This is a genomic window from Pseudomonas sp. BLCC-B112 (assembly GCF_028550695.1).
Taxonomy (GTDB): domain Bacteria; phylum Pseudomonadota; class Gammaproteobacteria; order Pseudomonadales; family Pseudomonadaceae; genus Aquipseudomonas; species Aquipseudomonas danubii.
This window is the reverse complement of record NZ_JAQQGK010000008.1, coordinates 227,302-284,972: the sequence shown is the minus strand read 5'-3', so window position 1 is coordinate 284,972 and position 57,671 is coordinate 227,302. Positions and strand designations below refer to the sequence as shown.

The window sequence follows — 57,671 nt, the reverse complement described above, 5'->3', positions numbered from 1 at the left end:
CCGTGGTGCCCAACTGAACGGTCGCCGCCTGCGTGTCAGCGGCCGCACCAGCCTCGACGGCGCCCTGCTGGGCACCGGCTTCCCATTCCGTGACGACCAGATGGACAACCTGGACAACTACCTGGGCATGTTCCGCGCCCTGGTTGGCCAGACCGCCGGCATCCGCCGCGCTGGTGCTGCAAGCCTGGACCTGGCCTACGTGGCCGCCGGTCGTTTCGACGCTTTCTGGGAGTCGGGCCTGTCCGAATGGGACATGGCAGCTGGCGCCCTGCTGATTCAAGAAGCCGGCGGCCTGGTGAGCGACTTCACCGGCGGTCACGACTTCCTGGAAAAAGGCCACGTGGTAGCTGGCAACACCAAATGCTTCAAAGCGGTCCTGACCGCCATCCAGCCGCACCTGCCGGCTTCGCTGAAGCGCTAAGCGCCAGCGACAAAAAAAGCACCCCAAGGGGTGCTTTTTTTATGTCCGCAAAACCCGACCTGTAGGAGCCGGCTTGCCGGCGAAGGCGATCTCAAAGCCCATTCGCCGGCAAGCAACCCCCTACAAGCGGGGGTTATTGGCCGGGTTGATTCTGGTTCTGAGACAGAATCAGACGCCCCTCTTTATCCACCGGAATCTGGTTGCCCGGATCACGATCCATGCGCACCTGGCCTTGCTTGCCGCCCAAGTCGTACTTCACGTCATAACCCACGACTTTCTCACTGATGTCATTGACTGTATTACAGCGAGTCTGGGTGGTGGTGTAGGTGTCACGTTCCTGCATGCCTTCCTGCACCTTGTTGCCGGCATAGCCACCGCCAACCGCACCCGCCACAGTGGCGATCTTCTTGCCATTACCACCACCAATCATGCTGCCCAGCAGACCGCCGCCCACCGCACCCGCCACGGTACCCAGGATCTGATGCTCATCCTTGACCGGGCGCTGGCGAGTCACGGCGACGTCCTTGCAGACTTCACGAGGAGTCTTGATCTGTTGTTTGACCGGCTGTACGGCCAGCACTTGCGCATACTCAGGGCCGCTTTTAACCAGGCTGTAGGTGGCAACAGCACCCCCGGCGGTGACACCGACAGCACCCAATACCGCACCAACCAGCAACGACTTGTTCACGTGAACCTCCTGACCATACAAACGGGACTTGGCCCGCGCTTCTCCCAGCGTTGGAGCAATAAAAAAGGCGCGAGTTCAACACTCGCGCCTTTTTAACTGACAGCCGGAAAAGGGCTAGATCCTCATGGACGGTCGTCCACTTCCTTCTCGGTATTGGCCGGAGGAATCAGATCCTCGCTGTTCAGGTTCAGCCAGATCAGCACCACGTTGGCGATGTAGATCGACGAGTAGGTACCCGCCAGAACACCGACAAACAGGGCGATGGAGAAGCCCCACAGGTTGTCGCCACCAAAGAACAGCAGCGCGATGATCGCCAGCAAGGTGGAGATCGAAGTCGCCATGGTCCGTAGCAGGGTCTGAGTGGTCGAGATGTTGATGTTCTCGATCAGACTGGCCTTGCGCAGCACACGGAAGTTCTCACGCACCCGGTCGAACACCACGATGGTGTCGTTGAGGGAGTAACCGATGATCGCCAGCACCGCCGCCAGCACCGTCAGGTCGAAGGTGATCTGAAAGAACGAGAGGATGCCCACCGTCACGATCACGTCGTGGATCAGCGAAACGATCGCGCCCACCGCGAACTTCCACTGAAAGCGGAAGGCCAGGTAGATCAGGATGCCGCCCAGGGCCATGAGCATGCCGAGGCCGCCCTGATCCCGCAGCTCTTCACCCACTTGCGGACCGACAAACTCGACGCGCTTGACCTGCGCCGGGTTGTCACCGCCAACCTTCTGCAGCGCCTCGGCCACCTGGTGGCCCAGTTGCGGGTCTTCACCCGGCATCCGCACCAGCAGGTCGGTGGTCGCACCGAAGCTCTGCACGATGGCTTCGTGATAACCGGCATCGTTCAGTTGCGAACGCACCTTCATCACATCAGCCGGACGCTCGTAGGTCAGCTCAATGAGCGTACCGCCGGTGAAGTCCAGACCGTAGTTCAACCCCTTGTTGAACCAGCTGAACAACGCCAGAACGGTGAGGAGCACAGTGACGCCGAACGCAAAATTGCGGACGCCCATGAAGTTGATAGTACGTAACATGGCAGCCCCTTAAATCCACAACTTCTTGAAGTCACGACCGCCGAAGATCAGGTTGACCATCGCGCGGGTCAGCCAGATGGCCGTGAACATCGAGGTAAAGATCCCGAGGGACATGGTCACCGCAAAGCCCTTGACCGGGCCGGTGCCCATGGCAAAGAGGATACCGCCCACCAGCAAGGTGGTCAGGTTGGCATCGAGAATCGCGGTGAATGCCCGGCCGAAGCCTTCGTTGATTGCCCGCTGCACACTCATGCCGGCGGCGATCTCTTCACGTATCCGCGAGAAGATCAGTACGTTGGCGTCCACCGCCATACCCATGGTCAAGACGATACCGGCGATACCCGGCAGGGTCAGCGTCGCCCCCAACAGGGACATCAGGGCCAGCAGCAGCACCATGTTCAATGCCAGGGCCACAGTGGCGATGACACCGAAGAAACGGTAGATGGCGATAATGAACAGCGACACGAACAGCATGCCCCACAGGGACGCATCGATACCCTTGGTGATGTTGTCAGCACCCAGGCTTGGACCGATTGTGCGCTCTTCGGCGAAGTACATCGGCGCCGCCAGACCACCGGCACGCAGCAGCAGCGCCAGTTCGGAAGACTCGCCCTGGCCGTTCAGGCCAGTGATGCGGAACTGGCTGCCCAGCGGCGACTGAATGGTCGCCAGGCTGATGATCTTCTTCTCTTCCTTGAAGGTCTGCACCGCCACGTCTTTCTCGACACCGTTCACCACTTGCTTGGTGTAGGTGGTGGTCGGCTTCTGCTCGATGAAGATCACCGCCATGCTGCGACCGACATTGCTGCGAGTCGAACGGTTCATCAGCTCGCCACCGTGACCATCAAGCTTGATGTTCACCTGTGGACGGCCTTGCTCGTCAAAGCCGGCCTGGGCATCGGTCACCTGGTCACCGGTGATGATCAGGCCACGCTCGATCAGTGCGGGAGGACGATTGCCCTCACGGAATTCGAAGGACTCGGAAGTCGCCTTGGAAGCACCCGGCTCGGCGGCCAGACGGAATTCCAGGTTGGCGGTCTTGCCCAGGATCCGCTTGGCTTCAGCGGTGTCCTGCACGCCCGGCAGCTCAACCACGATACGGTTGGCACCCTGACGCTGAACCAGAGGTTCGGCCACACCCAGCTCGTTGACCCGGTTACGCACGGTGGTCAAGTTCTGCTTGATGGAGTATTCACGGATTTCCGCCAGCTTGGCCGGGGTCATCGCCAGACGCAGCACCGGTTGGCCATTGAGGTCGGCCGGTACGATATCGAAATCGTTGAAGTTCTTGCGGATCAGCGAACGAGCCTGTTCACGGCTGTCTTCATCGCTGAAGCCCAGCTGGATGGCGCCATTGAGCTGCGGCAGGCTGCGATAGCGCAGGCGCTCTTTGCGCAGCAGGCTCTTGACGTCGCCTTCATAGACTTTCAGGCGGGCGTCGAGGGCTTTGTCCATGTCCACTTCCAGCAGGAAGTGCACACCACCGGACAAGTCCAGACCCAGTTTCATCGGGTGCGCACCGAGGTTGCGCAGCCATTGCGGAGTGGTTTGCGCCAGGTTCAACGCCACCACATAGTCATCGCCCAGCGCCTTGCGCACTACATCCTTGGCCGGAAGCTGGTCTTCCTTGTTGGTCAAGCGCAGCAGGCCACCCTTGCCGTTGGCAGCAATGGAAGCAGCCTTGACCTTGATACCGGCGTCGGTGAGCGCTTTGCTCGCACGATCCAGATCCGCCTGAGTGACCTGCAACGCAGTGCTCGCACCGCTGACCTGAATGGCCGGATCATCAGGGTATAGATTGGGAGCGGAATAAATAAAACCGATCGCCAGCACCGCCAGGATCAGTAGGTACTTCCACAGAGGATATTTGTTCAGCATCACGCCGCCCGTTTATGACGCGGGGCGCCTTGCGCGCCCCGTCGATTGGTAAAAGATGAAACTTAGATGGCTTTCAGCGTGCCTTTTGGCAGCGTGGCAGCGATCGCGCCCTTCTGGAACTTCAGCTCAACGGAGTCCGACACTTCCAGAACCACGAAGTCGTCGGTCACCTTGTTGATCTTGCCGGCGATACCGCCAGTGGTCACAACTTCGTCGCCTTTCTGCAGGCTGCTCAGCAGGTTTTTCTGCTCTTTGGCGCGCTTGGCCTGCGGGCGCCAGATCATCAGATAGAAGATGACCAGGAAGCCAACCAGGAAAATCCACTCGAAACCAGTGCCAGCAGGACCGGCAGCGGCAGGTGCAGCGGCGTCCGCATACGCGGCAGGGATCAAAAAGCTCATTTAACACTCCGATAATTGCAAAATTAGTGGCTTAACGTCTTTAGAACTTATTCTAAAGGCGGCACGGGTAACCCGCGTTTGGCATAGAAGGAATCGACAAAGGCGGCCAATGTACCTTGTTGAATAGCCTCGCGCAAACCAGCCATAAGACGCTGGTAATGGCGCAAATTATGGATGGTATTGAGCATACTCCCGAGCATTTCCCCGCACTTGTCCAAGTGATGCAGATAGGCACGGGAGAAGTTCTGGCAGGTGTAGCAATCACAAGTTGGGTCCAGCGGCGAATCATCATGGCGATGGAACGCGTTACGGATTTTCAGCACGCCTGTATCGATGAACAGATGCCCATTGCGGGCATTGCGGGTTGGCATCACGCAATCGAACATGTCCACACCGCGGCGCACACCCTCAACCAGATCTTCCGGCTTGCCAACTCCCATAAGGTAACGAGGTTTGTCGGCAGGCATCTGGCCCGGCAGGTAGTCCAGGACCTTGATCATTTCATGCTTGGGCTCGCCCACCGACAGGCCACCGATGGCCAGGCCGTCGAAGCCGATCTTGTCCAGGCCTTCCAGGGAACGCATGCGCAGGTCCTGGTGCATGCCACCCTGAACGATGCCAAACAGCGCCGCCGTGTTGTCACCGTGGGCATTCTTGGAACGCTGGGCCCAGCGCAGGGACAGCTCCATGGAGATCCGCGCCACATCTTCATCGGCCGGGTACGGGGTGCACTCGTCGAAAATCATCACGATGTCCGAACCCAGGTCGCGCTGCACTTGCATCGACTCTTCCGGGCCCATGAACACCTTGGCACCGTCCACCGGCGAGGCGAAGGTCACGCCCTCTTCCTTGATCTTGCGCATGGCGCCCAAGCTGAACACCTGGAAACCACCGGAATCGGTGAGGATCGGCCCATTCCACTGCATGAAGTCATGCAGGTCACCGTGAGCCTTGATCACCTCGGTGCCTGGACGCAGCCACAGGTGGAAGGTGTTGCCGAGGATGATCTCGGCGCCGGTGGCGACGATATCCCGTGGCAGCATGCCCTTGACCGTGCCGTAGGTGCCCACCGGCATGAAGGCCGGGGTTTCCACCGTACCGCGGGGGAAGGTCAGGCGACCGCGACGAGCCTTGCCATCAGTGGCCAGAAGCTCGAAGGACATACGACAAGTGCGACTCATACAGTTTCCTCGGGGGCCAGATCCTTGGGAGCGGTTGGCGCGGGATTACGGGTGATGAACATCGCATCACCGTAGCTGAAAAAGCGGTATCCATTTTCCACCGCGGCGCGATAGGCGGCCATGGTCTCGGGATAACCGGCGAACGCCGAAACCAGCATCAACAGCGTGGATTCCGGCAGATGGAAGTTGGTCACCAGGGCATCGACCACATGGAACGGCCGGCCCGGGTAGATAAAGATATCGGTGTCGCCGCTGAACGGCTTGAGCACACCATCGCGCGCGGCACTTTCCAGGGAACGCACACTGGTGGTGCCCACCGCCACCACCCGACCACCGCGAGCACGGCATGCGGCAACCGCATCCACCACGTCCTGGCCGACTTCCAGCCACTCGTGATGCATATGGTGATCTTCAATACGCTCGACCCGCACTGGCTGGAAAGTGCCGGCGCCGACATGCAGGGTCACGAACGCAGTCTCCACGCCCTTGGCGGCAATGGCCTCCAGCAGCGGCTGGTCGAAATGCAGCCCCGCCGTAGGCGCCGCAACAGCCCCCAGACGCTGGGCGTACACGGTCTGATAACGCTCACGGTCCGCGCCTTCATCCGGGCGGTCTATATAAGGAGGCAACGGCATGTGCCCGACCCGATCCAGCAGCGGCAGCACCTCCTCGGCAAAACCCAGCTCGAACAGCGTGTCGTGGCGCGCCAGCATCTCGGCCTCGCCACCGCCGTCGATCAGGATCTTCGACCCAGGCTTGGGCGACTTGCTGGAGCGCACATGGGCCAGCACACGATGGCTGTCCAGCACCCGCTCGATGAGGATCTCCAGCTTGCCGCCGGAGGCCTTCTGGCCAAACAGACGGGCCGGAATCACCCGGGTATTGTTGAACACCATCAGATCGCCCGGACGCAAATGCTCCAGCAGATCGGTGAATTGACGGTGGGCCAAGGCGCCGGTTGGCCCATCCAGGGTCAACAGACGGCTGCCGCGACGCTCGGCCAAAGGATGGCGGGCGATCAGCGAATCAGGAAGCTCGAAGGTAAAGTCAGCAACGCGCATGATGGGGTTCGTCTAGCAGGGCCGGAAAGTTTAGCGGAATAACTAAAAATTGACCACGAAAGCCGATTGACCAACGGTAACTGCCTCTCTATACTTCGCCGCCATTGAGCCCTGATGGCGGAATTGGTAGACGCGGCGGATTCAAAATCCGTTTTCGCAAGAAGTGGGAGTTCGAGTCTCCCTCGGGGCACCAAGTACATACCTCAAGATGCCGCTCAATACATCTTGAACTCAAAAAAACCGGCCACTTGAGCCGGTTTTTTTGTGCCTGGCTATTCGCCTTTCTATCCCCTCCTCTTCTGTACTCCTGCTTCCCAGCTTGCAAGGCTGGAGCCTGAAACTAGGAACACCGCGACCTGGACGAAACCGGCATGTTCGACGTGCTGAACGGCCAGGAATAAGCAGCCAACCTCTCCGACGCACTTACAGCCAGGATCACCAAGCACTACGGCACGCCCATCATCGCCTTTCTGGAAGCGCTGTGCGCGCTAGGAGAAATGCTCAGATGGTCAGTGATCGTTCGTCGCCCCCTGGAGCAATTCATTACCCAAAGCTTACCGACCTCATCCAGTGGCCAAGCCCTGCGCTTCGGCCTCGCAGCCGCAGCAGGCGAGTTGGCCACAGCCTTTGGTGTCACCGGATGGCCGGATGGCACCGCCGCCACCGCGGCCCGAGTCTGCTTGCACGCATGGCTAGCCGAGCGTGGTGGCGCCGGAAACTTCGAGGGCGACGCGATATTGGCTCGACTGAGACAGGTGATCGAGCGCTTCGGGGAAAGCCGCTTCACCCGCTGGGAGTCAGCCGCAGCAAAGATCGATGAGCACGGCCCCCGCACCATCGACCGCCTGGGCTTTCGCAAAACGCTGGAGCACGGCATGGGCGACACCATGCACACCACCAACACCTATTACGTGCTGCCCGAAGCGTGGCGCTCCGAGATCTTCCGGGGCATGAACATCAATGCTGTGAACAAGGAACTGCTGCAGCGCGGCGTGCTGGAACCGGCCAGCGACGGCAAGGCATCGAGTCTGGTTCGTTTGCCCGGCCTCGGCCCTCAACGCTGCTACATCGTGAAGACAATTCCGGGAACGGACGGAAGCGAGGCTCGGGCTGCCTGAGGGCATCTCTGCAGTTAGAGGTAACGCCGGCTCATTACCGGCCTCGCCAGCCGCTCATTCAACCCACACTCAACTTTTGAAGGAACAAGACAAATGAACGAATTCCAAGCCTCCACCGAACAACACGAATTGCTGGCCAGCGATCCAGATAGCCATGGGACAGGGCTTTCACTGGCCGTAGCAACCTCCGGCGAAGTGATCAGCATATGCGAGAAGAAGCGGGTATTGCTGGACGAAATTGCAGACCTGAAGATCCGTCGCGATAGCCTCTTGAGGGAGGCAGCAGAGCACTACGTTCATATAGAACCATTAGAAGCGCTGTTGGAAAACGAGGAGGAACTCGACGCAGATCGGTTGTACGAAACTCGAAAACAGTACAACACCCTCAAAATCCCTTACGACTCCTGCAAGACACGCGCGGGTAACGCAGAGGCTCGGATTCAACGGCGTGAGAAACTGGTCAATCACGAAACCCTAATGGCAGGTTACACCGAGTCGATGGATAACTGGAAAGCCGACGAACAAGAGCTCAACGAGAAACGCGAAAGTCTTAGCACCCGCTTGGCACAGATCCAGCACCAGGCGGAAGAGGACATGGCCAAGTCCCGGCGAGCCGAAACCGATGCCGCAACCGCCTATGCACAAGCCGTGGCATGGGGCGATACGGAGGGTGAGAAAACCGCCAATGCCGACGCACAAAAGGCTGCGAAAAATCTGGCGACTGCGAGCGAGCACCATCGCCGGCAGCTTCTGATCATTGCCGCGCTGGAGCAGGAGCTCGTTATCGTGGATCGACATATCGACGAGGCGCAGAGTGAATACAGTTCGATCCAAAAAACCGCGATATCGCTCGCCCGAACAGTGCTGGAAGAACAGTGGAACGAACAAGCACAAGCGCTTATGGATAAGGGCGCCAAGCTGTGGGCAGCCGAAGGAATGCTTGGTGGGGAACACCTCACGTTGATGAAGCTGGTGATTCCAACCAAAGGCGAAGACTTCTACAACTGGACCTGGCGTGAGTTGTCGGATCGATTCGGCAATTACAACGTGCAAGACATTCTCTCGCTGTAACGCGCTGAACCACCGAAACAGCCTACGCAGGTAGGCTGTTTAACCTCCGCAGGCTACAAAATGATCATTCAATTTGACCTTAGAAACACCCCCAACTGGAAAGTCCTACTGAAAGCACGAATAGTCTCCTTAAAGGAAATGCTGGAATTCGTGGAAAAACCCTGCATAAAAACGAAAGTCGAAATTCTCACCGTAAAACTGATCAAGTCAGAGATCATTAGCACCCAAGAGTATTTGAAACTACCAGAATAGCGCTGAACTTGTGAGCCGCACGCACATTCAAACTATCATCAAACAAACACAGGAAACAAACATGTCAAAACTTGCCGAATACCGTCAGCTGGAAAAACACCTAGATGAGCAACATCAGGCTCTGGAAGCCCTGTAAGGCGACTCCGGTCTGAAGAAAGAAAACGAGTTCGAGACCAAGCTGCGTGGGCTGCTGGACCAGTATGGTTTCAGCCTGAAGCACATTATCAATTTGCTGGATCCGCAAAGCGGCAAGCGCGGTCAAGATTCGACTGCGACACCCGACACTCGTAAACCTCGGAAGCTGAAGACTTACAAAAATACGCACACCGGCGAAGTCGTAGAGACTAAAGGTGATAATCACAAGACGCTGAAAGAGTGGAAAACCGAGTACGGCTCCGGCGAAGTTGAGAGCTGGCAAAAAAACAAGATCGCTTCATCTGGAAAAAGGGCCCAAGCGGCCCCTTTTTACAACATCACTGCAAGCTGACTGCCTGCTCACAAATTTTTATAGTTAAACCGATCGCTTATCACGAAAAAACCAAAAGCCGCCTCGACCAATAGCAGCGTTTAGTTCAGACCGTATATTGAGCTCAACCTTCAGATGAGTGAGGAAAAACCTTATCAGCTTCCTTACGTAAATCATCGCAAAATTGATCATACTTGGCAGGATCTAAAAACTCATCAATAAACTGCACAATTCTTTCGGAGCTTGCAAGCACTGGACCTTTCCTGATAGTAGCCCTTTCCACTTCATGCAGCCATTTTGCATCTTCAATATTTGAGTAATTATCTGGCAAATCAGGAAACCGCTCTTTGCTGGCATATATTCTCTCGATGTCAAGCATCGCAATAAAGCTAGGTTTTAGATGCATAACATGAACTTCATTTAAATCATTTAATCTTGCAGAAGCCCGCTTGGCATACGTATCGTTATCAAGAACGAAAATTGCGTGCTTTTTACTTGTTTGCAAAAGATCAAGAAGCTTCGTTGATTGATACAGACCACCTAACGCGATGGCATTCACATTCCCAACATTGATTCTTCGTGAAAGGTCCTGCTTGCTGAGAAAGTAGTCAACAAAGATTTCGTCTACTTTGCCCTCTACAAAAAGCGTAAGCTCAGCCGTTTTACGTTCAATTATAGGATTAACAACGGTTTTCGCACCAGCAGCCTTTTTGCGTTCGTCTTCGGCGCTTTTGAGCACTTTGGCAGCACCTGGAATTTTTGCTGCGCGTGGAAATAGTGGAAGCCAACCTTTGCTATTACTCCATATTATAGGCAGGGACGTATTGGGAGTATTATGATCAAAAACCAACAACCCTCCCAACTCCATAAACCCCAGACTCGAAGTTGAAACAACCCTACAGTAACGCTTTATACTTTCAAGAGCTGCACTTCGCTCCGACATTGGCATACCTTGGTAAAATACAGCATCTAAATTTGCTACGGTATCTCTTACATTGTATTCCAGCGCTGTTACTACGGATGCTCCCGTTTCGTCTATAACATGCTTTATGCCTTCGTCATATCCTGCAACCGTGAGGACAAAAATATTTCTCGAGCGAGAGAGCGAATAGACTTCTTCAGCCACCCGACTTACTTCTTTGGCGATAGTTTTTCCTGACCCTATAACGTCATCAACTAGAACAATATTTTCGATTTTTGAAAGATCTAGCTGATCTTCCTCGTCACTGGAAACGAAGCTGTCTTCGGGGATGTCGGCGGTGACCCTATAATGATATGCTATTAAAGCTCCGCTTTTTGCTGAGCTACCAACAGCCGCAAATAGCGTATTATTTCCCTTCATGGGAAACCCTTTTTCGGAAATTTTTCTAACAAGTTTTGTATGAGCAACTTCCAGCGCCGACCTAACTTGAGCAGAGCCTAGCACGTCGAGATGCTCTATAATTTTAACAGCCAACGAGTAATCATCTTTATCAAACTGCAGCACCCATTTTATTGCATGATCCAGAGATATTTGAATCGGCCATTTCTTTATCGCCGCTTCGATTCTCTCAACAAGACTACGAAGATTAGAAGGTAGCGCACTTATCATATTTACTCCCTGTTTGTAATTGGCTGCTAACTACTGATCAGTATCGATGAACTCGCTTAGTCGACTAGATTGCGAGGGGCACGGCGGCGACTTCCGGGTAAGCGAGTGAGGGCTGATAGGAGTTGTCCACCTGAAACCCAAAATCGAATTCATAAATTGTTAGCGGTTTGAGCATCGCCACCTGGCGCCCCAAGTAAAAAGTAAAGGCGTTTGGGGCTGCGATGAAAAGATGATAACGCTCAAGCCGCGAGCTTGGGCGAGCATCACGGTCAGCACGAACTTTTGTCGCCAACTGCTCTGCCAACGCATTTGCGTGGGCACCGGAGGCGACCGACTGCGCCGACACGCCGGCACTGGGTCTGGCGACCAGTAACCGACGCAACTTCAGCCCGCTATGCCCGAGGTAGTGACGCACGGCACCTTCAGTATTCCGGGTGACACTTATCGCACAAGCAGTGCCCTCCCCCTCAGGATCAAGTTCGTGCTCCTCAAACACCCATGTCGAATGCATGGACGACAGAGGCTCATCATCGGCCGCCCAGATCTTCAATACCGGCGACCGTTGCTCAAGCTCGACCAAGCGCCCGGACTTGGTATCCAGCACGACGCCTGCGGCAAACGCCAATGTCACGTGCGCTTCGATCGCCAACCGAATACGCCCCTCAGATGTCGGTAGCCTGAGCAGGAACTCCCGTAGTCTGGGCAGCAGCGAGTCGCGCCAAGCATCGGTGTTGCGAATACTTCGTTCATCAAACTCTGGCACCAGGTCCAGCACTTCGACACAGCGGTTGTCCAGGCGGTCCAAGGCATGCTCGAAGGTTTTAACGCCGAAGGTATAGACAGGGTTCACTGGTTTGCTTGCCAGCAGACCTTCTTGGGCGCACTGATCCCAGAACGATTCACGCGTGTACTCGGTCCGCTGATGACCTACCCACTCGAAGATATTAGCGTCATAGGGAGTTGTACTCGCGTTGGGGGCAGGGCGAATCAATCCATTGGCCCGACAGGCCTGATCAAGCAACTCACGGAGCCCGTCAAGCGAATCGCGGGTCAAGTGAAATCCGAGCCGGCCACACAGCTGTTTAAGTTCATCTTCGTCGATGCCCAGATGCTCAGCCCACAGCTTTCTCAGTTTCCCCCTGGCACTGCGCGGCGTACTGCCATCGAACAACTGATTCACGTCCACGTTCAGCGAGCGCTGCCGAATATGCCGGTTGAGTATGTCCTCCGCTGCGACGCCGTGATTAGTCACCAGAATCAGCTTTGAGACCTGATCGTTCGCCGCATCGTGAAGGTGGGCGTCCAGCGCACGTTTTAACAGCGAGGTAGTTGTGGCGTTGATGTACTCGGGGGTCGTCAGATCGACGTGAGTGAATGATCCAGGCACCGCGTGCCATTTGCATTGCATCCGCACAAACCGCAGCGCCTGTCCAACATGGTCCGGCGGTGCCTTGTCTGGATCGTATTCAATCCAAATGTCATCAAAACCTTTTAACCCTGACTCAAAGCCGACCCGTAATACATTGCTCTCAGGATCCAGCAAGCGCGCGGCGTGCAGCCAGAACATCCGCGCCTGAAAAACATCGCCATCACGGCGCGTGATAACTGCTTGTGCCATAGCGATTCAACTCAGTGGGAACATGGGACCAAGCAACGCGCGCCAAGCCTTCAGGGCTTCGCCGTTCTTGCCTTGGCGCACCAGGTGGATTGCCTGTCCCGCCTCTTCGGCTGCTTGACGCAGCGCCCGCTGCGCACTGGCCACCCGCTGCGGATCCATTGAGTTGCTGATGGGCGGTCCCAGCTCGGCCGGATCCGGCCAGACTTCGCCGATCCGATCAGCCAAGGTGGCGAAGAAACTCTGAAGCTCGCGGTCAAACTGTCCGCCCCACCCTCCATACAAACTCTGCAGCGCCATTACCTCGATCATGAACGAGGGTTTGACCGGTTTCTCGCCGTGCTTTGGGTTGTTATTCCAGTATTTGACCATCCGCACCAGACCTTTCCACTCATTGCTATAGGCCTGATGGGCGTTCGTGGCTTTCTCAGCGTGCTTTTTGGGGTTCGTCTTGATCCACTTACCCGTATCATCGTCTGGAATTTCGTAGTCCTCACCGCAAGCGAACGCTGGCACCACGTCGATACTGAGAATTTTATAATCGGTCTTGTCGTCCTCTTTGACCTCGACCCCGAAGTCAACATTGATCGAGCGATTCTGGCGCCGCACTCCAGCCTTCCCATATTTGTCGATCAACGCCTTTTCATAATCGTCAAGAACCACGTCAGCGGACTTGTTCCGGTAATGCTTTTCAGACTCCTTCATCACAAAGAAGATATCGATATCTTTGAGTGGTTTGGTCTTGGTGTAACGGGCGTAAGAGCCAGTCAGAAAATCGTTGTCGATGGAAAACTTCGAACGGACGAATTCACGAATTTCAGTATGACGCTCGCTTGCGTTCTTCTGCTCCTTGTCGTTGAGCTCCAACCGACTCTTGAACTTGCGAAACGCCTCATCGATTGTCAGCATCAGGAACTTCTCCAGTAAGTGGTATTCGCGCCCAGACCGTTGTGTTCAATAGTGGTACCCAAGCTCTGACGTACAAAACCCTCGGTTGATCTCAAGTTGCAGGTGCTCCACCCTGAGACCTCCGGTCGACCATTGGCAGTGGTGACCACCACACGGTAAGAAGCATCGGACGGCATCACGCCAGCCTTCTTGATCGCATACTTCAGTTGCTCTGTATCGGTCCAGAAGCTACCGGCGGAACTGTCCCAGGTATACGACACGGCGATATCCCACCGGGTAATCAAAGCGTCAGTCTTCGGGTGGTGGATCTCGAGAATCACTAGTTCGAGATGTTTTGAATCGATCCACGCCTTGATTCCCCGATGCAGGACATCCCAATCCCCCACTAGCCCCGCCGGATCCAGGCCGCTGCCCCGGAGGATGTCTTTCAGGCTCTTGAGAATATTATCGGTCACGTAGGTGACGGATTGGGTATAGGAATAAACCGAGACGGTCGTCATGATTTTAAGAACCTGTCGACGTCAACGGTGAAGGCGCTATCAGTCGCCGCTTGGGTCCCGGAGGACTCGTCCCCTAGACCTTGAGTCATGTCACGGGCAGTTATGCGAGAGCTTTTGGCTTTCAGCGCCCGTTGGACCCAGGCCAAATCGTCTTCCGGACATGGTAATGAAACCGCCCAATCCCCCTTAAGGGCATCGTGCCCAAGCCGATCCTCTTTCTCGTCCCCGACAGCAAGCGCATCATCGTCATACAGGCAGTAGATCCGTGTGCGTGGTCCGTCACAGGTGACCACGATTGCGGCATCCTTCACTGCCTGCTCCGCAATTATCGAACTGGCAACGCCTGACACGGAAAGCAGTTCGTCACGTTTCTCGCCCTGCTCGCCTTTGGTCAGCAGATCGACGATAAAGCTCCATGTATCGGCCGTGCTGCGCTGAGGCAAACTTCGAATGACGCGACTGACTACCGAACTCATGCGGGCTTCCTCCTTAAGCGAGCTGCCTTGGAAGCTCTGGCCGCCTGCAACAGATCTGCCACCTTCAGCTCGTCGGGCTTGAGTGCGACCTCCTTACGAAGCGTCATCGCGCTGGCAACGAGCTTACGAATGGCTCGGCCATCCAGGCCAAAAACCTCTTGCAGGACATCAGCGAAGCCCGAGGCCTGAGGCAGTTTGGCAACTGCGGGAAAAACCTTGCCCAAGCCGGAAAGGCAGGATGTCAATATCTGCCCACACGCCTCGAGATTGGGGAGCGGGATTTCCAGCACCAAATCACAACGTGAGGTGAACGCTTCATCTACCGCCTGCGGGAAATTTGAGGTAGCGATAAACAACAGATTTTTATGTGACTCGGCGAGCAGATCCAACTGAACCAGAACGGCATCCGTCGCCCGGTGGATGTCCACCGGATTTGCACTCAGGCTGAGCTTGCTGCGGTCAGCGGCAAGAGTTTCCACTTCATCCAGCAGCACGATGGTGGGGCCGGCCATCGCCGCCTCAGCGATAGTCTGACCGAACAGGTCTGAAACCGCCTTCTGGGTTTTCCCCATCATGGCGCTACCCAACGCATGAGGGTCGACTTCAATCAGGGAAAACTTCTGATTGGTAAAAATTTCTGCTGTTTTGTGGGCTAGTCCTCGGGCCAGCGAGGTCTTACCAGTCCCAGGCTCGCCGACCAATAAAATCGTTCCGTGCAAGGGCAGGATGGTACGCGAGACCGCCTTTCGTACAGTGAAATTGATAACCGCCTGACCGAGTAACTGATCCTTTATACCTTGGTCAAGAAAGATAGAATTCCACAGGTCGCCCAGTGGGGGGGACGGTAATGTGACTATCTGATGAATTCCCTTGGGTAATTCTCCGAGTGATGACATCGCGGCCCAGCCCTCTCTCAGCGAGCACCAATACGGTGCCAGTTTATCGACAGCGCGCTCCAGCATGAGGTCGGGAGCATAGATTTGCGTACGGCATGCGGAACTCGACGGTTGCTAGACTGGAAAAACGGATCCAAAGCATAGTGCTGATCTTGCCTCACCATGTCAATTTGACATAACACCAAGCTTTCTGCCCGCCGCGAGGGGCAGCTACGTGTATGGGTCGAAAGCGGTCGTTAATGAAGGGTTACTTATGGCCGATAGCTGCACGTAATGAACGGCGGCTACGGGCCGGTAGCCTGCTGTAGCCAGAAATGAAACTGTCCACTGACCATTAATCATTGCTCCTAGGTAGAGGAGGATCAGAAGGAATCACCGCTTCTGATCGGCTATATCAAAACCTTCAGTCATCCTTCTAAAGCGTTACACCAGTTGGCCTAGTAACACACCTTATGACTGGAGAAAAAGGCGGTGTTACTCATAAAATATTACGTAAATACAACAAGTTAGTATCAACCGTTACACCAGTAACATGAGTAACACCGCTTTAAGAGGGACACGTATACCCCGCTCCCCGGAAGCGTTAATCCCTCCAGCGAACGCCAAGCGCAAGTCCCAACATATGCCGGGGCCCCTAAGGGTTTTATTAGGACACGGGGTCGGAAACCCGCAGGACTGTGTTAGCGACAAGGTGCACAGCTTAGTGAACTGGTGAACCGGGTGAATACACAGTTCACCAGTGCAAATGCACAAGTTCCTGAGAGGTTGCCAGGGACCCTGAGCAAATCTGAAAGACACGGGGCAGATAACCCGCCACACCTGGTTAGCAGCTGAGTTTTCTACGTTGGTTGACAGGTTGATGTAGTTGACACCGTTCCCGAGGTTGGCCGGGCTCAACCGTTCGCTATTAACCACACAATGGTCCACTTTTACCGTTGCGGTAACGATGCTCTTTTCTCTTCAACATCCTTTCAATTTCAACGTCGAAATTTCAGTAAGCTCGAGGAGCTGTCGCTACCAAGACCTCGCGGGTTTCCGACCCCGTATGGAGCCAAAATCCTCAGGGGCCCCGGCCAGTGTTCACTTGAATCTAGCTCTGCCAAAGCACCCACTCAAGGTGGGGCGGTACGCTCAACATTGGACGTTTCGGCATCAAGATGAATTCAGCTACCAGCGTGGTTATGAGTCCATAGGGATGTCATGTCAAAAAGTAAAGTTGGACATGAAGCCATCCGCCGTGGCCATAACGGACTTAAAGCCATATTTAGTTAGCGTCAAATCATCTATTTTTGTTAAATAAGGTGAAACGTAGATAGACTCATGTTTTGGGTTTCGACCCTGCAATAGGGTTTGAACGTTACCATCCCTCAACGAGTGCCCTATCACCACTATTTCATTATGCGCGATTAGGTTTTTAATTCTTTCAAAAACCGATCTTTGTGCCACACGAGACAAATCGTCGCTGGTTAGGATTAGCGTTTGCGGTTCCGTTACTGAGCCAACGAGCTTATAAATCGTAAGCCCATTAAAGTCATCGCTAACAGACAAATCAAATGGATGTACAACGCGATAAGTTACACCTTGCAACTCACTGGCAAGCTCAAATAGTCTGTCATAGTTCGTGGTAACGATACTTCTGAAGGCACGAACTGCCTTCATATGTGCCGGGGTTGGTTGAACCGATTGAGGTGTATCGAGTACCTCTTTAATACGGTTTTCCAATCCAGCTCTTCCCACAACAGACTCGTAGTAAGCGGCAAGATCACTGAAGCTATGAACCATCAGCTGGGTCGTGTCTTGCTGTGGCCCCCATAGATCGTTTGCCAGAATCCCCATCAAAACCATAGCTGTCGGGTAACCGGCTGCGATGGACATGCCCGCTCCCGCGAGCAATACCTTCTCAGTGCGCGGTTTCAACATCGCGGCCCCAGGAGGTTGTACTAGGGCGAGTGTACCGACACTGGATGTTTCATCGGCACGTCTGACTAACTGTTTGAGCAGTGCATCGGTGAATAGGCTGTTAATTGACGTTGCCACCTTACTAGCAAGTTCATCGGCCCATTCAAAATCCTGTCGGAACACGCCAGTGGCCCAGTCAGATACCTCCCTACGTAATGAGTCACGCTTAACATCGACAGCAGCGCCGTAACGGAGCTTTTTCATGAATGCCAATACAAGCTTAGAGCCACGACGTGCAGCTTGTAATTCAAGATGAGTTACCGAGAGACCAGTCCCCGCACCATAACCACTGTCTGGCTCCCAACCGTAACGGTCGCCAAGGATCACAATGAACAGATGACATTGATCTATCTCTGAATGGATAGAATCCCAGCTTGAGCGGCCGACTGGAGGCATATCCTCGGCATTGATCGGTTCAATCCCCATGGATTTTAATTGCTGCACGACCGCACGACGCTCGTTACCCAAATCTTCCATGGTGCTACTGATAAATGCGCGCAGTTTGTTAGCCACTGGCTTTCCCTGTTTAAATAAAAATTCGCGAAAGACTAGCAGAAGACGAAGAAAACGGCGCCGAGTCAACTGCAATAGCAAACTGCCTATGCCCTGCGTGGCGGCCGCTCGCAAACCACTTCAGACGAAGTGAGACCAAAGGGTTTGCAAGGTTCCCCCCTCACTACTCATACCAGGTAGCAAACGTGATCATGTATCCCTACATGTATCCCTAGGCAGAAAACCTCTCTGGAGGCCACGAGTTTACTGGAACGCTCCAGTCTGCCTCGGCACCAAGTACATATCTCAAGATGCCGCTCAATGCATCTTGAACTCAAAAAAACCGGCCACTTGAGCCGGTTTTTTTGTGCCTGTCCGAATACCTATTCGCTCTGAATCGGCCCCTTGGTTCCGGCATCGGTATCCATCCACACATCTTCATTCTTCAGGCGTCGATCACCTTGAATGGTGAACAGCAGCGTGCCCTGACGAAATTGCAGAGCGCCATCCGTGCGTTTGGCTTTGACCTCTTTGCCGTTCACCCACACATGCTCTTTGGCATCGATATGAATGGTGGCGACTGTCGCGCCAGTATCGCTTTTGGCCGTCCACTGTCCGGCGTAGGGGGTCTGTTCCTTGGCGCTGTCAGCAGCAGCGGCGGGGGTGTAAGGGTCGGCAAATCCGGCCTTGGCGTTTTCCGCCTTGCTCTTGTGGATGTCGCATCCCTGAAGCTCGGTCATTTGGGTACAGCCCGATTGCTCAAGCTGCTGGCGATACTTTTCATTGATGGCATGGGCCGGGGACTGGACAAACAGCAAAGCCATCAGTGCCGGCCAAACGAACTTGTTCATTGTGTGCTCTCTTCTGATCAAATCTCTGTGCTTAACAATAGTCCGGCTGCAAACACCTGTTAGGCAAAATCGGTCTGGCAAGGCTTGTGCTCAAGCCGTCCCTCGTCAGTAAACAATCTCACTGCGGATGGCCTGTATCACGATGTTCGACAGCCGCTCGGTCAGCGGGTCCGGGGTTGCCTCTCGGCGATGCAGCGTCAAGGCGATTGAGGGCAAGGCTGGCAAGCCGCGGTCGCCGGCCTGCAGCAGCTCGGTACCTGGCTGCAGGCCCAGGGCCGTGCGAATGGTGTAGCCCAGGCCAGCTTCGGTCGCCGCGGATAGGCCATTGAGGCTGGAGCTGGTGAACGACAGTAACCAGGGAATCCCTTCGCGGTTGAGCGCTTCGGTGGCCATCGAATGAAAGGGACAAGGCGCGTCGAACGCGATGATCGGCAACGGTGTGCCGGACTCGGCGCGCCAGTCGAGGTACTGGTGCGATGAGCCGATCCACTGCATGGGCAGGTCCGCCACCACTTCCTGATACCCGGTGGTCCGCTCTGCCCCCCAGGCCACGGCGAGATCCAGGGAGCCGTTTTCGATGCGGCTGAGCAGATCGCCATTGCGCGCGATGCGGGCTTCGACCCGAACATCCGGATGGGCCCTGGCGAAGCGGCCCAGCACCGTGGGCAGGAAGCTGCCCAGGTCTTCCTGAAGCCCCAGACGCACCCAGCCTTTGAGCTTGAGCTCGGACACCGCGGTGATGGTTTCATCGTTGAGGCTTAACAGCCGCCGGGAGTAATTCAGTAGCACTTCCCCGGTGTCCGTGAGTGCCAGCCTACGACCGGCCTTCTTGAACAAGGGCGAACCCGCCTGGGCTTCGAGTTTCTTCAACTGGGCGCTGATGGCCGATGTCGAACGAGCGAGCTTTTGCGCCGCCTTGGCAAAACTGCCCAATTCGACCCCTGTGACGAAACTGCGCATGACATCCAAATCGAAATTTACTGGTCTCATGACAATCCTGTTTTTTGGGACTAACACGCAAAATTATTTGATATTCGAGACGATACTCCCATGAGAGTCTTTTGCCCCACAACTATTTAACTAGTGGGATTCTTATGCCTGTAGATAACGGTCACCGTTGGAAAGTGCTTGGCGTCGGCGTTGCGGCCAACGCCAGCTTTTCCAGTGTGGTGGGTGGACTGCCCGCTACAGCGGTCTATATGCGCGCCACCTATCAGCTGGACAACGCTGAGCTGGGGCTGGTCCTGGGGGTGCTCGGACTGGGCATCGCCATCAGCGAAATTCCCTGGGGGCTGCTCACCGATCGCTGGGGGGATCGTCCGGTTCTGCTGACCGGGCTTTTGACCTCCGGCATCGCCTTGCTGATCCTGGCCATGCTGGCCTTTTATGCCCCCACGGTGGTCCTGCTGGCGGCGGGGCTGTTCACCGTGGGCCTGCTGGGCAGCAGCGTCAACGGCGCCAGCGGCCGGGCCATCATGGCCTGGTTCAAGGAAGGCGAGCGCGGGCTGGCCATGAGCATCCGGCAAACCGCTGTACCCGGGGGCTACGCCTTGGGCGCGGTGGTGTTGCCCTACCTGGCTCATACCTACGGTTTTATCGAAGTATTCACGGCATCGGCGCTGTTCTGCCTGGTGGCCGCCCTGTTTGCCTGGTTATGGCTGTATGAGCCGGACTTCTCCAGCAGCGCGGCAAAAAAACAGAGCCTGGAGAGCAGCAATAGCCCCTTGAAAGACCCGAGAATCTGGCGAATCGTCCTGGCCATCGGCCTGCTCTGCGCCCCGCAATTTGCCATTCTCACTTATGCGGCGGTGTTCTTTCATGACTTCGGCAACATCAACATCACCCTGGTTTCCGCGACTCTGGCAGTCATCCAGATTGGCGCGATCGTCAGCAGGATCTGGAGCGGGCGCTGGACCGACAAAAACAAGAACCGCCGCAGCTACCTCAAGGCCTGCGCCTGGTTGAGCACCCTGACCTTCCTGGCCTTGAGCGGGACGGTATCGGCCGCCAGCTTCTATGGCATCAGCCAAACCCCACTGGCCAGCGCCGTGATCATCGGTGTGATGGTCGTCGCCGGGATCAGCGTGTCCGCCTGGCACGGTGTTGCCTACACCGAACTGGCCACACTGGCCGGCGCCAGTCGCGCCGGTACCGCCCTGGCCATGGGCAATACCTGCGTGTTTGTGGTGCTGTTCGCAACCCCCATCGCGGCCTCCGCCCTGATGACTCATTTTTCCTGGAGCCTGGTGTGGTTGGCAGCCGCCTTCTGCGCCCTGTTGACCGTACCGCTGTTTCCTCGTGTTGAAAAAAACTACGCGCTGGAACTTGGCTCGGCTTGAAGTTGCTGTTCATAAAAGTTTCACAACTATAACGCGTGCCATACAACTTTAAGAACGGCACGCATCGCGCACTGACTTATATACGCCAACTGCCTAACCATTCGATTAACTAGTCCGATCTTATTCCATGGAGGAAACCAATGATCCCGCTATTTATTTTTGAAGCCGGTGAAAAGTCGCAACTACTGAGTCTTCTTGAACAAGTCCAGCTATCGCCCTACAAGAACTACAGCGACTTCTCAGAAGCAATAAAAGAGCTGCACTCCCAGGTTCCACAGCGTTTTGTAAAGGCCTGCCAACTCATCAGCGATGAACGCGCTCGCCATCAGCAGAAGATCCACGTGATTCGCAACTGCCCCATGGACCGAGTCATCCCCGAGTTGGACCCGGACGATCCAGTCAGTGACAAACACCTGAAAAAGAACAAGTTCATCAGCGAAGCCTTTCTCGAACTGTTCGCCCAACTGACAGGCACTCCGCTGCTGTCCTACGAAACCAGAAACCAGGGTGACTTCTTTACCGATGTCATCGCGATCAAGAAATACAGCGGACAACTCACCGGCTTCAGCGACAGCGAACTGGTGTTTCACAATGACCGCACCGCCCATAAAGTCCGGGCCGACTACATCACCCTGCTGGGCATGCGCTGCCCCGATGATGACCTGATCTACACCGGCTACATCGACGGCGCGGACATCGTGAACAACCTGGAACCCAAGCACATCGCCTACTTGCGTGAACCACACTTCTATACGGTTTTCGATGTCTTCTCACGGGACATGAACAAACAACTGAGCACCTCCGAGAAACACCCGATCCTGAGTAACCTTCACTCCATTCGCTTCCTTGACACCATGACCTGCGTGGCTGAAGAAGCACCGCTCGAAGCGCGGGATGCCTTCATTGCTTTCAAAAGTGCAATGACCCGCTCTCAATGCAAGCGCCACCGCATTCTCACCGGCGACCTGCTGACGTTCGCCAATCAGGATGGCCTGCATAACCGGGAAAAGATCGACATCCTCAATCCTGAGAGTGCCGCTGCGCGCTGGCTGTTGAAGACCTATGCCTTCAAAGACTCCCGCACTGCCGAAAGTTACGAAGCGTACTGGGCCAATAACCGGGCCGGCTGCGTCATCGACTAAGTTCACCGCTAAAACAATAACTTCATTATCAGCATGACCAGTCAGGGTGATTTAAATGCGCCTACACGCATTCTCCAAACGGGTTGAAAACCTTGAGCTTTCGGAAACTTACGCCATTTTGGATATGGTGCGCAGCCTGCGTGAGCAGGGGGAAGATATCGTCGATCTCGGCGGTGGTGAACCTGACTTCAGGACGCCCAATCATGTCGTAGATGCTGCCGTTGAAGCACTGTCAGACGGTGACACTCATTACACACCCAGCCGTGGCACCAAGGCACTGCTGGACGCCGTAGCCCATAAATACAAGACCGAACATGGGCTCGATCTGGCCGCCGACAAGAACATCATTGTCACGCCATCGGCAAAGCACGCGCTGTTCATCACATTGATGACCTTGCTGGACCAGGGCGATGAAATCATCATCCCAACCCCCAGCTGGGTGAGCTACAAGGCCATGGCGGCCATGGCCGGGGCCACCGTCAAGGCCGTGCCGCTGGACGGCAAAAACGGCTTCATGCTCGAAGCCGACGCCCTGGAACAGGCGATCACGCCACGCACCAAAGCCATTCTGATCAACAACCCCAACAACCCCACCGGCCGCGTGCTGACCCGCGAAGAGGTCACCGGGGTGGTCCAGGTGGCGTTGAAACACGGGCTGTACATCATTTCCGATGAGATCTACGAAAAGGTCATCTACGGCCAGGCCCGCCATATCAGCATCGCCAGCATCGAAGGCGCCCAGGACATCACCGTTACCATCAGCGGCTTTTCCAAAGCCTACGCGATGACCGGATGGCGCCTGGGGTACGTCGTCAGCTGCGAGCGCATTTCCAATGAGCTGCTCAAAATCCATCAGCATACCGTCGGCTGTGCGGGCTCCTTCATTCAACGCGGCGGCGTTGCGGCCCTCAAAGGTTGCCAACACCGGATAGCCGACATGGTGACCTCCTATCAAAAGCGCCGCGACCGGCTGATTGAAGGCCTTCAGAGCATTGCCGGCATCCAGTGCGTAGCCCCCGAGGGCGCACTGTATCTGTTTGCCTCCATCGCCGACCTGGGCTTTGAAAACTCCCTGGCGTTTACCCGCTGGCTGCTCAGCACCGCGAAAGTCGCGGTCACGCCAGGCACGGCCTTTGGTGAGGGGGGCGAAGGCTATATCCGACTGTCCTTTGCCGGTAGCGATGAAGCCATAGACGAAGCCATCAGGCGCTTTCATCAAGCCTTCAAATAATTGCCCGCCCTTTGAACCGTCATCACATACAAACAGGAGTCAGTATGTCTCTACGACACATCACGCCTTCGTCGCCTGCACACCGTATCGCTATCATCGGCAGCGGCCCCCGTGGCCTGTCTGTGCTGGAGCGCCTGGCCGCGCTCATGCTCATGGACGCCCCGCTCAAACAAGTCATGGTCTATCTGATCGACAGCGCGCAAATGGGCTCCGGCCGGGTTTGGCGCACCGATCAACCACGCCACTACGTGATGAATACCGTCGCCGAGGAGGTTTCGTCCTTCTCCGGGCCCTTGGACGACGGCCCGATCAGGCCGGGCGCCGGGCCGTCGCTGGCACAGTGGTGGAGCTCCGTGGACCCAGCCTACCCGGGCCCCAATGCCTATGCGCCGCGCGCGGTACATGGCGAGTACATGCAATTCGTCCTGTCGACCATCGAGGCCAGCTTCACGCCGAACATTTCGCTGCAGCGCGTACCGGCGGTGGTCGTCGATCTGCTCAACGAGGAAAACGTCCAAACCCTGGAGCTGGATAACGGGGCTTTTCTCCAGGTCGACAAGGTGGTCATCGCCACCGGGCACCCAACCCCCGAGTTGATCGGCTGGGAAAGGGAGCTGCAACAGTTCGCCCAGCAGACGACCGGGCTGGAGTTCTTTCGCGGCGACTCCGCAGCCGACATGCCGCTGTCGCGAATCCAGTCTGAGCAGCAGGTGGGGATCGTCGGCCTGGGCCTGGCGTTCCACGACATCGTCGCCGCCCTGACGGTCGGTCGTGGAGGCCGCTTCAGCGTTGTCGACGGTGTCACCACCTACATCCCGTCGCACCGTGAACCCAAGCTGTTCGCCGGCTCCCGCAGCGGCATGCTGATCCCCGCCAGGGGCCGCAACCAGAAAGGCCCGAACTTTCAGTACCAACCGCTGTGCATCACCCGCGACAAGATCGACGCGCTGCAAAAACGCGGTCACATCGAGTTTGCTGCCGAAGTGCTCCCGCTGTTGCTGGTGGAAATCAACATCGTCTACTTCGCCACCGCCATACGGGCCCAGGCGGGGCAGGCAGCCGAACAGCAGTTCAAGCATCGCGTGGCACAACAGCAACTGTTCTCGTTGCCAGCCCTGGTCGCCGCGGCTGCCGATTTCGGCGTGAGCGACCTTCCGGTCCTGGAACTGGACCGACTGGCCAGGCCGTTCCGCGCCCAAGAGTTCCACAGCCCGGCAGACTTTGCCCTAGCCCTTGATCGGGTGCTGGAAGACGACTTGTGCAGCGCCCGCGAGGGCAACGTCGACAACCCGATGAAAGCCGCCTTGGATACCATTCGCGACACCCGCGCCCTGATCAGGAGCGTGGTGGATTTCGGCCGGCTGACTCCCCGCTCGCATCAAGAAGATTTCCTGCAGTACTACGCCCCTACCAGCCTGTTTCTCACCGCGGGGCCGCCCCTTTACCGCACCGAGCAAATCCGCGCCCTGATCGCTGCGGGGGTACTGACGCTGGTGGGACCTGAAACGGTCTATGGCATCGATACCCAGCACCGCAAGTTCAGCATCGAATCCCCTCGGGTCCGTCACTCCAGGCAATTGATCGATGTGGTCATCGACGGCCGAATCCCTTCGCCGGACTTGCTCCGAGACCCGTCACCGCTGACCAGAAACCTGGTGCGGCGCGGGTACTGGACCAACTACATCAACCAGGGGATCGACGAGGCCTTCGTCACCGGCGGCGTTGCCGTCACCCCCGGCCCTTATCACCCGATCGACCGCGCGGGCCAGCCCATCAAGGGGCTCTACGTCCTGGGCCTGCCTTCCGAGCACACCCGCTGGTTCATGCAGGCCGGCAGTAGCCGCCCGGGCTTCTGGACCGACTTTGCCCAGGATGCCCACTACGTGGCGTCCGATGCACTGCAGTTGGCCTACGCCCAAGCGCCTGTGGCAATCACTGAAGTGGCCTGATCGGCCCCTCATTTAAAGGAATGAATGATGTCTGCAAACAAAGCACTGCTGGTCATGGACTTCATCAATGAAATTGTCCATCCCGAAGGGGTTTATGCCCGTGAAGGCTATTACCAACAGACCCAGGAACGTCGGGTGCTGGAAAAGGCCGCGTCGGCCCTGAACTACGCCCGCAGCAATCACCTGCCGATCATCTTTATCGTCGTCGGTTTCAACGCTCACTATGAAGGCTTCCCCCCGCACTCCCGAGTCTTCGCTCCCGCCAAGGAGCATGGCGTCTTGAAGTTGCAGACCTGGTCGACCCAGGTGCACGACGACCTGCGCCCCCGCGAGGACGAAATCGTGATCGCCAAGAGCCGGGTCAGCCCGTTCTATCAAACCAACCTGGAATTGATACTCCGCACCCAAGGCATTGAAGAGTTGGTTCTGACAGGGGTGTCGACCGAACACGTCATCCTCGCCACCACCCTCGACGGGCATGACAGGGACTTCAAGATCACCGTTCTCGAAGATGCCTGCGCGGCGGTGACCCAGGAGCGTCACCTGGCGGCGATAGAAAGAATCTCCCGCACAGCGAACATCAGCTCGACCTTCAGCTTCATCACCTCCTCTCTATAACAGGCGCACATCCATGAACCCGACAGTTTTCAATCTGCTGAATGTATCCAGCGAGCCGGATTCGATCCAATGGTCGACTCATCAACAACTGGGTCGCAGCGGCGCCAGTATTCACACGCTGTTCGAGTGCCAGGAGAGTGCCCAGCGCATTGCCCTGATCCGTTGCGAAGCCGGCGCCAGCGCCCAATCTCACCACCACCACGGCCATGAAACCTTTCTGATCCTCGACGGTGACTTTGAGGATGAAAACGGGATTTACCTCAAGGGCGATCTGGTGATTTACCCGCCAGGCAGCACCCACGCCTGGAAGTCCTCCAAGGGCGCGTTGATCTATGCCACCTGGGGAGGCGCCGTGACCGCGAAACCAGCGCCAGCCGCCGAGGCCGCCAAGCATGCCGCCTACGACAACAGCGTCTATGACGGTCGGCACTTGATCTGAAACCGTCGGCCATTTCTTTTGGGGTAAATCATGGGTTTCAAGCTTGACGCAAAGCTGCTTTTTCTAAGCAGCGATCCTTTGAAAGTGTCACGGCAGTTGGGGGGACAAACACTGACCCTCGAGGAGGCACAGCCCCTGCGCGATGACATTTCAACGGATGAAATAACGCCGATTCCGGTGCTGGCTTTCTTTGACCAGCGGCTGGGTTCATACCCCTATGTCGGCCTCAAGACGGGCCCGGTGCTGCCTATCGGCAAGGACGATGTCGCCTCCGGAGGCTTTACAGTGAGCGTGGCGGGCACCCGCTACGGCAAAGGTTCTTCCCGCGAGCACAGCCCGCTGGCGGAGAAAAAAGCCGGCATCCGCCTGGTCATCGCCGAAAGCTTCGAGCGCATCTACCGACAGAACGCCGACAACATCGGGCTGCTGACCTCCACCGACTTGTCCTTGGTGCCGCGCTTGCAGGCTGGAGAGGAGCTGGCGCTGGAGGAGCTGATCGGCAACAGGGATGCGCTGTCCACGGCCATTCTGCGCAGCGGCGGGCTGCTCAACTACGGGCGCGAACATTTGCGTCAGCAGCCGGACCAGCCCGCAGAAGCATCGCCGCAGCAGCCCACCGGGCCCCTGACTTTTGCCGAGAAGATCATTCATCGGCATTTGCTCAAGGCCCCCGGCGCCGAACGCGTCGAGCAGGGCGCCGGCATTCTGCTGAAGGCCGACTGGCGCTTTATCCACGAGTACTACACCGGGCTTTGCGCCCATTTGCTCCACGATGCCTTCGGCGAACGCTTCTCTGTGTACCAGCCGGAATCGATCCTGGCGTTTGAGGACCACTTGTCCTACAAGCACCGCAGCCCGGCGCACCTGCAACAGAGCCTGGTGGGCGAACTCGATGGCTTGTCTCAAGCCCATCGGGACTTCGTCGCCAAGCATCGACTCAGCGCCCACGGCTATCTGCCGGCCGAAGGCAGCGAGGGCATCTCCCACGCGATGATGGCCGAGCACTATGCCCTGCCCGGACAAGTCGTGGTCGGCACCGACTCCCATACCCCCCACAGCGGCGCACTCGGCTGCCTGGCGTTTGGCGTGGGCACCACCGACATGGCCAACGCCTTCATGACCGGCTCGGTCAGGACCGTGTATCCACAGGTGCTGCGCATTTCCCTGGTCGGCCGCTTGTCCGCCGGCGTGACCGCCAAGGACCTGGTGCTGGCCCTGCTGGCCGATAGCCGGATCAAAGCCGGCCACGGCGTCGGCAAGATCTTCGAATTCGGTGGCCCGGCCCTGGCGTTCCTGTCCACCGACGAACGCACCACCCTCACCAACATGACAGCGGAGCTGGGTGGTTTCAGCGGGATCGTCGTGCCCGATCAGGAGACCGTTCGTTTTCTCAAGGAGCGACGCCAGCTCGACTTCGTGCTCGAACCCTGGATGACCAGCGACCCCGAGGCGAAGTACGCCGACACGATCGTCCTCGACTGCGATCAGATCCTGCCGATGATTGCCGCTCCGGGCGACCCCGGCAACGGACAGCGCCTCACCGACCTGACCGAGCGGGTCAGGGTCGATATCGCCTATGGCGGTTCCTGCACCGCCGGCAAGCGCGATGACTTCGATCATTATTTCGAGGTGATCAACTGGGCGCTGGAAAACGACCTGCGGCTGCATCCCGAGGTCAAACTCTATTTGCAGTTCGGCACCGTGGACGTTCGCGACTACTGCGAGGAGCAGGGTTACCTGCCGGCCTTCGAAACCTTTGGCGCGCAACTGCTGCAGCCGGCCTGCGGCGCCTGCGCGAACTGCGGCCCTGGTTCATCGACCCACCAGGAGCAGATCACCGTCAGCGCCATCAACCGGAATTTTCCGGGGCGCTCCGGTCCAGGTCAGGTCTGGCTGGCCAGCCCGCCGACCGTGGTCGCCAGCGCCATTGCCGGTTACATCACCTCGTTCGGCGCCCTGCAAACCCGACACAGTGCCGCCACCTCGGCAGCCTCCAAGCCCGGCCAGCGCGATCCCGCGGACCGGCGACCGGCTCTGGTTCACTGAAAACGACAGGAGGCGGATTGATATCCGCCGTCCTTTCACCGCTGCGCGCACCAAGATCCTGCGGCGCCATCGTCAGCCGTTATGGCCAGCGCCCCAGGTCAGATAGCTCCCGAATGAGCCGCCGAAAAAATCTCAACTGATTACCGACTTTTCCTTATTACAAACTTGATCGAGATCAACGGCCGCCAACTGCCCAGCCCTAAAAATGACCGGAGGACATTGAACGCAACTACAGGCCCCCCTCCCATGAGTGAAGAATCCACCGCCCTGCCCGTGCCTCCCGCCCCAGCGCAAAACGCTCCGGCCACAACCAGCCCTGCCAGCACCAAGGCTGCTCCACGCAAAGCGGCTACGCCGCGCCCTCGCCGCCCACGCACAACCAAGACCGCCCCGGTGAAAGCCGCCGAAGCCGAAATCAACGCCATCAGCCAGAAGCCCATGGCCCTGCAAGTGGCCAGCGCGCCTCGCGGCTCCAATGAAGACAGCGTGTCCGCTGCGCTGCCGGGCAACTATCCGTATCGCAACCGCATGCGCCGCGCCGAGTACGAAAAGGCCAAGAACGAGCTGCAGATCGAGCTGCTCAAGGTGCAGAGCTGGGTCAAGGAAACCGGGCAGCGCATTGTGGTGCTGTTCGAAGGCCGTGATGCGGCCGGTAAAGGCGGCACCATCAAGCGCTTCATGGAACACCTCAACCCCCGTGGCGCGCGGATCGTGGCCCTGGAAAAGCCCTCGGAACAGGAAAAGGGCCAGTGGTACTTCCAGCGCTACATCCAGCATTTGCCCACCGCCGGGGAAATGGTCTTCTTCGACCGCTCCTGGTACAACCGCGCCGGGGTCGAACGCGTGATGGAGTTCTGCTCGCCCCTGCAATACCTGGAGTTCATGCGCCAGACCCCGGAGCTGGAACGCATGCTGTGCAACAGCGGCATCCTGATGTTCAAGTTCTGGTTCTCGGTGAACCGCGAAGAACAGTTGCGGCGCTTCATCTCACGCCGGGACGACCCGCTCAAGCACTGGAAGCTCTCCCCCATCGACATCAAGTCCCTGGACAAGTGGGACGAATACACCGCCGCCAAGCAGGCGATGTTCTTCCACACCGACACCGCCGATGCACCGTGGACGGTGATCAAGTCCGACGACAAGAAGCGCGCGCGGATCAACTGCATCCGCCATTTTCTGCACGAGCTGGACTACCCGGGCAAGGACCTGAAAGTCGCCCACGCCCCGGACCCACTGCTGGTGGGCCGCGCCTCCCGGGGGCTGGAAGAAGATGAGCGCACCCTGGCCCAGGCGACGGCGGACGTCGGCGCTACAAAACTGGCCCTGTCAGCCTGAGCATCACTGCAACACGCTACGGGGCGCCAACCTTGAGGTTTACGCCCCGTTCGCCACCGCAACCTCTCGCCACCTCCCCTCCTTCAAACGGTTTGATCACCCCACCTCCACTGAAACCGCCTACACACCGCGGCCACCATGACCGAACCGTGCAGACAAACGCTGTCCTTGCGCGCCGCCAACGGATTGTTCATTCGTCAGCAACCCCGCAAAATCGCGACCGCGCTTGCGCGCCATACATGCCCAATCATCAAGGACTCGATCAATGCCCACCGTTGCCACCGCGCACTACACCCAACTGCCTCCCGGCGCCATGGCCTTTCCCGACGCCAAGGACGTGTTCGTCACCGACCAGCAAGAGCTGGCCGAGCACCTGCTGCCGCTGCTGTCCATAGACGCCAGCCTGATCAACCCCGAATGGTCCGGGCGCCTGCACCTGTTAAGCCCCATCGAACCTCACGAGGGCTTGGTGGGCGAGTTGACGGAACACTGCGGCTTTGGCAGCGAGCTGCTGAAAACCAACTGGATCGGCTTCAAGATCGAGCACGGTCGCTACCGCCTGTGCGGCGACCCGCGCTACTTCTTTCTGCACCCGGACAACGCCCAACTGCCCGAACCACAGCGTAACTTGCGCAGCGAGCTGCAACGCCATTACGCCGAGCAGCATGCCGCCTACCAGACCGCGCGCCAGCGCTACCAGCAATTGGGCTACCTGACCTGGCCGGAAGATGACGAGCAGCGCCTGACCTTTATCGACGAGATCGGCGGTGTCGCCGAGGGTTACGGCAATTGGGTGGAAACCGTGGAGTTCCCCATGGATATCGTCGAGGCCACCGATGACAGTGGCGACATCGACGTCTGGCCTTTGAGCCCCGCGGGCCGGCGCTTTCAACACGTGCTCGGGGTTCCGGCCTACCACTACGGCATCAGCGGCGCCGACCTGATCGTGATGTTCTACGAGCCGGTGGAAGGCCTGGTGCTGTTCTGCTTCGACTGGTCCTGAGCCGCAACGGATTCAGTGAGCCCAGGCCGGGATCGGCCGGCCAGGGCGCTCGAAGGGCTTCGCAAGGCCCTTCGGGCCTTGTCGCAGCCTGCGGCAGCGGCTACAGCGGCAATTCCACCCGCGCTTCCAACCCACCGCCTTCACGATTGAACAGGCGCAACTCGCCGCCATGCTCGCGGACGATGGCCCGCGCCGCCGACAGCCCCAGGCCCACGCCACCGGTGCTCTTGTTGCGCGAACTCTCCAGCCGGTAGAACGGCGCAAATACCTGCTCCAGCGCCTCGGGCGCAATTCCCGGGCCACGGTCCAGCACCCGCACCCGCAATTGATCGGCGCCCTGCTCCAGCACGATGGCCGGCTCGCCCCCGTACTTGATCGCGTTATCCAGCAGGTTGGTCATCACCCGCTTGAGCCCCAGGGGCCGGCCGCAATACACCAGGCGCGGCGGCCCGCTGAAAAGGATCTCCATGGACTGGTCGCGATAGTCGTCCACCAGGGTCTGCAGCAGCTCGGCCAGATCGAAATGGGTGGCCTGTTCCAGACGCGCATCGTCGCGAAAGAACTCCAGGGCCGAATTGATCATGGCCTGCATTTCGTCCACATCACGAAACAGGCGCTGCTGCTGATCGGCATCTTCGATGAACTCGCCGCGCAGGCGCATGCGGGTCAGCGGTGTGCGCAGGTCATGGGAAATAGCCGCGAGCATCTGCGTGCGGTCCTTGATGAAGTGCTGCAACTGCGCCTGCATGGCGTTGAAGGCGAGGATGGCCTGGCGGATTTCGTGGGGGCCCACCGGATCGATGGGCGGCGCGCGAAAGTCCACGGCAAAGCGCCGCGCACCCTGGGCGAACTGCTGCAGCGGCTTGGCCAGCCGGCGCGTGGCGATCAAGGCCACAAGGCCAGTGGAGATCAGCACCAGGGCGATCACGATCAGGTTGCGCGTGCCCTCCTCCAGGCCCCAACTGCGCGACGCCGAGGAAAACATCACCCAGCTCTGATCAGTCAGTTGCACCAGCAACGCGTAACGCCCATCCGGGCCCGGCCAGTCACTGGGCTGGTAGGCCTCGATATGTCGCTGGGGCGGTTGCAGCATGGCGCGGATACCTTCCGAGCCGACCCGATACTCCGGGTCGTCCAGCTCAGGCAAGGCAAAGCCCTGGCGCGTCGGCTGCCAGCGAATACTCAGGTGGTCATTGCTGACCGCCGCCGCCAGTTGCGGGCGCTGGCCCGGCTCCGAGGCTTCGATCATGCGCACGATGGCCGCGGACTTTTCCAGCAACCCGGTTTCCGCCAGCGGTGGATAGGCCCAGACCCCGGCCAACTGCACGAACAGCGCATTGAACGCCAGGGCGGTGAGCATGGCCATGATGATGGTCAGGGCAATCCAGCGCGCCACGGTGTCGCGCAGTCGATAGCGCCACAGGGGCTTGATCAGCTTCACTGGCGGGTCACGCTGGGGGTGAACAGGTAACCGCCGTTGCGCACGGTGCGAATCATCGCCGGGCGCTTGGTGTCGAACTCCAGCTTGCGCCGCAGACGGCTGACCTGCACATCGATGCTGCGATCGAAGGCGTCATGGGCCTGGCCCCGGGCCAGGTCCAGCAACTGCTCGCGGGTGAGGATGCGCTGCGGGTGCTCGACAAACACCAGCAGCAGGTCGAACTCCCCCGCCGACAACGGAATCATCACCTGGTCCGGCGAGCGCAGCTCGCGGCGGGTCAGGTCCAGTTGCCAGTCGGCGAACTTGATCAAGGGCCGTGGCACCTCGCCGCTCACCGGCCGGCTCTCCCCAGCCCGGCGCAGCACCGCCCGCACCCGGGCCAGCAGCTCACGGGCATCGAAAGGCTTGCTCAGGTAATCGTCGGCGCCCATCTCCAGGCCCACCACCCGGTCGCTCAACTCGCCCATGGCAGTGAGCATGATCACCGGCGTGGCGTGCTGCTGGCGCAGCCGCTGGCACAGGGTCAGGCCGTTGTCGCCGGGGAGCATCAGATCGAGGATGATCAGGTCCGGCACCTCGCGTTCCAGCGCCGCCCACAGCGACGCACCATCGGTGGCCACGGCCACCTGATAGCCCTGTTGGACAAAGAATTTCTTCAGCAGCGCGAGGACTTCAATGTCGTCGTCCACGATCAAGAGACGGCTCACCAGCGGACATCACTTCAAGTCGGAGTAAGCGGTTATCTAAAACCATTCGCCGCCCGGCGTCATATATTTCAACGCAGTAACAAACCTTCAGCGGCGCAATAAAGCAGACATCTTTGCGCAAGGTTTGCCTGCCAGCATCGGCTTCCCCTTGCTGGAGAACCCTGACCATGCGCCTGATCAACCCCGCCCCGGCCCCTCTCGTCGCGCAGGATCTGCCCCTGCCGACCTCCGATCAACACGCCCTGATGCTGCTGCAACGGGTGACCAAACTCGCCGACGCCAGCCTGCATTGCCGCGAAGTCAGCCTGCGCCTGTCCGACGACCAGCACTACCTGGTGCTGACCCGCTACAGCGAGCACTACAGCCCCGAAGGCATGGAATGGGTGGAACGCAAGCACCGGGTGTCGGTGACCGAGCTGTTGCGCTGGGTGATCGAACAAGGCCAGCCGCAGAGCATTGAACGCGGCGAAGAGCACAAGGCCTCGGCCTGAGAGAATCGCAGGCGGGGAGCAACTCACCTCCGGGCTCCCTGCGCCTGCACAGACCTTTAAAGCTTCACCTCAACCCGCGCGCTGCCCTTCCCCGGCAGCCGGCCAGCTCCCCAGGCACAAATCATCGACAATCGCCTTGCCCATCTCGCTGAAGTAATGAGCGGCCCAGGCATAGCGGTCATCCCGCTCCAGCGCCGCGTCCCGAGCCAGATGCTTGGCGTGGAACAGCAATTGCGACACCTGCTCCAGGGCTTCGCGCAGCGGCACGTCCGGGTTGACCCGAAACAGCGGATGCTGGGCTTCGCCACTGGCGGCGAAAGTGACATGGCCGAGGGTCTTGATGGTCATTGCGCACCTCCGGCGTGGGCCTGGGTGCGAGGGGTGGTGGGGGAAAGATACTGAGTCGAAACGTTCATGAAACCAGCTCCTGAGTGATGAGCTGCCACCAAAAAAGGCGGCACGCAACCACCTATTGTTTCTACGGGTTCCCAGGCCCTGTCGCTGGATTGGCAGCGACAACCCAAGCCTAGCGGGATACACGAGGTGTTCAATCCAGGCTTTGGCGCGAGATATTTCATGGATTCTTTTTGGGAATTGCCTGGTGCCTTTGCCAAGGCTATGGCCATCACTATCTCCGACCATGCTGAATGTCAGTGACTCATGTCGGAGCGAGCTTGCTCGCGATGGACGTTAACGATGTGGCACTGACAAACGCTTTTATTGCGCCGCATAGGTGACTAAATTAGACACATGATCACTGACCTTCCCCCCTTGAACGCCGTCCGCGCCTTTGCCGCCGCCGCTCGCCATGAGAGTTTCAGCCGCGCGGCTGAAGAACTGCACGTGAGCCACAGCGCGGTAAGCCGCCATATCAAACTGCTGGAAGAGCACCTGGGTGTGTTGCTGTTCGAACGGCGCATTCGCCAGTCGGTGCTGACCCCCGCCGGGCAAGCCTTCTATGAACAGGTCAGCGTGGCCCTGACTCAGATCGCCGCGGCCGCGGTGTCACTGCGTCGCGGCGCTGCCCTGCGCAAGGTGACTGTCAATGTGCGGCCGTCCTTCGCGGTGCGCTGGCTGATTCCGCGCTTGCCGCAGTTCATGGCGCTGTACCCGCAGATCCAGCCGGAAGTGGTGACCAGCACCCTGCTCCCCGACCCGGCCAAGGAAACCTTCGATCTGGTGATTCGCCGCGGGCGTTCGGGCTGGGCGCCATCGCTGCAGCCTCAGCGCTTGCTGGAGGATGAAATCCTGGTGGTGGCCGCGCCCTCGCTGTTGCAAAGCGCAGCGCTGAACAGCCCCAAGGATCTGGGACGCCATACCCTGCTGGTCAGTCGTACCCGCGCCAACGATTGGCAAAAATGGCTGGAGCACTGCGGTCTGAAGCCACTGCGCCAGCCACCGACCTTGCATTTCGACCATCTGCACTTCGTGCTCCAGGCCTGTGTCGACGGCCTGGGGCTGGCGCTGTGCCCGGCCTCGTTGCTGGCCAAGGATCTGAGCAGCGGCCGGCTGGTCTGCCCGTTGCCGGAACTGCACCAGCCGCTGACCCGCTATTACTACGCGCTCGCCGCCGATGCCGCCCCCGAAGCCCAGGTGTTTATCGAGTGGATGCTGGCGCAGATTCAGCAGGACGCGGTGACTAATCGGACCCAGGTGCCCGCCCGGGCCAGCGGCGCCTGAAACGCTTTGTAGAGCCTGTGCATGGATCTGATTTAGGCACATCAGCCGTGCAATTAAAGCGTTTGTCAGGCCGCCAGCCGCGGAGCAGGCTGCGCCCCTTCAATGGCTCATTTCTGGAGTGCTCCATGGCAAGTTATGGACTGTTTTTACTGCTGGCCACCCTGACCATCCTCAGCCCCGGCCCCGGGGTGGTGCTGACCCTGTCCAACGCCCTGCGCCACGGCTGGAGCGGGGCACTGCCGGGTATTCTCGGTATCGCCCTGGGCGCCTTTGTGGTGGCGGGGATTTCCGCCAGCAGCCTGGGTCTGGTCCTGGCGGCCTCAACCACCGCCTTTACCCTGCTCAAGTACATCGGCGCCCTGTACTTGCTGTATCTGGGGGTGAAGATGTGGCGCACGCAGAGTTTCATGCCGCCACTCCAGGACACTAAAAGCCGCCCCGGACGGCGCTTTGTCGAGGCCCTGTCGATCCAGTTGCTCAACCCCAAGGCCGGTTTTTTCTTTCTCGCGGTGTTCCCGCAGTTCATCCAGCCGCAAGGCGATTACTACAGCCAGTTCTTTGTGCTGGTGGCGTCCTACAGCCTGTTGGTGATTGCGCTGCACAGCGGTTACGCGCTGATGGCCAACGGCGCCAGGGGCTGGCTGTCCAGTAGCCGAGGGGCCAGAATCGTCGGCAAACTGTCGGGGATGACCTTTCTCGGATTCGGTGTGATGCTGGCCAGCGCCCATAAATAATCGGATACAAAAGCCTTGACCCGGCGCCCGCAGCCGACGTTTCTTCGACATCGGCTGCGCTACCATTGCGCCCCCTTTGCTACCGCTAGAGACCCCGCTGCAGATGCCACTGACTAAGCCCGCCCCAGCCCTGCCCCCCGTTCTTGCCGGCCCGCTGCTGCGCCGCCTGGAGCCAACGCGGCTGGTGCTGTGGCTGGTGGGTTCAAGGGCGTTGCCGCTGACCCTGCGCCTGCAACCCGCGGGCGGCCCGGCCCTGGAACGGCCGCTCGATCAGCAGCAATGCCAGGTCATCCCCGTCGGGCGCCAGGCCTTTATCCATCTGATCGATGTGCCCCTGGACGACGCCCTGCCCCAGGACGTGACGATTGCCTATGACCTCTTGATCAACGACGCCGAGGACGGCGCCCGATCCATTGCCGACTGGGCGCCGCACCTGCTGTATGGTGATGCCAGGACTCCGGAGTTCGTGCTCCACAGCCGCATCGACAACCTGCTCCACGGCTCCTGCCGCAAGCCCCATCACCCGTCCACTGATGGCCTGCTCTGCGTCGACCGCCTGCTGGCGCAACAGCCCGAGCCCGCACAGCGCCCCGCCTTGTTGATGATGAGCGGCGATCAGGTGTACGCCGACGATGTGGCCGGGCCCATGTTGCGGGCGGTTCACGCCCTGATCGAGCGCCTCGGGCTGTTCGATGAAGAGTTGGAGGGCGCGGTGGTGGCCGACAGCCAGGCGCTGTACCGCCATGGCGCCAGCTACTACCGACGAGCCGAGTTGCTCCCGGCGCTGAAGAGCAATGAAACCCTGCGCGAGCGGTTTTTCGGCGGGGTGAAAAAGCCGATCTTCACCAGCAGCAATGCCGACAACCACCTGGTGACCTTCGCCGAGGTGCTGGCCATGTACCTGCTGGTGTGGTCACCGGTGCCCTGGACCCTGATCGCGCCACAGCCACCGCAACTGACACCGGAACAGCAAACGCGCTACACCCGGGAACAGCAGCGCATCGATGATTTTGTCCAGGGCCTGAAGGGTGCCGCGCGGGTCTTCGCCCACCTGTCGTGCCTGATGATCTTCGACGACCACGACATCACCGACGACTGGAACCTCAGCGCCCAGTGGGAAGAAACCGCCTACGGTCATCCCTTCTCCAAACGCATCATCGGCAACGCGCTGCTGGCTTACATGCTGTGCCAGGGCTGGGGCAACAACCCGGACGCCTTCACCCAACTGCTGGACCACACCCGCGCCTTGAGCGCCACGCCTCAAGGCCCGGAAAACCTGTTGCAACGTCAGGCCCAGGACGATTTGATCGACCAGTTGCTGCGCTTTGCGCAGTGGCAGTACGTCTTGCCCAGCACCCCGGCCCTGGTGGTGCTGGACACCCGCACCCGGCGCTGGCGCAGCGAGTCCAACCTGGGCCAGCCCTCGGGCCTGCTGGACTGGGAAGCCCTGTGCGAACTGCAACACGAACTGCTGGATCACCCCTCGGCGATCATCGTTTCACCGGCGCCGATCTTCGGCGTCAAGCTGATCGAGACGGTGCAGAAAGTCTTCAGCTGGTGCGGTTACCCGCTGCTGGTGGACGCGGAAAACTGGATGGCCCATCGCGGTTCGGCCCAGGTGATCCTGAACATCTTCCGCCACTCGCGAACCCCGGGCAGCTACGTGATTCTCTCCGGCGATGTGCATTATTCCTTCGTCTACGAAGTGCTGATCCGTCACCGCCAGGGCGGCCCGCGCATCTGGCAGATCACCAGCAGCGGCATCAAGAACGAATTCCCCGACACCCTGCTGGAATGGTTCGACCGCCTCAACCGCTGGCTCTACTCGCCGCGCTCGCCGTTGAACTGGTTCACCAAGCGCCGGCGGATGAAGGTGATACCCCACGTGCCCGAGCATGCCGAAGCCGGGGAGCGACTGTGGAATTCGTCGGGGATTGGCCAGGTGTTTTTCAATCAGCAGGGCCAGCCGGTGACCATCCTCCAGCACAATGCCAATGGCGCGGCGCCGACGCGAATGATTGCGCCGAGATAGAATCCGCCAGCGCGCCAGGCAGATCCCCGAAAGCCCAAGGAAGGAGCACCGCGTGTCATCAGACATCACCCCGAAGCAGCGGGACGATATTCGCTACGTGTTATCGGACGCCTTTGTCGATAACGAGGTGGACTACGCCTACATCGCCCGCGAAACCCAGGCCTATGACCGGGCCGAGGTGGAGCGCATTCTCTACGAAGAGGTGGCGCCGGTGTGCTACATCAACCTGATGGCAGTGATCCCGGAAATCTGGATGGGCTTTGCTCGCGAGCCCTTGCTGGAGGAGATCGAGGCAAGCCTGGCGCTTCGGCACAGCAACCGCTGGCAGGCGTTTCGCGTGCGCTTGTTCATCCGTTGGATCCGCTTTCGCGGCGCCTATATCTGGGAGGAAATCTGCAAGCACTATGCGCCCTAGGTTCGAGCCCTAACGCGCATCAGCGCTGCAGTAATCGGTAGGCCGCAGCGCCACCCGCTCCGGCAGCATTTCGCCCTGATCGTCGATCTTGCGCAGCATCGCTGTGCACATCTGGTCCTGGAGAAAGACCATCTGATAGGTCGCACCGGCCTCAGGCACGAAGGTCACGCTTTGTTCGCAGACAAAGCGGTAGTCCTTATCCATCCCGGGCTCGGTGTTGTAGAACATGAAGGCGAACGGACGATTGGCCGGAATCTTCAGCTCGTTGGCGCCAAAGCCTTCCTGGCGCCGCATGCGGTCGGTGGCGGCTGTCATGGGGATGCCCAGGTTGCGGAAGTTGGGATTGGCAATACCACGATGGGGGCGAACCATCAGCCCGGAGCTCGGTTTGCGCCAGTCGATGCAATCGCTGTAGGGCACGCCACGCACCAGCCCCTGGGCGACGATGCGGATCAGCGCGGTTTCACCGGCATCGGCCGGCACCCGGTAGCTCACGGTGGTGGCTTTGAGGGTGGAGACAAAGGTACAGCCGCCGAGCCCCAGTGACAGGCTCAGCAACAGGATCGAATGCAGCCGCATGATTCATCCTTGATGGGACCGCCAGCGAAGGCTGAGGCAAAGGATGGCGATCTTACCTCGGCGCCAGGGAGCATCGGCAGATTTTTCTGCGGAGCCTGTAGCCGCAGCTCAAGGCGGCGGCTACAGGGTCAAGCCCTCAGTAACGAGCGTCCACCGGGCGGCCACCGTTGGGCCAGTCCTTGACCTTGTCCGGGAAGTCCGGACGCGGTTGGTGGGAGAAGTACTCGGCCACGTCCAACGCCTCCTGATCCGAAAGACCGCCCTGGCCTAGGGGGAATTTCTCGTGGAAGCCAATCGGCATGTTGCGTTTGACGAAAGCCGCTGCGGTGTAGGTGCGGGCCATGCCGGCACCGATGTTGAAGGATTGATCGCCCCACAACGGCGGGAAGATCAGGCTGCCGTCGGCCCGTTTCAGACCTTCGCCGTCGGCGCCGTGGCACACCGCGCATTGCTTGGCATAGACCTGCTTGCCATTGTCGGCGTTAGGCTTGAGGGCCGGGTCGATCTTGCCCACGCCGCGCCCGGCCACCTTGTCTTCGGGACGAGTGTTCATCTTCATCCACTCGAAGTAGGCCACCATGGCTTGCATGTCGGCGCCGTTCACCGGCAGCGGCTTGCCGTGCATGGAACGGCGGAAGCAGCCGTTGATGCGCTCTTCCAGGGTGATGGTCTTGCCCGCCCGCGGCGCGTAGCCGGGGAAGAACGCCGAGACACCGACAAAGGGAGAACCGTCAGCCACGGTGCCGGCGTTGAGGTGGCAACTGGTGCAGTTCAGCGAGTTGCCGACGTTGTCCGGCAACAGGGCTTTGGTTTCCAGGTGCAGGCGCATGCCACGCACCACTTGCTCGGCATTCGGCGCCGCCAGCAGGTTGGCCAGGCGCGGGGTTTCGAACAGGGTGCTTTCCACTTGCGGGCTCAGTTGCGCACGCATCTTTTTCACTTGCTCGGCGCTGATGGCCGAACCGTTGTTGCCCCAACTGCTGCGGATAAAACTGAGGATCTCGGCGATCTCGCCGTCCGCCAACTGAGCAAAACCAGGCATGGTGTAGACCCGCGGATGAGCCGCGGTCTGCGCGGTCTGCCAGCCGGTCAGGGTGATGTGCAGCAGGGAGGTCGGGTTGGCCGAAGCGACGCTGGGGTTGCCCGCCAGGGACGGGAACATCTGCGGCACGCCGGCGCCGTCCTGGCGGTGGCAGTCGGAACAGAATTGCGCGTAACCCAGGCCGCCACGGGAGGTGAACAGGTTGTTCGGCGGGGCCGCCGGGGTCAGGGCCACCGAAGGCATGGGCAGGTCATCCTTGCCGGCCGGCAGGGACTTGAGGTACGCGGCGATGGCGGTCAGGTCGGCGTCGGTGAAGTGCTGGGTGCTGTGGTGGATCACGTCGGCCATGTTGCCGGACACCGTGGCGAAGCGGTTCTGCCCGGTCTTGAGCAGTTGCACCGTGTCTTCCACGGTCCACAGGTTGCGCAGGCTCAGGGCCCGCCACTCTTCCACCGTCTCGCCGGCCAGGTAGTGCTGGCCGCCGGACTCGGTGTCGCTCATGGCCTTCTCCTGGAAGGCAATGCCCCGTGGCGTATGGCAGGAACCGCAGTGACCCAACCCCTGGACCAGGTAGGCGCCGCGATTGAGCTGCTCGTCCTTGGCTGGATCGGGCTTGAACGGCTGCTTGTCGACGAAGGCCAGGTTCCAGAACCACAGGCCCCAGCGCTGGTTGAAGGGGAAGCCCATGTCGGCTTCCAGGTTGCCCTGGGCCACCGGTTCCACGCCGTGCATCAGGTAGGCGTAGAGAGCGCGCATGTCCTCTTCGGTCATCTTGGCGTAGGACGGATAGGGCATGGCCGGGTAAAGATGGCTGCCGTCAGGGGTGACGCCTTCGCGCATGGCGCGATCGAACTCTTCAAAACTGTAGCGGCCGATGCCGGTGTTTTTATCCGGGGTGATGTTGCTGGAGTAGATGGTGCCCATGGGCGTCTTCAGCTCCAGGCCACCGGCCATGGTGGCCCCGCCCTTGGCGGTGTGACAGGCGATGCAGTCACCCAGCTGGGCCACGTACAGGCCACGCTGGATCAGCTCGGAGTCGGGTGGGGTAACCGCCGTTGCCGGGGTCGGCTCACTGGCTTGCAGAGGGGGTACGCAGAGCAACGCAGCGCCTAGCAGGCACAGGCGCGACAGAGAAAAAGCCATCAGGTTATTCCTTTAAAATCCGCCTGGGGTGGTCCCCTCGGCCGATATCCACAAAGGTTTTTATTGGTTATCCCGACCTTCACGGTGCAGGCCAGGGGCTCGATACCTCGTGAGTCCGAGCCTGGTGCCCTTGTATCGGATTTTTCTGAAAGCCCTGTTGATATGGATCATGGCGCCCTAGGCAATGTCCTGTATGCCCGCCTACGTGACGCTTTTACTCACTGGTTTCCACCTCCAATCCGACCGCTTGCCAATCGCTGAACCCCTCATCAAGGCGTCGCACCTTGAAGCCCTTGGCCCGTTTCTGTGACAGCACGCAATAGGGGCCGCAGCGAACAAGATGCCCAAGCCGAATGTGGCCCGGCTGCGCAGCCTGATGGCGCATTCGGTGTTCGGGCTGGGGCTGTATGGCGCGGGGATGTTCTGGCTGAAGGTACTGGGGCAGGCTGCGTGACCGGCTATTCAGTCAATGTCGACTAGACCCAATCCTCAACCCGCAAGCCAGGAACACGCTCAAATTCCCGAAGGTTGTTGGTAATCAGCGTCAACCCCAAAGATCGAGCGTGGCCAGCTATCAATTGATCGTAAGGACCTATCTGCTTGCCCTGTCGGGCCAGCTCAGCATGCAACTGGCCGCTATGGATGGCGGCGACATCGTCATAATCAAGCACCTGCAACCGCGCCACAAAACTCTCGACGCGGCTGAGATTCCTTTCGGGGATGGCAGATTTTTCCGCACCGTAAATCAGCTCCATCAAGGTGATGGTGCTGATGCACAAACGCCCCTGATGACGCCTGAACGCGTCGCGAACCTGTTCAGGTTTGTTCTTGATGGTAAAGATGCAGATATTGGTATCCAGCATGTACTTGAGCATCAGAACTCCTCACGCACTTGCTCGGCTGGCTGGTCCCGTTCATTCATGAAGTCAGCGCTTACACGGTCGTCCTCGTCGAACCAACTGTCCCAGGACTCCCCCGCCGGGGTAATGATACGGGTGCGACCAATCGCGACGATGTCTACCCGTGTGACATCATCCGGCAGCGCGACAGCTTTAGGCATGCGAATGGCCTGGCTGCGATTACTTTTGAACACTGAACCGGTTTCCATAGGATCACCTGTCGAATGGGCCATAGGTATCCTGAGTCTAACGAGGCAAAGGGATATGTCAAAGGGATATCCCCTGACTGCTTAACCGGTAAATGCCCACCCGCACATTAGAAAAAAGGCACTCACAGCTAAGATCACGACTCGACGTCATGGCGGACTTCACACATTGAACAGGGATCTCCATGCTCGAACACCTCGACCTCAAGGCGCTGATCGCCGCTTACGGCTATTGGGTGATCTTCGTCGACACGGCACTTTGGGCACATCGGGAATTTTCATACTGAACCGACGACTTTATTTCGTTTGTCCCAAGCCCTCGCCAACGGCTTAGATAACGGCTCGTTTCCGGCACCCAGAGCCCGCATCCATGAGCCACGAGAACATCAGCCGTTCGCTTTCCACCGTCCACCCGATCCGCCTCAGCCACGGGCGCAATGCCGAGGTCTGGGACAGCGACGGCAAGCGCTACATCGACTTTGTCGGCGGTATCGGCGTGCTCAACCTGGGGCATTGCCATCCGCGGATCATCGCGGCCATCCAGCTGCAGGCCACCCGGCTCACCCACTACGCCTTCAACGCCGCGTACCACGAGCCCTACATCGAGTTCATGCAGCGCCTGGCGGACTTTATCCCGGTGCGTTACCCGGTCAGCGGCATGCTTACCAACAGCGGCGCCGAGGCCGCGGAAAATGCCCTGAAGATCGTCCGCGGGGCCACCGGGCGCAGTGCGGTCATCGCCTTCGACGGCGCCTTTCACGGGCGCACCCTGGCCACCCTCAACCTCAACGGCAAGGTAGCGCCCTACAAGCAGAAGGTCGGAGTACTACCCGGGCCGGTGTATCACCTGCCCTACCCCAGCGCCGACAACGGCGTCACCTGCGACGAAGCGCTGAAGGCCATGCAGCGCCTGTTCAGTGTGGAAATCGATGTCGAGGAAGTGGCCTGTTTCATCCTCGAACCGGTGCAGGGCGAAGGCGGCTTCCTGGCCCTGGACGCCACTTTCGCCCGGGCGTTACGCAGCTTCTGTGACGAACACGGAATTCTGCTGATCGCCGATGAAATCCAGTCCGGCTTCGGCCGCACCGGGCAGCGCTTTGCCTTCTCTCGCCTGGGCATCGAGCCGGACCTGATCCTGCTGGGCAAGAGTATTGGCGGCGGGCTTCCGCTGGGCGCGGTGGTAGGTCGCAGGGAGTTGCTGGACGTGCTGCCCAAGGGCGGCCTGGGCGGCACCTATTCAGGCAACCCGATTGCTTGCGCGGCCGCTCTTGCCACCCTGGAGGAAATGACCGATGCACATCTGCAAGCCTGGGGCGAACGCCAGGAACAGGCCATCGTGCAACGTTATGAGGGCTGGAAAGACGATCGGCTGAGCCCGTATCTGGGACGCTTGACCGGCGTCGGCGCGATGCGCGGCATCGAGTTGGTCAATGCCCGCGGCGAACCGGCGCCGGAACAGTTGAGCGCCCTGCTCGGCAACGCCCGGGAGGCCGGGCTGCTGCTGATGCCCAGCGGCAAGTCGCGGCACATCATTCGCCTGCTGGCGCCCTTGACCACCGAGCCTGAAATCTTTGAGGAGGGCCTGGATATTCTCCAGGAGTGCCTGGCGCGCCTGTGACTCCCGGCGCGCCTCAGGGCGAGGCTAGAACAGGTAGCCCATGTAGGTGGCAATGCCGCCACCGGCCTGTGGTCCGACGTTCATGCCAGCCATGACCACTGCGCCCTTGGCCGAACGCAGCAGCTGCTCGTTGACCTTGATCGAAGCCATCATGGTCGCCGGGTTGCTTCCCAAAAAGACGGCCAGGGCCAGTAGCTTGGGGTCCAGGCCGAACAGCAGGGCCGTGGCCGAACCGCCCACCACCAGTCCGCCACCGACTTCGGTATAGAAGCAAGGCCCGGTGATGTCGTCCTCGGTCAGGTCCCGGCTGCGAAGGGCATCGCTGACAAAGACCTTGCCGGTGCTGGGAAAAGCCTCCGCCGCACCGGCACCACTGACGCTCTTGCCCTTGACCTGGATATTGACCTTGCCGAAACGCGGCAGACGCCCACCAAAGCCGGCGCCCACCCCCAGACCGCCGTAGCGATAGCTGACGTCCTTGCCCTGAGGCGAACGCAGGGTGATCGATCCACCACCGCCGGCCACTAGGGCGATGGTCAGGCCGCCACCGCTGGCGGTCTGGTACAGCCATTTACTTTCGTTGACCGGAATCGGAATGCTGAGGTTCATGGGGTCAAAGTCCTTTTGCTCTTTGTGTGGCTCGTCCGCGCTGGCTGATGACACCCACCAGGCCGGCCAGGGTAAATACCAAACCGATCAGGCCGAGCACACCCGGGGTGGCCCAGAGTGCTGCCGGGTCGTCGATGACCGCGCTGTTGGCCGGCCGCTCAGGCTGGTAGTACACCCGCACGGGCTGATCCTTCTGGTAGCCGAAGATAAAGCCGCCCTGGGGGTAGGAAATTTTCTCACCGCTGCCGGTGGTAAAGGCGATCTCGGGGTGCGAACCACCGGCGTTCAGGTCGCTGACGATACCGTCGGCGATCTGGGCACTGGCGATGAATTCGCGACGATCGAGGGTGAGATTGACAGCAATGGCCAACAGGCCAATGCCGATCAGAACAAACAGCAGACCCTGGAGGATCTTGCCGAGGCGTGACGGGGTGGAGTTAGCCATGGGCTGTCTCGATATTCGTCCGTGAAAGAGGGAGGCCACGATAGCAAGAAACCTACCCCCAGAAAAACCGCCGCAGCGGCGTTCAGGCGCCCAGGAGATCCGCTTGAGCGCCTTTTGCCAGCGCTTACAAACCGAATACCCGACGGGCATTGCCCTGGAGGAATTTGTCCGCAATGGCCGGCGGAAGTTCCAGGGCTCGCACCTGTTCCAGGCATTTTTTCAGCGACAGCTGGGGGAAGTTGCTGCCGAACAACACCTTGTCCTGGCCATAAGTGCGCATGAAGTGCAGCAACTGCGGGGGGTAATAGGCCGGCAGACCAGCGAAGGTATCGATGGCTGAAAATGCTGACGTCATGACGGCACTCCTGCGCCCAGGATCAAGGCCTTTGCCCGGATTCAGCTGTTGATGACAAGAGTATTTCGAGCCTGCGACGGAGTTGAACAACTCCATCAAGATAAGGATATTCAGGACAGCCAAACCGTATGACCGGAGCCCTCACGAGCCCCGGTCAAATCCATTGGTTTCAGTCTTTACGCCATACGGTGCGGTTGATGTAGTCGGTGTAACTCAACACCACCCGCACCACCTGAACCGAGACAGGCCCACCTTGATAGTCTTGCACCAGAGGCACCTTTCGCTGATCACGAGAATGCTGACTGGTCACTACTCGTACGGCGTCCATGACCGATTCGCGCTTGAGGCCGCTCATGATCAGCGTGCCCTCGTCCATCCCTTCGGGGCGCTCATGGGCATTTCGCAAGGTCACCGCCGGCAGGTTCAGCAGGGAGGCCTCTTCGGTGATGGTGCCGCTGTCGGACAGTACACAGAATGCCGACATCTGCAGCTTGATGTAGTCCAACAGTCCGAAAGGTTTGACGAACCGAATCAGCGGGTGGTCAAGGCTCTCTCCCAAGGCCTCTAGGCGCTTGCGCGTGCGGGGGTGGGTGGAGACGATCAACGGGAAGCCGTAATGATCAGCCAGCGCTCGCAGGGTATCCAGCAGGTCGCGCAGGTTATCGGCGGTATCGACGTTTTCCTCACGGTGCGCACTGACGATGAAGAACTTGTCCTGCTCCAGGCCGCTGCGTGCCAGCACGTCCGAGCTTTCAATCCTCGGCATGTAGTAGTCGAGGACTTCCTGCATGTGCGAGCCGGTCTTGATGATGGTTTCCGGACGAATGCCTTCGGCGATCAGGTAACGACGGGCATGTTCAGTCAATACCATATTGATATCGCTGAGGTGGTCGAGCACCTTGCGGTTGAGCTCTTCAGGAACTCGTTGATCGAAACAGCGGTTGCCGGCTTCCATGTGAAACACCGGGATCTTGCGACGCTTGGCAGCAATCACGGCCAGGCAGGTATTGGTATCGCCATACAGCAGCAGTGCATCAGGCTTTTCCAGCTCGAAGATCGCATCGGACTTGGCGATGACCTCGGCAATGGTCTGCGCGGCGGTCTCGCCAGCGGCACCAAGAAAATGATCCGGCTTGCGAATTTGCAGGTCATCGAAAAAGACCTGATTGAGTTCGTAATCGTAGTTCTGCCCCGAGTGCACCAGCACGTGGTTGACCTGACGGTCCAACTCGGCAATCACCCGACTCATCTTGATCAGCTCGGGACGGGTACCGACCAGGGTCATGACCTTAAGCATCGAGTTGCTCCTTGATGTAATCGAGCTTGAGCAACAGCTCCTTGATACCTGGTACATCGAGGCGGGAGGTGTTGTGAGAGGTGTAGTCGTCGAGTTCGGAAATACGCTGCTCCCCCTCTACAAAATACTTTTTGTAGTTCAGGTCACGATTGTCCGCAGGAATCCGATAGTAACGCCCCATGTCCTCGGCCTTGGCCATTTCCTCTCGGGAAACCAGCGACTCGTAAAGCTTTTCACCATGACGAGTACCGATGACTCTGACTTCATTGCTTTTACCGAACAGCTGCTTGAGTGCCTCGGCCAGGTCGCCAACGGTGGACGCGGGGGCCTTCTGGATAAACAGGTCACCCTGTTGTGCATGTTCGAAGGCGTGCAGGACCAGATCCACCGAGTCTTCCAGCGACATCAGGAAACGGGTCATTTCCGGGTCGGTCACCGTCAAGGCTTCGTCGGAGCGCAGTTGGTCGACAAAGAGAGGGATCACCGAGCCTCGCGAGGCCATGACGTTACCGTAACGCGTTGCACAGATGATCGGACCCTTGGCCGGAATCATCCGTGATTTAGCAACCATCAGCTTCTCCGCCATGGCCTTGGAAATTCCCATGGCATTGATCGGATAAACGGCTTTGTCAGTGCTGAGCACGACGACCCGCTGAACTCCGGTAGCGATGGCCGCATTGAGCACATTTTCTGTACCCAATACGTTGGTACGCACAGCTTCCATCGGATAGAACTCACAGGACGGGACCTGTTTCAGCGCCGCAGCATGGAAGATATAGTCGACGCCGACCATGGCCTGGGCCAGGCTGTCATAGTTGCGAACATCGCCTATGTAGAACTTGACCTTGTCATTGGCCAGGGCGATACGCATATCTTCTTGCTTCTTCTCATCGCGACTGAAGATGCGAATTTCACGCACAGCGGTATTGAGAAAACGCTTGAGGACCGTATGACCGAAAGAACCGGTTCCACCGGTGATCATCAATACCTTGTCGTCGAACATGTACACCTTCCAAATTTTTTAGCGATTGGCATGCATCAGCTCAATGAGCTGAGGCCAGGATGGAGCCTTGTACCCAGTAGCCTGAGTGAACCGATCACTGTTGAGCGAGCGATCGATCACTAGTTTGCCATCTGGATGTATATCGATTGCCTTTTCATATTGCCGGGCAATCAGCGCCAGCAGGTCGGACTTGGCAATCGGCTCCGCGGCAACATGATACAGCCCATTAAGTTGCGGATGCGGCAAGACGAAGTCTTTCATTACTCGAGCCAGCTCCACGGTAGGCAAACCAGAGAAGATGGCTCGGGTGAACCCTCGCACACAGCCCTGCTGCTTGAGGAACCAGTCCACCAGGGAATGATCGGAATTCAGTTCGTGCCCGATAATGGAGGTCCTCAAGGTAATTGCATGAGGCTCATCATGCAGCTCACCGATGTACTTGGACTTTCCGTACAAATCTTCGGCATCGGAAGTATCCGTTTCCAGGTAGCCACCCTTGGCTCCGGAGAACACGCAGTCGGTGCTGATGTGAATCAGACGTGCGCCGCTCAAGGCACACAGCTGTGCCAGACGATGGGGCAACATGGCATTGATCGGGAGCGCAGTCAGCGGGTCCTGGGCATCTGCAAGTTGCTTGATCAAGCCTACACAGTTGATGACCACATCCGGACGGACCTGAACCATTGCCGCTGTCAGGGCATCCTGATCGAGCACGTCGACGCCTGACAGAACCCGCGCATAATCAGGTAGAGAAGAATGCTTCAGGGCGGACAGACTGCGCGCCGTCCCCCAGGCCTCGTGCTGCGGGTCCTGGCTGAATACTTTAAAAACAGTACTACCGAGCATGCCGGTAATACCCAATACCAATACCTTCATAAATATGACTCAGATCCAGACCTTGAATGTATCCCATGCACTACAACCTGGGACCGAGGGGCTACAAGCCCCCTCAAAAATGGCCGTATTGTCCAGCAACAGGAAAAAAATAGCACTGCTTGGAAAAGCACAGCGAGCCAGGCAAGCAAGCGATGTGCCTCAAGTCTTCAGCAACTCCACCAGACTACGGACCTGCTGACCCATTTCAAAATGGGCGGCAAAGTAGCTCCGTCCACAACGCCCCATTTCCGCCCGTTGCGCACCGCCCAGGCTACACATCTTCCGTATGTTGGCGACCAATGGAGCCACTTCTTCCGCCGGACTGGTGAGTCCCGCCCGGGCTTCTTGAACTACTCGCGCGCCTTCGCCGTTCAGACTGGCAATGATTGGCTTGCCGGATGCCAGGTAGGATTGAACCTTGCTGGGGATGGTCTGGGCAAAGATGCTTTCATTATTAAGTGACACCAGCAATGCGCTGGACTGTGCAAAAACTGCAGGCATTGCAACGGCCGGGAAGCGCCCAGGAAGTATCAGATTATCCAGTGAATGAACTTGCTTCTGCTCCCTGAGCCACTCCAGCCGGCTGCCACTGCCCACCAGAACCAAGCGAATGTCCGGCTCGTCACGCAGTTGTTTCGCAGCCTCAACTAATGTCTCCAGTGCCTGGGCGGTTCCAAGATTGCCAGCGAACACTACACAGAAATGCGCCTTCAAGACCTGCGATAGCTGCTCGTCAACTTCTACTTCTGCATTAAAAGTCTGGGCATCCACGGAGTTGGGATAATAGGTAATCTTCTTTCTGGGTGCGTAGCGGGCCACTGAATCGACGAAGGCATGAGACTGGACTAGCAGCCGATCACAACCTGCGTAAATCCCGCGCACCATCCAGCCAACCATTTTCAATAGATAGGGGCTCTTGACGAATCCGGTGGCAGCAAGACTCTCTGGCCACAGGTCTTGTATCCACAAGGCCAACTGCGCCCTCTTCAGCCACTTGATAGGAATCGCCGGAATGGCCTGGGTGATGGGCGAAGGCGCGAATACCAGAATCGCATCGAACTCACGCTTGCGCAGCATCCATGGAAAAAAGACAAGTCCGGCAAAAACAAATGACAGGTAGTTAAGAACCATGTTCTTTGCACCACCTTCGCCGCGCGGCCATAACGGCACCCGCAGTACATCAATAGAATCCAGATAACGCTCGTAGTGACATCCCCATGCACGATAACCCGCAAATATCCGACCATCGGGATAGTTAGGTTTTCCCGTAGCAACTACTACCTCATGCCCCTGAGCAACAAGAGTTCTGGCTATATCGTTGATGATGAAATTTTCAGGACTAAAGTACTGAGAAAAAATTAATAACTTCAAAGAGTTCACTTTATATTCGGTGAAAACAACACTTTCCGCCCGACCACTTTACTCATTCGTGGGACCTCAGGACGGCGCCTCATACACGCCTATTGCCATTCATCGGAAGCAGCAATCATTGACGTGAGCCGGCAGTAACCTGCCGGGAGAACGGGTGCCCGCTTGATGGACGCGATGGGACCACAGCCCCTTCCATAGCGGCAAGGAGATTTTACTTTTCCTGACTGGCAAGGCTCAGCAGCCAGCTTGGGCGGGGGGCGGGGAAGCTGGTATGGAGTAAATGTGCCCGGCCTGTCGCCCGAGACGCCTTGCCAGTGTAGAATCGCCGCCAATTTGGCCGCATACACCATGAATTCGCCTTCCGATCACGCAGCTGTCGGATGGCAGAACATTCTGTTTATTGACGGCTTGACGCGTGGACTCTAAGAGTCATTCGCCTGTTGATCGCATCCTACGATAGGTCTGATCCCAGGTGTGTAAGAACCAGAACTAGTTCCCACGCTCCTGTCGAAAAAGTAACGAAACGCCTGCTGCATGCATCGAACCTGTATTACATCGGAGCTAAAATGCCTGACCAAAAACAAACTAGCATCGCCAAGTTCAAGAGCAAGGAAGCCCTGATTGGCATCGTAGGGCTCGGTTATGTGGGCTTGCCGCTGATGTTACGTTACAACTCTATCGGCTTCCGGGTGCTGGGTATCGATATCGATGACTCCAAGGTTGCCAAGCTCAACAATGGCACCAGCTATATAGAACACATTGCCAGCGAGCACATCAGCCAGGCTAGGAATTCGGGATTTGAGGCAACCACCGACTTTCGCCGTGCCAGTGAGTGTGATGCACTGATCCTTTGCGTACCGACGCCGCTAAACAAGTATCGCGAGCCGGACATGAGCTTCGTGATCAACACCACTGACGCACTCAAGCCTTACCTGCGTCCAGGCCAAGTGGTTTCCCTGGAAAGCACCACCTACCCGGGTACAACAGAAGAAGAACTGCTGCCTCGAGTACAAGAAAACGGCCTGATCGTTGGCGAAAACATCTTCCTGGTGTATTCGCCGGAAAGGGAGGATCCGGGAAACGCCAACTTTGAAACCCGCACCATTCCCAAGGTAATCGGTGGTCACACCCCCGGCTGCCTGGACGTTGGTATCGCGCTGTACGAGCAGGCCATCGACCAGGTAGTGCCTGTCAGCTCAACCAAAGCCGCGGAAATGACCAAACTGCTGGAAAATATCCACCGCGCTGTCAACATCGGTCTGGTCAACGAAATGAAAGTCGTTGCCGACCGCATGGGCATCGACATCTTCGAAGTCGTCGATGCCGCTGCAACCAAACCTTTCGGCTTCACGGCCTATTACCCTGGCCCTGGACTGGGTGGCCACTGCATTCCCATCGACCCCTTCTATCTGACCTGGAAGGCTCGCGAATACGGTTTGCACACACGGTTCATCGAGCTCTCCGGCGAAGTCAACAAGGCAATGCCCGAGTACGTCCTGAACAAGCTGATGGACGGTCTGAACAACAGTGGCAAGGCGCTGAAAGGCTGCAAGGTCCTAGTCCTGGGCATTGCCTACAAGAAGAACGTGGATGACATGCGTGAGTCTCCATCCGTGGAGATCATGGAACTCATAGAAGCCAAGGGCGGTATCGTGGCCTACAGCGACCCCCATGTTCCGGTATTCCCGAAAATGCGCGAGCATCACTTCGAACTGGATAGCGAGCCGTTGACCGCAGAAAGCCTGGCCGCATTCGACGCAGTGGTACTGGCTACAGATCATGATAAGTTCGATTACGAACTGATCCAGAATCACGCTCGACTGATCATCGACAGCCGCGGCAAGTACCGCGCTGTTGCGAGCAACGTCATCAAAGCCTGATCGAACCACAACACATCGCAGCGAGTTGCATGAGACAGAGGCCACCGCCATACGGCCTCTGTTTCACGCCTCCTGCCACAGGCAGTTGAAACTCTTCCCCGAGGAACCCCATGAAACGCTTTGCCCTGATTGGCGCCGCCGGCTACATCGCCCCGCGCCATATGCGTGCCATCAAGGACACCGGCAATGAGCTGGCTTGTGCCTACGACATCAACGACTCCGTCGGCATCATCGACAGCCTTTCGCCTCAAAGCGAATTCTTCACCGAGTTCGAGCGCTTCTACGATCACGCCTGGCGCCTCAAACGAGATCCGGCAACCGCTCTGGATATCGTTTCGATCTGCTCGCCCAATTACCTCCATCACTCTCATATCACTGCCGGCCTGCGCCTTGGATGCGACGTGATCTGCGAGAAGCCTCTGGTACCTAGTGCAGCACTGCTGGAAGACCTGAGCCTGACTGAACGCGAAACCGGCAAGCGCCTCTGGAATATCCTGCAACTGCGTCACCATCAGGCAATCATCGACCTGAAGAACCGTGTGCAGTCGCAACCCAGCGCCCATAAGCACGAGGTAGAACTGACTTACATCACCAGCCGTGGCCGCTGGTACATGGAAAGCTGGAAAGGCGACCCTCGCAAGTCCTTTGGTGTCGCGACCAATATCGGCGTGCACTTCTACGACATGCTGCACTTCATTTTCGGCAAGCTACAACGCAACGTTGTGCATTTCAGCAATGCCGACAAGGCCTGCGGCTACCTGGAATATGAGAACGCCCGAGTACGCTGGTTCCTTTCCATCGATGCCAACGACCTGCCTGAATCGGTCAAAGGCAAGAAACCTACTTACCGCTCGATCACTGTTGACGGCGCGGAAATAGAGTTTTCCGAAGGTTTCACCGATCTCCATACCGTCAGCTACCAAGCCGTACTCGACGGCAAGGGCTACGGTATCGAGGATACCCGGCACTGTGTGGAGACCGTCGAGACTATACGTACCATGAACCCTGTCAGAGCTCAGGACAACGAAGGCCACCCCTTCCTGTCCCGCCTGGTCTGACAATATGAGCCATTACCAGCACCCAAGCGCCATCGTCGATGATGGCGCCCAGATCGGCGAAGGTTCACGGGTCTGGCATTTCGTGCATGTATGCCCAGGCGCACAGATCGGCAAAGGAGTCTCCCTTGGCCAGAACGTCTTCGTCGGCAACAAAGTGGTCATCGGTGATCATTGCAAGATCCAGAACAATGTCTCGGTATATGACAACGTTACCCTGGAAGAAGGCGTGTTCTGCGGCCCAAGCATGGTCTTTACCAACGTTTACAACCCACGCTCATTGATCGAGCGCAAGGACCAATACCGCGACACCCTGGTGAAAAAGGGTGCCACGTTGGGCGCAAACTGCACCATCGTCTGCGGGGTCACCATCGGCGAATACGCCTTCGTCGGCGCAGGTGCGGTCATCAACAAGGATGTACCGGCTTACGCACTGATGGTTGGGGTGCCCGCACGACAGCTAGGCTGGATGAGCGAGTTTGGTGAACGCCTCGAACTGCCGGTCGAGGGAGAAGCCGAATGCCTCTGCCCACATACCGGCGCCCGCTATGTCTTGCGTGGCAACAACCTGAGCAAAATGGACGCACAGTAAATGATCGAATTCATTGATTTGAAATCTCAACAAGACCGGATCAAAGAAAAGATTGACGCGAGAATTGAACGCGTCCTATGTCACGGCCAGTATATCCTTGGCCCAGAAGTGACAGAGCTTGAGGAAAAACTTGCCGCTTATGTAGGAGCGAAATACTGTATTAGCTGTGCAAACGGAACAGATGCCCTCCAAATTGCCCAGATGGCGATAGGCATTGGTCCGGGTGATGAGGTCATAACACCTGGGTTCACTTATATCGCGACCGCAGAAACCGTAGCCCTTTTAGGGGCCAAACCAGTATATGTAGATATTGACCCACAAACCTACAACCTTGATCCAACACTGCTAGAAGCGGCTATAACCCCACGCACGAAAGCTATAGTTCCAGTCTCTCTGTATGGTCAATGCGCCGACTTCAAAAAAATCAATAGTATTGCCAAAAAATACAATCTGCCAGTTATTGAGGATGCCGCACAGAGCTTTGGAGCACACTACAAAGAAAGACGCTCTTGCAACATAAGCACCATTGCATGTGCGAGTTTTTTTCCAAGTAAGCCATTGGGATGCTACGGTGATGGTGGAGCACTTTTTACCAACGATGAAAAGCTCGCCCAAATAATACGCCAAATAGCACGACATGGACAAAGTCAACGTTATCATCATGTCCGCGTAGGTGTTAATAGCCGGCTAGATACTCTACAAGCTGCCATATTGTTATCTAAACTTGAAATTTTTGACGACGAGCTCAATCTGCGTCAAGAAGTTGCGTACAACTATACAAGACTACTAGAGAGCGTGGATATACCTGCCCCCTATGTTGCCGCAGATAACAAAAGTGCGTGGGCACAGTTTACTGTACAAGTAGATGCACGAGATAAAGTTCAACAAAAACTTAAATCAGCTGGCATTCCAACAACCGTTCATTATCCAACCCCTCTAAACAGGCAGCCAGCAGTTAAAGACGACCAAGCATATCTCCCCATAGGTGATAAAGCTGCAACTCGCGTTTTAAGCCTTCCCATGCACCCCTATCTATCACTAGAAAACATATCAAACATCGTCTCTGAGCTAAAAAAAGCCATCGATAATTAAGGATTAAAAACATGATCACCGGTAAAAAAATCTTTATAACGGGTGGTGCAGGCTTTATCGCCAGCATGCTAATTTCTAAACTAGCAGATCAGAATGATATTGTAGTCTATGACAACTACACTCGTAACACGCTGAAAGACACACCTTACTCGAACCACCCAAATGTCAAGCAAGTTCATGGCGATGTCTTAGACTTCTCTAAACTTAAAGAAGCAATGACTGGGTCACAAATAGTTGTTCATGCTGCTGCTATTGCAGGAATTGACTCGACTGTACGAAATCCCGTTTCAACAATGCGAGTCAATATGATAGGTGCCGCCAACGCAATGGAGGCAGCTCACCAGCTAGGAAAAATCGAACGTTTTATCGATTTTTCCACATCTGAAGTATTTGGCTCATACGCATTTAAAGTTGACGAAAACCAACAAACTGTCACAGGAGCAGTAGGTGAAGCTCGCTGGACTTACGCTGTTAGTAAACTGGCAGGAGAACACTTGGCACATGCATACCATAAACAGTATGAAATGCCGACAGTTACCGTTCGTCCTTTCAACGTATACGGTCCAGGCCAGACAGGCGAAGGTGCACTTTCAATCTTTGTTCGTAGAGCATTGAAAAATGAAGATATTTTAATTTTTGGTGATGGTAGCCAAATTCGCGCCTGGCTTTATGTCGACGATATGGTTGAAGGGGTTCTTTGTGCGTTGGAGCACCCTAACGCGATAGGTGAGTCTTTCAATATAGGTAACTCACGTGCAGTTACAACAATTTATGGATTGGCACAAACAATCTGTAGAATTACCAATAGTTCATCCAAAATCATTTTCCGTGATGCGTTGTCTGCGGATATTGAGCTACGAATTCCAAGCGTAGGAAAAGCTAAAGAGCTGATTGGATTTGAAGCGAAAGTAGACTTAGATCTAGGGCTTGAAAAAACTGCCGCTTGGATTGCAGCAAACGAAAAATCCCTACCACCGCTTCCGAAGCTATTTAAGAGTTAAAAATGATTAAGCTATCCCAGCCCAATATTAGTGAGTTTGCCATTAACTCTGTGGCGGAGGTCCTTCGAAGCGGAAAACTAGTGCATGGTGAAGAATCCGAAGCATTCGAACAAGAACTTGCCGCTTATATCGGTTGCAACAATGCAATACTAGTTTCATCAGGAACGGCAGCCTTACACATTGCATTAATGGCACTTGATATTGGGCCAGGAGATGCTGTCATTGTCCCTGACTTTACCTTTCCAGCCACAGCGAATGTAGTCGCTATGGTAGGAGCCCGAGCTATAATTGTTGATGTAAATCTCGATAACTATACGCTGTCGATCAAGCATCTAGAGGAAACTATCCAAAACTGGAAAGGACCGGAGCGCCTACGAGCAATCATGCCTGTACATGAGTTCGGATGCCCAGCCGACATGAATGCCATCAAAAACATTGCTAAAAATAGCAACTTATTTATAGTCGAAGATGCAGCCTGTGCACTTGGTGCAACGTTTAAAGATAAGAAAACTGGAACTCTTGGAGATATAGGTTGTTTTTCCTTTCACCCGCGTAAGACCTTAACAACTGGTGAAGGCGGTTTGCTCACGACCAATAATTCTGATCTGGCAACACGCATAAGACGCTTGCGTAATCATGGAATGGAGCGGGGCCCGGAAGGCATGAGCTTCATAGAGCCAGCGACAAACTATCGCCTTACCAACTTTCAAGCAGCCCTTGGACGAGCACAACTACCCGAGCTCGATGGGTGGATAGAAATACGCAGAAAACTAGCACAACACTATTTGTTAAAACTCCGCCCACTAGAAGAAAAAAAATTAATTAAACTACCTACACCTGCTGATGGTCATAGCTGGCAAACTTTTATGCTAGTTCTGAAAAACAATATTGATCGCGCTTCCGTCATTAATAATCTTAAGTCGAAGAATATCGAGAGTAATCTTGGCGCTCAAAGTCTGACAGAAATAGGTATCTATGGAGTGATGGATAATGAATGCCCCAATGGAAAGGAACTTTTCCATAACGGATTGGCGCTTCCATTTTTTGAAGGTTTGAATGAAGAAAACGTCGACTACATTGTTGAGGCGCTAGAGGCATGTCTGACGCAATATTCTTAGGCAGTAAGGATGCAGGATTAGAGGCTCTAAAAGCTATCAGAGCCTCAGCCAAAGAACGTTTGGTAAAGGCTATTACCTTTGATGATAGGGCTGACTCTAGAAGCGTATTAAATGAATTCTCTTCTTATTGCAGTGAAAAAAATATACCTCTTTCAATTATTGAACCGAAAAATTTATCAATCGAGTTAAAAGCACACCAAGGCGCAAAAGTATTTGTTATTGGATGGTACAGCATTCTTCAGGAAAATCTGCTTTCTAGGAATGACTTCTTTGGCATGCATTACTCTCCATTACCAAAATACAGAGGAAATGCACCGCTTGTATGGCAAATTATTAACGGGGAAAGTGAAATAGGTCTTTCACTTTTCAAATTTTCCTTGGGGATAGATGATGGTGAAATAGTTGCTCAGAAAAAATTTCCACTACTGAATGAGGATGATATTTCTACAGTTCTTGCAAAAGCAAATTTCTATTCAAAAGAAATACTAGAAGAGCAGGTTAAAAAAATCCTTAATGGGGAGGTCACCTTGACTCTCCAAGACCATAGCAAAGCTAGCTATTGCTCATTGAGGATACCGGAAGATGGAAAAATAAACTGGAATCTAAGCGCACAAGAAATTTTTAATTTTGTTAGAGCGCAGACGACCCCATATCCTGGAGCATTTACAGTAAATTCAAAAGGAGAAAAAATTAAGATCATAAAGTGCGAAATAGACAACAGGACCATATACGCCCCCACTGGAGCAATAGTCGAACGCAACCTTAACTATGTCACTATAAAATGCGGTAACGGTGCCATTAAAATATTAAAGGCAAAAAACTCTAACAACGAAACCATAAGAACCATTTTCCCTAGCATAAAGGAAAGGCTTCTTTAAGAAGGAAAGAATGAACCTATTCTCCAAGATAAGTGAAATCAGCACGAAAGACGACTTGTCCTGGAGCAATCGATTATTTTTGACACTCGATATCGACTGGGCGAATGATGATGTCATCAACCACTCTATCGATTTAGTTGAAGAGTT

55 protein-coding genes, 1 tRNA gene and 2 pseudogenes (2 of these 58 only partly in view) are annotated in these 57,671 nt (G+C 57.2%); 29 read left to right on the top strand and 29 right to left on the bottom strand.

All coding sequences use genetic code 11. The annotated features are described in order from the left end of the window. On the top strand, positions 1-421 hold the 3' portion of the coding sequence (gene suhB / locus PQT43_RS22265; protein ID WP_011063220.1) for a type III secretion system regulator SuhB. The gene continues 395 nt to the left of window position 1, outside the view; the window shows 421 of its 816 coding nt (coding positions 396-816); the start codon falls outside the window, past its left edge; it ends in the stop codon at positions 419-421. Between the two features lie 133 nt (positions 422-554). Here the strand turns inward: suhB and PQT43_RS22260 are convergent, their stop codons facing one another. The 6 genes from PQT43_RS22260 to queA all read right to left on the bottom strand — a co-directional run bounded on the left by PQT43_RS22260 (position 555) and on the right by queA (position 6,667). Continuing rightward, a complete protein-coding gene (locus tag PQT43_RS22260) occupies positions 555-1,109 on the bottom strand; it encodes a glycine zipper 2TM domain-containing protein (protein WP_253084915.1) in 555 nt (184 codons plus the stop codon). 122 nt (positions 1,110-1,231) lie between these two features. Then, positions 1,232-2,146 carry a protein translocase subunit SecF gene (gene secF, locus PQT43_RS22255; RefSeq protein ID WP_170001450.1) on the bottom strand — a complete coding sequence of 305 codons (915 nt, stop codon included), beginning with the start codon at positions 2,144-2,146 and terminating at the stop codon, positions 1,232-1,234. 9 nt (positions 2,147-2,155) lie between these two features. Then, entirely contained in the window at positions 2,156-4,024 is a 1,869-nt protein-coding gene (gene secD / locus PQT43_RS22250) for a protein translocase subunit SecD (protein WP_253084916.1), read from the bottom strand. Between the two features lie 62 nt (positions 4,025-4,086). Then, the gene (yajC, locus tag PQT43_RS22245; protein ID WP_102880809.1) at positions 4,087-4,425 is read right to left on the bottom strand and encodes a preprotein translocase subunit YajC; all 339 of its coding nucleotides are present in this window, start codon (positions 4,423-4,425) and stop codon (positions 4,087-4,089) included. A 47-nt stretch (positions 4,426-4,472) separates the two neighbouring features. Further along, positions 4,473-5,588, bottom strand: coding sequence for a tRNA guanosine(34) transglycosylase Tgt (gene tgt, locus PQT43_RS22240; protein ID WP_161799191.1), 1,116 nt, complete (start codon positions 5,586-5,588; stop codon positions 4,473-4,475). A 14-nt stretch (positions 5,589-5,602) separates the two neighbouring features. Further along, positions 5,603-6,667, bottom strand: coding sequence for a tRNA preQ1(34) S-adenosylmethionine ribosyltransferase-isomerase QueA (queA, locus tag PQT43_RS22235; protein WP_102860388.1), 1,065 nt, complete (start codon positions 6,665-6,667; stop codon positions 5,603-5,605). Between the two features lie 108 nt (positions 6,668-6,775). Between queA and PQT43_RS22230 the strand changes: the two genes are divergently transcribed. The 4 genes and pseudogenes from PQT43_RS22230 (at position 6,776) to PQT43_RS22215 (ending at position 9,595) form a co-directional block, all read left to right on the top strand. After that, positions 6,776-6,860, top strand: a tRNA-Leu gene (locus tag PQT43_RS22230). A 175-nt stretch (positions 6,861-7,035) separates the two neighbouring features. Further along, positions 7,036-7,785, top strand: a pseudogene (locus tag PQT43_RS22225) (DUF927 domain-containing protein); the annotation flags it as partial. Positions 7,786-7,878: 93 nt separating this feature from the next. Beyond that, a complete protein-coding gene (locus tag PQT43_RS22220; protein ID WP_336314628.1) occupies positions 7,879-8,856 on the top strand; it encodes a chromosome segregation protein SMC in 978 nt (325 codons plus the stop codon). A gap of 313 nt (positions 8,857-9,169) precedes the next feature. Beyond that, positions 9,170-9,595 (top strand): annotated as a pseudogene (locus PQT43_RS22215) (histone-like nucleoid-structuring protein, MvaT/MvaU family). A 103-nt stretch (positions 9,596-9,698) separates the two neighbouring features. Here PQT43_RS22215 and PQT43_RS22210 read toward each other — a convergent pair. The 9 genes from PQT43_RS22210 to PQT43_RS22170 form a co-directional block, all read right to left on the bottom strand. Beyond that, positions 9,699-11,165: a phosphoribosyltransferase-like protein gene (locus tag PQT43_RS22210; RefSeq protein WP_272754582.1), complete on the bottom strand. Its 1,467-nt coding sequence runs from the start codon at positions 11,163-11,165 to the stop codon at positions 9,699-9,701. A gap of 64 nt (positions 11,166-11,229) precedes the next feature. After that, positions 11,230-12,783: an SAVED domain-containing protein gene (locus PQT43_RS22205; RefSeq protein WP_272754581.1), complete on the bottom strand. Its 1,554-nt coding sequence runs from the start codon at positions 12,781-12,783 to the stop codon at positions 11,230-11,232. Between the two features lie 6 nt (positions 12,784-12,789). Beyond that, a complete protein-coding gene (locus tag PQT43_RS22200; protein ID WP_272754580.1) occupies positions 12,790-13,689 on the bottom strand; it encodes a CBASS oligonucleotide cyclase in 900 nt (299 codons plus the stop codon). Then, positions 13,689-14,189 carry an HORMA domain containing protein gene (locus PQT43_RS22195; protein WP_272754579.1) on the bottom strand — a complete coding sequence of 167 codons (501 nt, stop codon included), beginning with the start codon at positions 14,187-14,189 and terminating at the stop codon, positions 13,689-13,691. Before PQT43_RS22195 ends, PQT43_RS22200 begins: the two co-directional genes overlap by 1 nt. Then, entirely contained in the window at positions 14,186-14,665 is a 480-nt protein-coding gene (locus PQT43_RS22190; RefSeq protein ID WP_272754578.1) for a hypothetical protein, read from the bottom strand. The genes PQT43_RS22195 and PQT43_RS22190 overlap by 4 nt, the downstream gene beginning before the upstream one ends. Then, a complete protein-coding gene (locus tag PQT43_RS22185) occupies positions 14,662-15,627 on the bottom strand; it encodes an AAA family ATPase (RefSeq protein WP_272754577.1) in 966 nt (321 codons plus the stop codon). Before PQT43_RS22185 ends, PQT43_RS22190 begins: the two co-directional genes overlap by 4 nt. A 1,137-nt stretch (positions 15,628-16,764) precedes the next feature. Continuing rightward, on the bottom strand, positions 16,765-18,033 hold the full coding sequence (locus PQT43_RS22180; RefSeq protein ID WP_272754576.1) for a DUF4062 domain-containing protein: 1,269 nt from the start codon (positions 18,031-18,033) through the stop codon (positions 16,765-16,767). Between the two features lie 362 nt (positions 18,034-18,395). After that, a complete protein-coding gene (locus PQT43_RS22175; protein ID WP_272754575.1) occupies positions 18,396-18,863 on the bottom strand; it encodes a hypothetical protein in 468 nt (155 codons plus the stop codon). A 105-nt stretch (positions 18,864-18,968) separates the two neighbouring features. Continuing rightward, the gene (locus PQT43_RS22170) at positions 18,969-19,853 is read right to left on the bottom strand and encodes a LysR substrate-binding domain-containing protein (protein ID WP_102860386.1); all 885 of its coding nucleotides are present in this window, start codon (positions 19,851-19,853) and stop codon (positions 18,969-18,971) included. A 104-nt stretch (positions 19,854-19,957) separates the two neighbouring features. Between PQT43_RS22170 and PQT43_RS22165 the strand changes: the two genes are divergently transcribed. From PQT43_RS22165 to PQT43_RS22125, 9 genes are all read left to right on the top strand, one after another. Then, entirely contained in the window at positions 19,958-21,202 is a 1,245-nt protein-coding gene (locus PQT43_RS22165) for an MFS transporter (protein WP_102880824.1), read from the top strand. Positions 21,203-21,342: 140 nt separating this feature from the next. Next, on the top strand, positions 21,343-22,344 hold the full coding sequence (locus tag PQT43_RS22160) for a taurine catabolism dioxygenase TauD (protein WP_272754574.1): 1,002 nt from the start codon (positions 21,343-21,345) through the stop codon (positions 22,342-22,344). Positions 22,345-22,399: 55 nt separating this feature from the next. After that, the gene (locus PQT43_RS22155) at positions 22,400-23,575 is read left to right on the top strand and encodes a pyridoxal phosphate-dependent aminotransferase (protein WP_267268845.1); all 1,176 of its coding nucleotides are present in this window, start codon (positions 22,400-22,402) and stop codon (positions 23,573-23,575) included. A 44-nt stretch (positions 23,576-23,619) separates the two neighbouring features. After that, positions 23,620-25,524, top strand: coding sequence for an FAD/NAD(P)-binding protein (locus tag PQT43_RS22150; RefSeq protein ID WP_253084919.1), 1,905 nt, complete (start codon positions 23,620-23,622; stop codon positions 25,522-25,524). A 27-nt stretch (positions 25,525-25,551) separates the two neighbouring features. Continuing rightward, entirely contained in the window at positions 25,552-26,142 is a 591-nt protein-coding gene (locus tag PQT43_RS22145) for a cysteine hydrolase family protein (RefSeq protein WP_162884085.1), read from the top strand. Between the two features lie 13 nt (positions 26,143-26,155). Beyond that, positions 26,156-26,581 carry a cupin domain-containing protein gene (locus tag PQT43_RS22140; RefSeq protein WP_102860381.1) on the top strand — a complete coding sequence of 142 codons (426 nt, stop codon included), beginning with the start codon at positions 26,156-26,158 and terminating at the stop codon, positions 26,579-26,581. Between the two features lie 84 nt (positions 26,582-26,665). Next, positions 26,666-28,627, top strand: a complete 1,962-nt coding sequence (locus PQT43_RS22135) for an aconitase family protein (protein ID WP_253085028.1) — start codon at positions 26,666-26,668, stop codon at positions 28,625-28,627. 438 nt (positions 28,628-29,065) lie between these two features. Next, entirely contained in the window at positions 29,066-29,962 is an 897-nt protein-coding gene (gene ppk2 / locus PQT43_RS22130) for a polyphosphate kinase 2 (RefSeq protein WP_253085029.1), read from the top strand. A 265-nt stretch (positions 29,963-30,227) separates the two neighbouring features. Then, complete coding sequence (locus PQT43_RS22125; protein WP_253084920.1) at positions 30,228-30,965, top strand: hypothetical protein; 738 nt, start codon at positions 30,228-30,230, stop codon at positions 30,963-30,965. A 100-nt stretch (positions 30,966-31,065) separates the two neighbouring features. Here the strand turns inward: PQT43_RS22125 and PQT43_RS22120 are convergent, their stop codons facing one another. Then, positions 31,066-32,406 carry a sensor histidine kinase gene (locus PQT43_RS22120; RefSeq protein WP_265073700.1) on the bottom strand — a complete coding sequence of 447 codons (1,341 nt, stop codon included), beginning with the start codon at positions 32,404-32,406 and terminating at the stop codon, positions 31,066-31,068. Further along, entirely contained in the window at positions 32,403-33,113 is a 711-nt protein-coding gene (locus PQT43_RS22115) for a response regulator (RefSeq protein ID WP_047305971.1), read from the bottom strand. Before PQT43_RS22115 ends, PQT43_RS22120 begins: the two co-directional genes overlap by 4 nt. Before the next feature lie 167 nt (positions 33,114-33,280). Between PQT43_RS22115 and PQT43_RS22110 the strand changes: the two genes are divergently transcribed. Beyond that, positions 33,281-33,604 (top strand): hypothetical protein, encoded by a 324-nt coding sequence (locus PQT43_RS22110; protein WP_016968355.1) that lies wholly within the window; start codon positions 33,281-33,283, stop codon positions 33,602-33,604. Between the two features lie 69 nt (positions 33,605-33,673). On the opposite strand, the gene PQT43_RS22105 is transcribed toward PQT43_RS22110, so the two are convergent. Then, a complete protein-coding gene (locus tag PQT43_RS22105; RefSeq protein ID WP_092310684.1) occupies positions 33,674-33,952 on the bottom strand; it encodes a DUF3077 domain-containing protein in 279 nt (92 codons plus the stop codon). Between the two features lie 402 nt (positions 33,953-34,354). Between PQT43_RS22105 and gcvA the strand changes: the two genes are divergently transcribed. The 4 genes from gcvA to PQT43_RS22085 all read left to right on the top strand — a co-directional run bounded on the left by gcvA (position 34,355) and on the right by PQT43_RS22085 (position 38,465). After that, on the top strand, positions 34,355-35,284 hold the full coding sequence (gene gcvA / locus PQT43_RS22100) for a transcriptional regulator GcvA (RefSeq protein WP_110596400.1): 930 nt from the start codon (positions 34,355-34,357) through the stop codon (positions 35,282-35,284). 125 nt (positions 35,285-35,409) lie between these two features. Further along, positions 35,410-36,018 (top strand): LysE family translocator, encoded by a 609-nt coding sequence (locus PQT43_RS22095; RefSeq protein ID WP_267268848.1) that lies wholly within the window; start codon positions 35,410-35,412, stop codon positions 36,016-36,018. A 103-nt stretch (positions 36,019-36,121) separates the two neighbouring features. Then, positions 36,122-38,050 (top strand): alkaline phosphatase D family protein, encoded by a 1,929-nt coding sequence (locus PQT43_RS22090; RefSeq protein WP_267268849.1) that lies wholly within the window; start codon positions 36,122-36,124, stop codon positions 38,048-38,050. 52 nt (positions 38,051-38,102) lie between these two features. Then, complete coding sequence (locus PQT43_RS22085) at positions 38,103-38,465, top strand: DUF7079 family protein (RefSeq protein ID WP_272754571.1); 363 nt, start codon at positions 38,103-38,105, stop codon at positions 38,463-38,465. A gap of 9 nt (positions 38,466-38,474) precedes the next feature. Here PQT43_RS22085 and PQT43_RS22080 read toward each other — a convergent pair whose 3' ends face one another. Together PQT43_RS22080 and PQT43_RS22075 are read right to left on the bottom strand one after the other, a co-directional pair. Next, on the bottom strand, positions 38,475-39,044 hold the full coding sequence (locus PQT43_RS22080) for a hypothetical protein (protein WP_102880836.1): 570 nt from the start codon (positions 39,042-39,044) through the stop codon (positions 38,475-38,477). A gap of 136 nt (positions 39,045-39,180) precedes the next feature. After that, the gene (locus PQT43_RS22075) at positions 39,181-41,229 is read right to left on the bottom strand and encodes a c-type cytochrome (RefSeq protein ID WP_110596396.1); all 2,049 of its coding nucleotides are present in this window, start codon (positions 41,227-41,229) and stop codon (positions 39,181-39,183) included. Between the two features lie 319 nt (positions 41,230-41,548). Here PQT43_RS22075 and PQT43_RS22070 point away from each other — a divergent pair, with 319 nt between their 5' ends. Continuing rightward, positions 41,549-41,683 (top strand): DUF2938 family protein, encoded by a 135-nt coding sequence (locus PQT43_RS22070; RefSeq protein ID WP_410897063.1) that lies wholly within the window; start codon positions 41,549-41,551, stop codon positions 41,681-41,683. Between the two features lie 22 nt (positions 41,684-41,705). Here the strand turns inward: PQT43_RS22070 and vapC are convergent, their stop codons facing one another. Continuing rightward, on the bottom strand, positions 41,706-42,104 hold the full coding sequence (gene vapC / locus PQT43_RS22065; protein WP_102860369.1) for a type II toxin-antitoxin system tRNA(fMet)-specific endonuclease VapC: 399 nt from the start codon (positions 42,102-42,104) through the stop codon (positions 41,706-41,708). After that, on the bottom strand, positions 42,104-42,337 hold the full coding sequence (vapB, locus tag PQT43_RS22060) for a type II toxin-antitoxin system VapB family antitoxin (RefSeq protein ID WP_102860368.1): 234 nt from the start codon (positions 42,335-42,337) through the stop codon (positions 42,104-42,106). The genes vapC and vapB overlap by 1 nt, the downstream gene beginning before the upstream one ends. A 367-nt stretch (positions 42,338-42,704) precedes the next feature. Between vapB and PQT43_RS22055 the strand changes: the two genes are divergently transcribed. Then, entirely contained in the window at positions 42,705-43,952 is a 1,248-nt protein-coding gene (locus tag PQT43_RS22055; RefSeq protein ID WP_110596395.1) for a 2-aminoadipate transaminase, read from the top strand. Positions 43,953-43,976: 24 nt separating this feature from the next. On the opposite strand, the gene PQT43_RS22050 is transcribed toward PQT43_RS22055, so the two are convergent. From PQT43_RS22050 to PQT43_RS22020, 7 genes are all read right to left on the bottom strand, one after another. Continuing rightward, positions 43,977-44,561, bottom strand: a complete 585-nt coding sequence (locus tag PQT43_RS22050) for a hypothetical protein (protein ID WP_102880841.1) — start codon at positions 44,559-44,561, stop codon at positions 43,977-43,979. Between the two features lie 4 nt (positions 44,562-44,565). Then, a complete protein-coding gene (locus tag PQT43_RS22045; RefSeq protein WP_170001471.1) occupies positions 44,566-45,006 on the bottom strand; it encodes a DUF3592 domain-containing protein in 441 nt (146 codons plus the stop codon). A 124-nt stretch (positions 45,007-45,130) separates the two neighbouring features. Beyond that, a complete protein-coding gene (locus PQT43_RS22040; protein WP_253084930.1) occupies positions 45,131-45,361 on the bottom strand; it encodes an amidohydrolase family protein in 231 nt (76 codons plus the stop codon). Between the two features lie 169 nt (positions 45,362-45,530). Next, on the bottom strand, positions 45,531-46,658 hold the full coding sequence (gene wecB, locus PQT43_RS22035) for a non-hydrolyzing UDP-N-acetylglucosamine 2-epimerase (RefSeq protein ID WP_110652277.1): 1,128 nt from the start codon (positions 46,656-46,658) through the stop codon (positions 45,531-45,533). Further along, positions 46,651-47,661, bottom strand: a complete 1,011-nt coding sequence (locus PQT43_RS22030; protein ID WP_072450892.1) for a polysaccharide biosynthesis protein — start codon at positions 47,659-47,661, stop codon at positions 46,651-46,653. Before PQT43_RS22030 ends, wecB begins: the two co-directional genes overlap by 8 nt. An 18-nt stretch (positions 47,662-47,679) precedes the next feature. Next, entirely contained in the window at positions 47,680-48,537 is an 858-nt protein-coding gene (locus tag PQT43_RS22025; RefSeq protein WP_253084931.1) for a dTDP-4-dehydrorhamnose reductase family protein, read from the bottom strand. 159 nt (positions 48,538-48,696) lie between these two features. Continuing rightward, a complete protein-coding gene (locus PQT43_RS22020; RefSeq protein WP_253085030.1) occupies positions 48,697-49,908 on the bottom strand; it encodes a glycosyltransferase family 4 protein in 1,212 nt (403 codons plus the stop codon). Between the two features lie 566 nt (positions 49,909-50,474). Here PQT43_RS22020 and wbpA point away from each other — a divergent pair. From wbpA to PQT43_RS21980, 8 genes are all read left to right on the top strand, one after another. Then, positions 50,475-51,788 carry a UDP-N-acetyl-D-glucosamine 6-dehydrogenase gene (gene wbpA / locus PQT43_RS22015; RefSeq protein ID WP_253084932.1) on the top strand — a complete coding sequence of 438 codons (1,314 nt, stop codon included), beginning with the start codon at positions 50,475-50,477 and terminating at the stop codon, positions 51,786-51,788. 110 nt (positions 51,789-51,898) lie between these two features. Further along, positions 51,899-52,846 carry a Gfo/Idh/MocA family protein gene (locus PQT43_RS22010; RefSeq protein WP_110652273.1) on the top strand — a complete coding sequence of 316 codons (948 nt, stop codon included), beginning with the start codon at positions 51,899-51,901 and terminating at the stop codon, positions 52,844-52,846. Between the two features lie 4 nt (positions 52,847-52,850). Then, entirely contained in the window at positions 52,851-53,435 is a 585-nt protein-coding gene (gene wbpD, locus PQT43_RS22005; RefSeq protein WP_110652272.1) for a UDP-2-acetamido-3-amino-2,3-dideoxy-D-glucuronate N-acetyltransferase, read from the top strand. Beyond that, positions 53,436-54,527: a DegT/DnrJ/EryC1/StrS family aminotransferase gene (locus PQT43_RS22000; protein WP_110652271.1), complete on the top strand. Its 1,092-nt coding sequence runs from the start codon at positions 53,436-53,438 to the stop codon at positions 54,525-54,527. Between the two features lie 11 nt (positions 54,528-54,538). Continuing rightward, entirely contained in the window at positions 54,539-55,528 is a 990-nt protein-coding gene (locus tag PQT43_RS21995) for an NAD-dependent epimerase/dehydratase family protein (RefSeq protein WP_115580850.1), read from the top strand. A gap of 2 nt (positions 55,529-55,530) precedes the next feature. Then, on the top strand, positions 55,531-56,646 hold the full coding sequence (locus PQT43_RS21990; protein WP_110652269.1) for a DegT/DnrJ/EryC1/StrS family aminotransferase: 1,116 nt from the start codon (positions 55,531-55,533) through the stop codon (positions 56,644-56,646). Further along, positions 56,625-57,524 (top strand): methionyl-tRNA formyltransferase, encoded by a 900-nt coding sequence (locus PQT43_RS21985; RefSeq protein ID WP_110652268.1) that lies wholly within the window; start codon positions 56,625-56,627, stop codon positions 57,522-57,524. Before PQT43_RS21990 ends, PQT43_RS21985 begins: the two co-directional genes overlap by 22 nt. Before the next feature lie 10 nt (positions 57,525-57,534). Next, positions 57,535-57,671: the 5' portion of a polysaccharide deacetylase WbmS family protein gene (locus PQT43_RS21980; RefSeq protein ID WP_115580852.1), read on the top strand. The gene runs 577 nt beyond the window's last position; the window shows 137 of its 714 coding nt (coding positions 1-137); the start codon lies at positions 57,535-57,537; the stop codon falls past the right edge of the window.

Coding starts and splice junctions, on each gene's coding strand:
- PQT43_RS22145 (WP_162884085.1), top strand. CDS start 25,552: ATGTCTGCAAACAAAGCACTGCTGGTCATGGACTTCATCAATGAAATT.
- PQT43_RS22185 (WP_272754577.1), bottom strand. CDS start 15,627: ATGCTGGAGCGCGCTGTCGATAAACTGGCACCGTATTGGTGCTCGCTG.
- PQT43_RS22090 (WP_267268849.1), top strand. CDS start 36,122: ATGCCACTGACTAAGCCCGCCCCAGCCCTGCCCCCCGTTCTTGCCGGC.
- PQT43_RS22075 (WP_110596396.1), bottom strand. CDS start 41,229: ATGGCTTTTTCTCTGTCGCGCCTGTGCCTGCTAGGCGCTGCGTTGCTC.
- wbpD (WP_110652272.1), top strand. CDS start 52,851: ATGAGCCATTACCAGCACCCAAGCGCCATCGTCGATGATGGCGCCCAG.
- PQT43_RS22045 (WP_170001471.1), bottom strand. CDS start 45,006: ATGGCTAACTCCACCCCGTCACGCCTCGGCAAGATCCTCCAGGGTCTG.
- PQT43_RS22110 (WP_016968355.1), top strand. CDS start 33,281: ATGCGCCTGATCAACCCCGCCCCGGCCCCTCTCGTCGCGCAGGATCTG.
- PQT43_RS22175 (WP_272754575.1), bottom strand. CDS start 18,863: ATGAACAAGTTCGTTTGGCCGGCACTGATGGCTTTGCTGTTTGTCCAG.
- PQT43_RS22210 (WP_272754582.1), bottom strand. CDS start 11,165: ATGATAAGTGCGCTACCTTCTAATCTTCGTAGTCTTGTTGAGAGAATC.
- tgt (WP_161799191.1), bottom strand. CDS start 5,588: ATGTCCTTCGAGCTTCTGGCCACTGATGGCAAGGCTCGTCGCGGTCGC.
- gcvA (WP_110596400.1), top strand. CDS start 34,355: ATGATCACTGACCTTCCCCCCTTGAACGCCGTCCGCGCCTTTGCCGCC.
- PQT43_RS22195 (WP_272754579.1), bottom strand. CDS start 14,189: ATGACGACCGTCTCGGTTTATTCCTATACCCAATCCGTCACCTACGTG.
- PQT43_RS22160 (WP_272754574.1), top strand. CDS start 21,343: ATGATCCCGCTATTTATTTTTGAAGCCGGTGAAAAGTCGCAACTACTG.
- PQT43_RS22055 (WP_110596395.1), top strand. CDS start 42,705: ATGAGCCACGAGAACATCAGCCGTTCGCTTTCCACCGTCCACCCGATC.
- PQT43_RS22010 (WP_110652273.1), top strand. CDS start 51,899: ATGAAACGCTTTGCCCTGATTGGCGCCGCCGGCTACATCGCCCCGCGC.
- PQT43_RS21990 (WP_110652269.1), top strand. CDS start 55,531: ATGATTAAGCTATCCCAGCCCAATATTAGTGAGTTTGCCATTAACTCT.
- PQT43_RS22080 (WP_102880836.1), bottom strand. CDS start 39,044: ATGCGGCTGCATTCGATCCTGTTGCTGAGCCTGTCACTGGGGCTCGGC.
- PQT43_RS22040 (WP_253084930.1), bottom strand. CDS start 45,361: ATGACGTCAGCATTTTCAGCCATCGATACCTTCGCTGGTCTGCCGGCC.
- PQT43_RS22220 (WP_336314628.1), top strand. CDS start 7,879: ATGAACGAATTCCAAGCCTCCACCGAACAACACGAATTGCTGGCCAGC.
- PQT43_RS22190 (WP_272754578.1), bottom strand. CDS start 14,665: ATGAGTTCGGTAGTCAGTCGCGTCATTCGAAGTTTGCCTCAGCGCAGC.
- PQT43_RS22140 (WP_102860381.1), top strand. CDS start 26,156: ATGAACCCGACAGTTTTCAATCTGCTGAATGTATCCAGCGAGCCGGAT.
- secD (WP_253084916.1), bottom strand. CDS start 4,024: ATGCTGAACAAATATCCTCTGTGGAAGTACCTACTGATCCTGGCGGTG.
- PQT43_RS22170 (WP_102860386.1), bottom strand. CDS start 19,853: ATGAGACCAGTAAATTTCGATTTGGATGTCATGCGCAGTTTCGTCACA.
- wbpA (WP_253084932.1), top strand. CDS start 50,475: ATGCCTGACCAAAAACAAACTAGCATCGCCAAGTTCAAGAGCAAGGAA.
- PQT43_RS22095 (WP_267268848.1), top strand. CDS start 35,410: ATGGCAAGTTATGGACTGTTTTTACTGCTGGCCACCCTGACCATCCTC.
- yajC (WP_102880809.1), bottom strand. CDS start 4,425: ATGAGCTTTTTGATCCCTGCCGCGTATGCGGACGCCGCTGCACCTGCC.
- PQT43_RS22030 (WP_072450892.1), bottom strand. CDS start 47,661: ATGTTCGACGACAAGGTATTGATGATCACCGGTGGAACCGGTTCTTTC.
- PQT43_RS22155 (WP_267268845.1), top strand. CDS start 22,400: ATGCGCCTACACGCATTCTCCAAACGGGTTGAAAACCTTGAGCTTTCG.
- PQT43_RS21995 (WP_115580850.1), top strand. CDS start 54,539: ATGATCACCGGTAAAAAAATCTTTATAACGGGTGGTGCAGGCTTTATC.
- PQT43_RS22125 (WP_253084920.1), top strand. CDS start 30,228: ATGCCCACCGTTGCCACCGCGCACTACACCCAACTGCCTCCCGGCGCC.
- PQT43_RS22165 (WP_102880824.1), top strand. CDS start 19,958: ATGCCTGTAGATAACGGTCACCGTTGGAAAGTGCTTGGCGTCGGCGTT.
- PQT43_RS22200 (WP_272754580.1), bottom strand. CDS start 13,689: ATGCTGACAATCGATGAGGCGTTTCGCAAGTTCAAGAGTCGGTTGGAG.
- wecB (WP_110652277.1), bottom strand. CDS start 46,658: ATGCTTAAGGTCATGACCCTGGTCGGTACCCGTCCCGAGCTGATCAAG.
- PQT43_RS22025 (WP_253084931.1), bottom strand. CDS start 48,537: ATGAAGGTATTGGTATTGGGTATTACCGGCATGCTCGGTAGTACTGTT.
- secF (WP_170001450.1), bottom strand. CDS start 2,146: ATGTTACGTACTATCAACTTCATGGGCGTCCGCAATTTTGCGTTCGGC.
- PQT43_RS22150 (WP_253084919.1), top strand. CDS start 23,620: ATGTCTCTACGACACATCACGCCTTCGTCGCCTGCACACCGTATCGCT.
- PQT43_RS21985 (WP_110652268.1), top strand. CDS start 56,625: ATGTCTGACGCAATATTCTTAGGCAGTAAGGATGCAGGATTAGAGGCT.
- PQT43_RS22050 (WP_102880841.1), bottom strand. CDS start 44,561: ATGAACCTCAGCATTCCGATTCCGGTCAACGAAAGTAAATGGCTGTAC.
- PQT43_RS22000 (WP_110652271.1), top strand. CDS start 53,436: ATGATCGAATTCATTGATTTGAAATCTCAACAAGACCGGATCAAAGAA.
- vapB (WP_102860368.1), bottom strand. CDS start 42,337: ATGGAAACCGGTTCAGTGTTCAAAAGTAATCGCAGCCAGGCCATTCGC.
- PQT43_RS22105 (WP_092310684.1), bottom strand. CDS start 33,952: ATGACCATCAAGACCCTCGGCCATGTCACTTTCGCCGCCAGTGGCGAA.
- PQT43_RS22205 (WP_272754581.1), bottom strand. CDS start 12,783: ATGGCACAAGCAGTTATCACGCGCCGTGATGGCGATGTTTTTCAGGCG.
- queA (WP_102860388.1), bottom strand. CDS start 6,667: ATGCGCGTTGCTGACTTTACCTTCGAGCTTCCTGATTCGCTGATCGCC.
- ppk2 (WP_253085029.1), top strand. CDS start 29,066: ATGGCCCTGCAAGTGGCCAGCGCGCCTCGCGGCTCCAATGAAGACAGC.
- vapC (WP_102860369.1), bottom strand. CDS start 42,104: ATGCTCAAGTACATGCTGGATACCAATATCTGCATCTTTACCATCAAG.